This window comes from Pseudomonas sp. NPDC086112, from assembly GCF_044746425.1.
Taxonomy (GTDB): domain Bacteria; phylum Pseudomonadota; class Gammaproteobacteria; order Pseudomonadales; family Pseudomonadaceae; genus Aquipseudomonas.
Genome location: NZ_JBIVCD010000021.1, coordinates 1 through 56,409, shown reverse-complemented (window position 1 = coordinate 56,409; position 56,409 = coordinate 1). Strand labels below are relative to the sequence as shown.

The following is a 56,409-nucleotide window of genomic DNA, read 5'->3' as shown; positions in this document are numbered from 1 at the left end:
CACATCCTGCCAAAAGCTTGCCTGATTCTGCACGAGGTAAATACGCGGGGCTGCTATGGCAGGTCAGCGTCGGGAAAACTTGCTTGAAAGTCGTGTTGCAGCGATGTGACAGTGGTTTATATGCTGTTACAGACGTTTTTTGCAGCCGCGCAGGATTGTGCAATGCGTCGGCAGGAATCGACTAACGACAGCTGCGACGCGCCGCCTAATCTTGGATCCTGTCGCAGCCCGTCCCCGGCTGCCACTGGATGACCTGGGAGGGTTGAACATGTCTACGCAAATCCCCGTCAGTCATATGGCCTTCATTCGCGCCCGCGCCGGGCGTTCGGCAGAACTCGGTGCGCGCCTGAGCGCGCTGATCGAGCCGTCGCGCAACGCGCCGGGTTGCCTGAGTTTTGCCCTGCAGCACTCGCAATGCGATCCCGAGCTGTGGCTGGTGTCCGGTTTCTGGGACAACCAACAGGCCATGACCGCTTACTTCGGCAGCCCGGCGATGCAGATTTTTGCCGAGCTGGTGCAGGAGCTGGTGGTCAATAGCCTGGATTTTCATACCTTCAAGGATGTCTCGGCGGCCCAGGCCCTTGGCCAGTCCCAGGCAGCGGTACACAAACTCGCCGGTTGAGGGTTTAATGGCGCAATTCTCCATTAGCCAGGATCCGCGACATGGCACGCAAAGCCTTTGAACACTTCGAAGCCGTTTCAGCAGTAGTACCGGGCGAGGGCGGTTACCACGCCGCAATTGCCGTCAAAGCCCTCGGCGGTTCCGGTGCCCCGACTTTTCACAAAGTGCTGGAAGGCCAGACTTTCAAGACCGCTCATGAAGCGGACGAGGCCGCGGCCAAAGAGCTGACCCGCCTCAAAGACGTTAAAGAAGACGCCGACCTGCTCTGGTAATCACTTGACCGCCCCCGGGCGGAACATTTTGAACAATGCCTCTGGCCCCAGCTGAAAGTAATCCGCCGGCCCGCCGCCGCGCAGAATCGGTTCTGCCGCGGCGGTGTCGTACACCCCATCCTTCAACAGCCATTTGGCGATGTGCACGGCGACCACTTCGCCGAGAATCAGCCAGCTCGGCACCACTTCCTTGTTGGCGCGCTGCAACTGAATGATCTGCGTGACTTTGCATTCAAAGGACACCGGGCTTTCGGCAACCCGTGGCACCTGAATGATTTTCGACGCCGCAGTGGTCAGCCCGGACAGTTCGAACTCGTTGACCTCAGGCCCGACCATGGCGCAGCTCCGGTTCATCTGCTCGGCCAGCGGCCGGGTCGCCAGGTTCCAGGCGAATTCGCCGGTCTGCTCGATGTTGTTCAGGCTGTCTTTACGCCCGACGCTGGAAAACCCAATGATCGGCGGGATGTAGTTGAAGGCGTTGAAAAAGCTGTAGGGCGCCAGATTCAAGCAGCCGTTGGCGTCCTGGGAAGAAATCCAGCCGATAGGGCGCGGGCCGACGATGGCATTGAACGGGTCATGCGGCAGGCCGTGGCCGTTGGCGGGTTCGTAGAAATGGATATCGTCGGGCATGAACGGGTTCCTGAGGCGTTGATTCGGAATCGATCATAGTGCAAGGACGAGCGGGTTATTTCCAGCGATGAGATCTAATGTGGGAGCGGGCTTGCTCGCGAAAGCGGTGTATCGGTCAGCATCCTTGTTGAATGTTAAACCGCTTTCGCGAGCAAGCCCGCCCCCACAGGTTGACCGAGTTCTTTCAGAAGAAAATGCGGTCGAATGTGGGAGCGGGCTTGCCCGCGAAGAGGCCATAACAGCCTCCATCAATGTAATGGTCAGTCCGTCTCGATCCGCGAATGTTTGCGGGTGTCTTTCATGGTGATGTACACCAGCAACGACACCGCGATGCACGCCGTGACATACCAGTAGTAACCGGTTTCCATGCCGATGCTCTTGAACCACAGCGCGATGTATTCAGCGGTACCGCCGAAGATCGACACGGTCAGCGCGTAGGGCAAACCGACGCCCAGCGCACGGATCTCGGTGGGGAACAGTTCAGCTTTGACCACCGCGTTGATCGAGGTATAGCCGCTGACGATGATCAGCGCCGCCATGATCAGGAAGAATGCGCCCCACCAGCTCTGGACAGTGTGCAGGGTGGTCAGGATCGGCACGGTGAACAACGTCCCGAGGATACCGAAGGCAATCAGGATCGGCCGGCGACCGACTTTATCCGACAGCCCGCCAACGATCGGTTGCAGGCACATGAACAGAAACAGCGTGGCTGCCGAGATGCTGGTGGAGTCGGTGATGCTCATGCCGACGGTGTTCACCAGGTATTTCTGCATGTACGTGGTGTAGGTGTAGAACGCCAGCGTGCCGCCCATGGTCAGGCCGACCACGGTCATCAGTTCCTTCGGGTGGCGCATCAAGGTGCGCATCGCGCTTTCCTTGGCTTTCTCTTTCTTGGTGAACGACTCGGTTTCTTCCATGCCACGACGCAGGTACAGCGCGACCACGGCACACAGCGCACCGATGGCGAACGGGATGCGCCAGCCCCAGGCGTAGAGTTGCTCGGTGGTCAGGGTCTGTTGCAGCACAATCAGCACCGCCAGGGCGATGAGTTGGCCGGAGATCAGGGTCACGTACTGGAAGCTGGAATAGAAGCCGCGACGCTCCTTGGTCGCCATCTCGCTGAGATACGTCGCCGAGGTGCCGTACTCACCCCCAACCGACAAGCCCTGCAGCAGGCGAGCGAACACCAGCAGGATCGGCGCACCGATACCGATGGTTTCATAATTGGGGCTCAAGGCGATCAGCAGCGAGCCGAAACACATCAGATACACCGAGGCCATCAACGCACGTTTACGACCGGCGCGGTCCGCGTAGAGGCCCATCAGCCAGCCACCGATCGGACGCATCAGGAAGCCCACGGCGAAGATCGCAGCGGTGTTCATCAGCTGTGCGGTGGAGGAACCGGCGGGGAAGAAGGTTTTGGCGAAGTACAGGGAGAAGGCGGCATAGACGTACCAGTCGTACCACTCGACCATGTTGCCGACAGAACCGCTGAAGATCGATTTGATCCGGCTGGCGGTGGTTCTTTCTTTAGCCGGCGCGGCAGCCGACCCAAGAGGCAGGGCGTTGGAGTTATCCATTGAAGGATCCTTCATTTAATTGTTTTTGTGGAGCGCGTGTAAACGCAGCCTGCCAGGGCTATAGCAGGAGCTGTGCCAAGAGGAGGAGGGCCGGTTTAGAGGGGGTAGGAGGTTTTGTTGAGCGGAAATCCGCTTATTGCGCGCAAGGTAACGAGCGGATTTCCGCGCACGAACCGGCCCCCTTTAGGAGCGAGGCTTGCCCGCGAAGAGGCCATCAAGATCGCCAAAAGCTTCGCGGGCAAGCCTCGCTCCTACAGGTCCGGGTTGTTCGGGTTGTCAGGGGAGTCCGGAGGTGTCCCGGGTCAGATGAACATCTCCCGGCTCAACCCATGCCGCTGCATCTTTTCATTAAAGGTACGGCGCGGCAGTTGCAGCTCTTCCAGCACCGCTTTCACATCGCCCTTATGCCGGGTCAATGCCGCGCGCAGGCAATGGGCTTCGAAGGCTTCTTGCTGCGCCGCCAGTGACTGGCCGGGGTCGATCCCCGCCGGTTCCGGTTCGCCGAGGCCCAGCACTTGTCGCTCGGCGACGTTCGCCAGTTCCCGCACATTGCCCGGCCAGTCGTGGCTCAGCAGATGGCTCAGTTGCGGCCCGCTCAAGGGCGCAAAGGTGCGACCCAAACGCTCGGCAGCACTCTGGGCGAAGAACTCGAACAGCAGGGGAATGTCTTCACGCCGATCGCGCAATGGCGGCAGACGCAACTCGGCGACGTTCAATCGATAGGCCAAATCCTCGCGAAAACGCCCGGCCCGGGCTTCATCGAGCAAATCCGGTTTGGTCGCGGCGATGATCCGCAAGTCCACGTGGATGCTCTGGTTGGAACCCAATCGTTCAAGCTTCTGCTCCTGCAACACCCGCAATAATTTCACCTGCTGGGCCAGCGGCATGCTTTCGATTTCATCGAGAAACAACGTGCCCCCGTCGGCGTATTCGAGCTTGCCAATGCGTTTACCCTGGGCGCCCGTGAACGCGCCGCTCTCATGACCGAACAGTTCGGCCTCGAACAACTGCTCGGGAATCGCTGCGCAGTTGAGCGCCACGAAGGCTTTGTCGGCGCGCGGACCGAAGTCGTGCAGGCAACGGGCAACCAGTTCCTTGCCGCTGCCGGTTTCGCCACGGATCAGTACATTGACCGGCAGCATTGCCAAATCCAGCACTTGGCGGCGCAGGGTCTGCAACCCACGGGACACCCCCAGCAGCGTGGCATCGAGTTTGGCGCGATTGTCCGCCTGCTCATGCAGCGCTCGGTTTTCCAGCACCAGTCGACGCTTGTCCAGCGCCCGACGCAGACTGCTCATCAGGGCTTCCGGGCTGAAGGGTTTCTCAAGGAAATCGTAGGCGCCATCGCGCATGGCTTCGACGGCCATCGGCACATCACCGTGACCGGTCAGCAGGATCACCGGCAAATCAGCATCGCGGCGCTGGACTTCAGCCAGCAGCTCCAGCCCCGTCATGCCGGGCATGCGCACATCGCTGAGAATCACTCCGGGGAAATGTCTGGGCAGTTGCGCCAGGCATTCGTCGGCGCGACTGAACAGCTGCACCTCGAACCCCGACAGGCTCAGCCATTGCTCGACAGCACTGCGGATGCTGCTTTCGTCATCGACCACCATCACCGAATTGAGCATCAGGCAGAGACCTCCAGATCAATAGGCAGCGTCAAGGTGAATACCGCGCCGTTTTCGCCATTGTCAGCACTCAAACGTCCGCCTGCTTCGTGAACGATAGCGAAGGATACGGCCAGCCCCAGACCCAGGCCATCGCCCACCGGTTTAGTGGTGAAGAACGGATCGAAGACTTGTGCCAGATGTTCTTCGGCAATGCCGCCACCGTTATCGGCGACGGTCAGGCGCCACAATTGTTCATCGGCTTCGAGGCGGATTTCCAGACGTTTGCAGGGTTTGTCGTGCATCGCATCCAGGGCATTGCGCAGCAGGTTGATCAGCACCTGTTCCAGGCGAATCGCATCGCCACGCACCCAGGCCGGGCGCGTCAGGTGCAGCACGAGACTGACGTTTTCGTCCCGCAAGCGCGTATCCAGCAGCTGCAAGGATTGATCGACCACCGTCGCCAGGTCCAGCCGTTCACGCAGGCCGCTGGGGCTTTTGCGGGCGAAGGTTTTCAGGTGGCCGGTGAGCGCGGCCATGCGGGTGAGCATATCGTCCACCGGTTTCAGCGCCTTGTAAGCGTCTTCAACCCGACCATGATCGAGCAGCAGGCGCAAGGTCGCCAGTTGCATGCGCTGGGCAGTCAGCGGCTGGTTGATTTCATGGGCCAGCGCCGCCGACATTTGCCCCAGCGCCGCGAGTTTGGCCGATTGCACCAAGCCGTCCTGGGCGGTGCGCAAATCCCGGGTGCGTTCTTCCACCAGTCGTTCGAGTTCTTCGCGGCTGCGCTGGCGCAATTTCGCCAGCCGCCAACGCTGATTGAGGAACAGCAACAGAAACACCACAGCCAGCCACACCCCGGCGGCCGCGAGCCCGGCGTTGCGCAGGTCTTCGAAGGCTACCTGCGGGCGGCGCAGCAAGTGCAGCGTCCAGCCTTCGGTGGCCAGCGGCAGGGATTCCCAGAGGTAATCCGCCGTCCCCTCGGGGCCTTCGACTCGGGTCAGATCGCTGTTGTCGTCGAAGCGCCGCACCGATTGATAGGCAAGCGGGGTCAGCGGCTGCTTGTCGTATTGGCGGGTGGTCTTGAGCTCAGTGTGATCGCTGGCGCTCAGCGGTCGCAGCAGGCGATAACGCCAGCCCGGCTGGTTGGCGATGAAGATGATCCCGCGCGCATCGCTGACCAGCAACGTGTCGCTGCCCTGGCGCCATTCGCGCTCCAGTTCCGGGAATTCGAGTTTGACCACCATGGCACCGAGAAACTCACCACTGTCGCTGGTCACCGCGCTGGACAGGAAGTAGCCGGGAATGCCGCTGGTCACGCCCACCGCATAAAAACGCCCGGTGCCCTGAGTGCGGGTTTGGCTGAAGTAGGGGCGAAAGCCGTAGTTGTGGCCGACGTAACTGCTGGGCAGGCGCCAGTTGCTGGCGGCCACGGCGAGGCCGGTGTGGTCGAGCAGTTCCAGGGTCGAGGACTGTGCGGCGCCGTTGATTTTTTCCAGTTTGCGATTCAATGCAAGCTGCTCTTCGGGGCTCACTTCACCGTTTAGCGCGGCGCGCAACTCCGGGTCCAGCGCCAAGACGGCAGGCAGGGCGCGATAGCGTTCAATCAGGGTGTGCAGGGAGTTGGCGTACAACGCCAATTGCTGACTGGCGCGGGCGGCGTCTTCTTCCTGCGCCTGACGCTCGGCGTGGCGGATGGCCAGGGTCGCGGCGAGCGCTGCACCGGTGATGATCAACAGGGTGTACAACGACAGACGCAAGGTACGGGAAGTCGGCAGCATGCTGTAGGAAACAGGTTGAAGGTTGGGCTGGCACCATACCATGAGGCCGCACATCCTTCGTCCCAGCATGACATGTTCAGACGGTAGTGAATTTACTCGATCGAGAGCGCAACATGGTCTGGGTATACGCCAATTCGTTAGTCACCTCTGCTTAGATCAAAGGGTTAAATCGATATCCAAAAAAAAGGCCGGGTCGTCTGGGGAGACGGCCCGGCCTTTTCAGCAAGTGAGGGAAGCGCTTACTGCACTTCCACCGCCAGGCTTTCACTGATCTTTTTCTGCCAGATGGCAGGACCGGTGATGTGTACCGACTCGCCCTTGCTGTCGACCGCAACGGTCACAGGCATGTCTTTGACGTCGAACTCGTAGATCGCTTCCATGCCCAGTTCGGCGAACGCCACCACGCGGGATTTCTTGATGGCTTGCGCCACCAGGTAAGCCGCGCCGCCGACAGCCATCAGGTAAACGGCTTTGTGGTCCTTGATCGCTTCGATCGCGGTAGGCCCGCGCTCGGATTTGCCGATCATGCCCAACAGGCCGGTTTGCTCGAGGATCTGACGGGTGAACTTGTCCATCCGCGTCGCGGTGGTCGGACCGGCAGGGCCAACCACTTCTTCGCGTACCGGATCAACCGGGCCAACGTAGTAGATGAAGCGACCCTTGAGGTCCACCGGCAGGGTTTCACCCTTGTTCAGCATCTCGACCATGCGCTTGTGCGCCGCGTCGCGACCGGTGAGCATTTTGCCGTTGAGCAGGACGGTTTCGCCCGGCTTCCAGCTCTGCACTTCTTCCGGGGTCAGCGTGTCGAGGTTGACGCGACGGGCCGATGGGCCGGCTTCCCAGACGATTTCCGGGTAAGCGTCCAGCGGTGGCGCTTCCAGCGAGGCCGGGCCGGAACCGTCGAGCACGAAGTGCGCGTGACGGGTGGCGGCGCAGTTCGGGATCATGCACACCGGCAGGGACGCGGCGTGGGTCGGGTAATCCATGATCTTCACGTCGAGCACGGTGGTCAGGCCGCCCAGGCCCTGGGCGCCGATGCCCAGTTGGTTGACCTTCTCGAACAGCTCCAGACGCATCTCTTCGATACGGTTGGACGGGCCGCGCTTCTTCAGCTCGTGAATGTCGATGGATTCCATCAACACTTCCTTGGCCATTACCGCGGCTTTCTCGGCGGTGCCGCCGATGCCGATGCCGAGCATGCCCGGTGGGCACCAGCCGGCGCCCATTTCCGGAACGGTCTTGAGCACCCAGTCAACGATCGAGTCGGACGGGTTGAGCATGGCCATTTTCGACTTGTTCTCGGAACCGCCACCCTTGGCTGCCACGTCCACTTCCACGGTGTTACCCGGAACGATGGAGTAGTGAATAACGGCCGGGGTGTTGTCCTTGGTGTTTTTGCGAGCGCCCGCCGGGTCGGCGAGGATCGAAGCACGCAGGACGTTTTCCGGCAGGTTGTAAGCCCGGCGTACGCCTTCGTTGATCATGTCGTCCAGGCCCATGGTGGCGCCATCCCAACGAACGTCCATGCCCACGCGCACGAACACGGTAACGATACCGGTGTCCTGGCAGATCGGGCGGTGGCCGGTAGCGCACATGCGCGAGTTGATCAGGATCTGCGCCATGGAATCGCGAGCCGCCGGCGATTCTTCACGCAGGTAGGCCTCGTGCATCGCCTGGATGAAATCCACGGGGTGGTAGTAGGAAATGAATTGCAGGGCGTCGGCAACGCTCTGAATCAGGTCGTCTTGCTTGATCACGGTCATGAGTCGCGCTCCTCTAAAAGACGGGAACATTCAATAAGGTGCTTGCAGCTTGGGTGCATCGGTCGGTTGCAAGCACCTTTCAAGGCACGCCGGGCATGCTGGCGCGACGCTAAAAAGGCGCGGCAGTATACCGCGCCTCGATGGCGGGCACATCCGTTGACAGTCAAACGTTGGTCGCATACCGCCCATATTGATGAACCCGCCCCAATGCAGAACCTGTAGCAGCTGCCGAAGGCTGCGTTCGGCTGCGAAGCAGTCGTAAAATCTGAGATTGCGGTATGTCAGGCAGACTGCGTCAGCCGGATTCACGACTGCTTCGCAGCCGAACGCAGCCTCGCAAGCTCGACAGCTGCTACAGCGAACGCAGCCTTCGGCGGCTGCTATAAGGAATGCTGCAAGGCTCGGCTCACATGGAGTTCGGGTCATGGCTTTGACGCCAGTTTTTTGCCCCGAAAATTGAATGGTCATTTATCAGACTCGCCACTAAAGTGGCATCCGGCCTGTAGAGTAGGACACTCGATCAGCCTCCTTTCCCACGGTGAATCAGCGATTGACCCATAACGCCATTCAGCGGCTTTTGCTTAAACGCTTTGCCCTCGCAGCTGGCACCTACGCCCTGGCTTTGCTGCTGCTGTGGCTGGCGTTTTTCACCGGTCACTACCAGGAATCCGTCACCGGCATGGCGATCGGCAGCGCGTTGGTGGTGCTCAGCCAGGCGGTGTTGTTCGCGGTGTTCTCCAGCGGCCGCAATCTGCGTTTTTCCGATCCGAGCCTGACCGAAGTGCAAATACTGCTGGGGCTGGGTTGGCAAACCTGGCTGATCGCCCACCTGGACGAGGCGCGTGGCGCTTTTCTGGTGTTTTACCTGCTGATTCTGTTGTTCGGGTTGTTTCATCTTTCGCGCATGGCTTTTGCCCGTTGTGCGTTTCTGGTGTTTTTCAGTTTCAGCGCCATCACCTTGTGGGAGGGCTACCACTTTCAGCTGCCCGACCCGACGCTGGCCTTGTTGCAGGTGTGCGTGCTGTTGGTGGTACTCGCGTGGCTGGTGCTTTACGCCCGTTACGTCCAGATGTCGCGCCAGCGTATGCGTCAGCGGCGGTTTGCCTTGCAGGCGCATCAAGACACCCTGCGCGGGATGATGCGCCAGCTCGAAGGCCTGGTGGCGACCGACGAACTCACCGGGCTGTTCAACCGCCGGCATTTCCTGCGCCTGGCCTCCCGGGAGTTGAACGCCATGGAAGCCGATGTGGTGCATGGCCTGGCGTTGATCGACCTCGATCACTTCAAACGCATCAACGATGTTCATGGCCATGCCGCCGGCGATCAGGTGCTGCAAGCGTTTGCCGGAGTGGCCACCGCCTGCCTGCGCGATGGCGATGTTCTGGCCCGTTATGGCGGTGAAGAGTTCGTGGTGCTGTTACCCGATTGCGATGCCGAGCGCCTGACGGCGTGTTGTGAGCGGTTGCGCATTGCGTTCATGGATGTCGAATTGGTCGGCCTGGATGTGCGCAACCTCAGCCTGTCGGTGGGCATGACTTTGTTGACGCTCGGCGACGATCTGGATGACGCCTTGCACCGCGCCGATCAGGCGCTGTACCGCGCCAAGCGTGATGGCCGTAACCGTTGCGCGGCGGCCTGGGAGAATGTCGATGCCTGAGTTACGGGTCGGTGAACGCCAATGGACGGTGGCGGCGGGGAGTAACCTGCTCGATGCCTTGAATCAGAACGGCGTGTCGGTGCCCTATAGCTGCCGCGCCGGCAGTTGCCATGCGTGCCTGGTTAAATGTGTCGAGGGCTTGCCCAGCGACAGCCGTCCCGATGCCTTGAGCCATGAGCAGCGTCAGCAAGGTTGGCGGCTGGCCTGTCAGTGCCAGGTGGTCGACGATCTGCAAGTCGAAACCTTTGACCCGCTGCGTGATGGACTTGCCGCTCAAGTGGCCGCCAGCGATTGGCTGAGCCCCAGCGTTTTGCGTTTACGCCTGACGAGTGAGCGACCGTTGCGCTATCAGGCGGGGCAGCATCTGGTGTTGTGGGCGGGCCAGATTGCGCGGCCGTATTCCCTGGCCAGCCTGCCGGAAGAAGACCGCTTTCTGGAGTTTCACCTCGATTGCCGTCAGCCGGGGGAGTTCAGTGATTCGGCACGCCAGTTGAAAATCGGCGATCCGATCCGCCTCGGCGAGTTGCGCGGTGGAGCGTTGCATTACGACCCGGACTGGCACACCCGACCGCTGTGGTTATTGGCGGCCGGCACCGGTCTGGGGCCGTTATTCGGTATTTTGCGCGAAGCCTTGCGTCAGGATCACCAGGGCCCCATCCGCGTCATTCACCTGGCCCATGATGCGGGTGAGCATTATCTGGCCAAACCCCTGCAAGCCATGGCCGACGGCCGTGAAAACCTTAGCATCGAGCTGTGGACCGCGGCCGAGTTGCCCGCGGCTTTGGCACAACTGCGCCTTGTTTCGCGGCAAACCCTGGCCTTAGTCTGCGGGGCCCCCGACAGCGTCGACGCCTTTGCCCGGCGCCTGTACCTGGCGGGTTTGCCGCGCAATCAACTGCTGGCGGATGTCTTTCTACCCCGTGGTTGAGCGCTGATTTCTCTGTGGCGAGCGAGCTTGCTCGCCACAGTTGATCCTCTCAGATCAGGACTCACCATGCCCGATACCATCCAGTTTGAACGCGAGCGCGGCCTGCTGACCCTGCGCATCAATCGCCCCGAAAAGAAAAACGCCCTGACTCGCGCCATGTACAGTCAACTGGCGGAGGGTTTGCGGCTTGCCGACAGCGACCCCGAAATCAATGCGGTGCTGATCACCGGTAGTGCTGAGTGCTTCACCGCCGGCAACGACATCTTTGATTTCCTCCAGCAACCCCCGAGCAACCTCGACAGCCCCGTGTTCCACTTCATGCTCAATTTGCTCGAGTGCCGCAAACCGGTGATCGCCGCCGTAGCCGGTGCGGCAGTGGGGATCGGTACGACGATGCTGCTGCATTGCGATCTGGTTTACGTCAGCACCGACGCCCGGTTGCGCATGCCATTCGTCAACCTCGGGTTATGCCCTGAGTTCGGCTCCAGCCTGATCCTGCCGCGAATGCTCGGGCATGCCAAAGCGGCGGAGCTGTTGTTGCTGGGCGAGGGTTTCAGTGGTGAACAGGCGGCGGTTTGGGGGATCGCGACTGAAGCTTTAGGCAGTGGCGAAGCAGTGTTGGCCAAGGCACGGGAGATGGCGTTGCGATTTGAATCGTTGCCGGCGGAGGCGGTACGCATCAGCAAGCAATTGATGAAAGCGCCGGATCGGGAACAGATACGCAAGGTGATAGAAGAAGAGGGCGCATTGTTCACCCAGCGGCTGCGTTCGCCGGAAGCGATGGCGGCGTTGTCGGGGTTTATCAACAGGCATTAAACCCGCGGTGGCCGGGCGGGCCTCTTCGCGAGCAAGCCCGCTCCCACATTGGATCTGCAGTGTTCACAGGTTTTGTGTCACCCACAAATCCCCTGTGGGAGCGGGCTTGCTCGCGAAGAGGCCAGACCGAACTACATCTCTTTCGGATCAGCATGCAAAAAGCCCCGCCATTCACATGGCGGGGCTTTTGTTTTTCAGCGCTCGATCACTCAGACCATCGGGTCGCCAACGTGCAGGATTTTCATCCCGTTGGTGCCGCCGGTGGTGTGGTAGCTGTCGCCCTTGGTCAGGATGACCCAGTCGCCTTTCTCGACCACACCCAACTTGAGCAACTCGTCGATCGCAGCCTGGCTGACTTGCTCAGGCGGCAAGGACGCCGGGTCGAACGGTACGGTGTAGACGCCACGGAACATGGCCGCGCGGGCCTGGGTTTCGCGGTGCGGGGAGAACGCGTAGATCGGCACCGAGGAACGGATGCGCGACATGATCAACGGCGTGTAGCCACTTTCGGTCAACGCGATGATCGCCTTCACGCCCGGGAAGTGGTTGGCGGTGTACATGGCCGCCAGCGCGATGCTCTGGTCGCAGCTTTCGAAGACCTTGCCGATGCGGTGGCTGGAGGTCTTGCTGGTCGGGTGCTTTTCAGCGCCGATGCAGATGCGCGCCATGGCTTGCACGGCTTCCAGCGGGTACAAACCGGCAGCACTTTCGGCCGAGAGCATCACGGCGTCGGTGTAGTCGAGCACGGCGTTGGCTACGTCGGAGACTTCGGCGCGGGTCGGCATCGGGTTCTGGATCATCGACTCCATCATCTGGGTCGCAACGATCACCGCTTTGTTGTGGCGGCGTGCATGCAGAATGATTTTCTTCTGAATGCCCACCAGTTCGGCGTCGCCGATTTCCACACCCAGGTCACCACGGGCAACCATCACCGCGTCGGAGGCTTTGATCAGGCCGTCGAGGGTTTCGTCGTCGGCTACGGCTTCGGCGCGTTCGATCTTCGCCACCAGCCAGGCAGTACCGCCGGCTTCGTCGCGCAGTTGACGGGCGTATTCCATGTCGGCGGCGTCGCGCGGGAAGGACACCGCGAGGTAGTCGACTTCCATTTCGGCTGCGAGCTTGATGTCGGCCTTGTCTTTTTCGGTCAGGGCCGGTGCGGTCAGGCCGCCGCCGCGACGGTTGATGCCTTTGTGGTCCGACAGCGGGCCGCCGATGGTCACGGTGCAATGCAGCTCGGTGGCGGTGGCGGTGTCGACGCGCATCACCACGCGGCCGTCGTCGAGCAGCAACTCGTCGCCCACGCCGCAGTCTTTCACCAGGTCCGGGTAGTCGATGCCGACCACTTGTTGGTTGCCTTCGGTCAACGGATGGCTGGTAGAGAAGGTGAATTGATCACCGATCTTCAGCTCGATCTTCTTGTTGGCGAATTTGGCGATACGAATTTTCGGGCCTTGCAGGTCACCCAGCAGGGCGACGAAGCGGCCGTGCTTGGCAGCGAGGTCACGCACCAGCTTCGCGCGAGCCTTGTGCTCGTCGGGGGTGCCGTGGGAGAAGTTCAGACGGGCGACGTCCAGGCCAGCCAGAATCAGCTGTTCGAGAACTTCCGGCGAGTTACTGGCCGGGCCAAGGGTAGCGACGATTTTGGTGCGACGGACGGACATGCATAGACTCCTGAGTTCAAGCGCTAGCAGAGGCTACTATGGTCTTTGGGTGTAGTCATTGTTCGTTTGCACTACTTATTAGTTTCTTTATTGAACGCGACAATCGGCACAAACCGTCCTGAAGATTTCCGCCAACGGGTCGATACAGAGCTCAAGACAGGAGATCCCCCATGCGATTCGTGCTCATTGCCGCCCTTGCCATTAGTGCCCTCAGTGTCACGGGCTGCACCCGTTGGTCGATGAACCATCATTTGAATAATGCCTACAGCGCCTATGAGCGCGGCAACTGCGAGCAGGTGATGCTCGAACTGTCCAAGGTCGAGCGTGCCAGCCATGCGCGGCCTTATGTGTGGCCGGAAGTGTCGATGATGCGCGGCCAGTGCCTGGAACGGCAGAAGCTGTTTATCGATGCGGCGCAGACTTACCAGTTCATCATTGCCTCTTACCCGCAAAGCGAATACGCCTACCGCGCCCGTGCCCGCCTGGAAACCTTGCAGAGCCTGGGCCATTACCCGACCCGCAGCGCAGCGGCGGTGCGTCCAACCCGGTTCTGATTGTCATGCGACAGCGGTGAGCTATAGTCCAATGGATCGGTTTAGAGCCTTGCCTCTAATTCGAGGTAACACCTGTGATCGGCAGCAGTAAGCGACAGCGGTTGGAAGGGCTGTCGCACCAGGATCGGGAGAGCGCGGCTGATGCCTATAAAACAATAGAGCAGGCCCGTTCCGAAGTATTGGTGCGGCCCTGCTTAAGGGCCTTGCGTAGCGAAATCAGCATGTTCACTGACCGCCGGATCGAGCGGCATCAACTGCCGTATTTTCTCAAAGTGTTCAACAGCGTCACCGACAAGCCCATCGGCTTTCTGGGTAATCTGTCCGAGGATGGGCTGATGTTGATCAGCCAGTTGCCGATGATGGTGGGCGCCGATTTTAATCTGCGCCTGAAAATCCCCATGGATGGCCATTGTCATCAGGTGATCGACCTCGATGCCTGCTGTCTGTGGTGCCACGAAGACGCAACCCCCCACCACTATGACGCCGGCTTCAGCCTGCAACGGGCACCGCCGGAGTATGGGCAATTGGTGGAGGCGTTGAGGCAGTACTTCAGTTTTCAGCCATTGCCTGCCTCTGCTTGAAGGCTGCGGCGCTTTCACTATTGCCATCGCGGGCAAGCCCGCTCCCACAGTTTCGGCGGTGTTCACCGAAGATCCCTGTGGGAGCGGGCTTGCCCGCGATGGCGTCAGGCCTGACGGCCAATACTTAAAGGCTAGGCTGGCTTAATCGCCCGCTCGATATCCAGCGACCGCTCCGCCAGCATCAACCCCATCTCGCTCATCTGATAAATCGCCATCGCCAGATGCCGCTGTTTGTCTTCCAGGCTGTCCGCCAGGTCCAGCAGCAGAAGGCTCACCGAAGAAAAGGTTTCATAGGTCTGGATGATGAGGGCTTCGGGGTTTGCATCGGATACGACGGTGAACATCTTCATGGATCGTTCCTCGGTGGTGCGTTCTTCGGCAAAGCACGGTTTAGTGTTTTCCCGTTTGAGATAGTGATCGAGGGCCCTGTCGGCAGCTTCGTGGAGTTTTCTCGAGTCGAGGGTGCTGTAGGGCGAACTGGAGGTGGTTTTGAGTGGGTTGGGTCGGGGCGTTATCACGGTTAACTCCTTGTTGGGGCTGCCACCGATTCGGAAATAACGAAAGGGCGGCGACAGGAGAACCTTATGTCGGGACAGACACCACCCACAATCAGACGGGTCGCTGATATTTGTAGGCAGAGGCGCTTCATTCTGTAGTCATTAGCGCAGTTATTCGCGAAGCCTGATGGGAGAGGACAACAAGCAGATTACCGGCCATTAACGTCAGTTTTTACATGGCAGAGCTTATTGCCCCCTCGTTACTACACGATCAGGAATATCGGGTAATGCCTAGGAGAAACTACAAATATTGAAGGTTAGCTAGTCATTAAGATCAGGCTTTTTGGGAATCTGTGAATCTTTAAAATCGGTGGAGATAGAAATAAGTGCCAAAGAGATAAAATCTTGGTTTGCATCTAGCGTTTGTAAGGCGCATCGGATGTTATCCGCTGTTTCGGCAGCCCCTTGCTGCGCCACCCAATTCGATAGCTCCTCTACAGCGGCACACAATGCCAGTTGGTTCTCATTGATCTGCGTTAGCACTGAAGCGAATAGTTTTGCCTCGTCCATGATTGATTCCTTGTGATAGAGCTATCAGATTGTTGGGTGGGACTGCTTCTCGTAATTACTCTGGGGTGGGAGCTAGTCATACGTGCTCGCACATTATATTCATATCGTGACATGACTATTTTGTATGGGATTGGCCATTACATCGTTCCAGCTTTTTTCCATCCCATATACCGCGTCACCATCTCGGCCCCCAGTTCTGAGGGCCGAGCATCCAGCACCGGAACACCATGAGCACTCAACTGCTCATGGAGCTCTGCCCGTACATTCATATAATCCACTATCCCGCAATAGGCCAGCGCCTCGGGCAATGTTTGTACCGGCGCGTGCCGCAGACTGTCGAGCACCTCTTCGCGCAGGCTGACCACCAGCACTCGATGTTGACGGCCCAGGCGTTTGACGGCGGTGAGCAGTTCTTCGTCGTCTTCGTCTCGCAGGTTGGTGACCAGTACCACCAGTGCCCGGCGTTTTTGTCGGGCCAGCAGCTGGTTGATGGCGGCTGGGTAATCGGCAGGGCGTTGCGTGCTGGCCAGGTCGTAGACGGTGTTGAGCAACACGTTGAGCTGGTCTGTGCCCTTGACCGGAGCGAGGTAGCGTGGCGAGTCGCTGGCGAAGGTACACAGGCCCACCGCATCACCTTGACGTAGCGCGACGTAACTGAGCAGCAGGCAGGCGTTGAGTGCATGGTCGAAATGCGACAGTTCACCGTCCTGGCTGCGCATGCGCCGGCCGCAGTCAAGCAGGAACATGATCTGTTGATCGCGTTCGTCCTGGTACTCCCGGGCAATTGGCGTGCGTTGGCGCGCAGTGGCTTTCCAGTCGATCTGACGCAGGCTGTCGCCTTCTCTGAATTCCCGTAACTGGTGAAACTCCAGACCCAGACCACGGCGTTGACGCTGACGCACGCCGAGTTGACTGAGCCAGTTGTCTACCGCCAACAGTTGGCCGCCGTAGAGGTGAGCGAAGTCGGGGTAGACGCGGGTGTGGTGGGTCAGGTTCAGAATGCGTTTGTCGAGCCACAGACCCAACGGACTTGGCAGGCGGATTTCGCAGTGTTCAAAGGTGAAATGGCCGCGTTTGAGGGGGCGTAGCCGATAGCCGATGTGGCTGCGCAGGCCGGGTTGCAGCTCGACTGGCAGTGGCAGGTTTTCGAAGCTCAGGCCGTCCGGCACGTGGTCGAAGAGCTGAATGCTCAAGGGCTGGGCAAGATCATGCTCGACCTCCAGCCGTACTTCGCCCCATCGACCGAGCGCCAGGCTGCCGGGCATATGCCGTTGCACACGAGGCGAGGGCAGTCGTTTGAGGCGGATGGCATCGAGTATCGCCAGGGCCAGCAGCGCCAGGAGCAATCCCCAGTTGATCGATAACAGGCTGGATGGAATGGCGATGTCCAAGGCTCGCAACGTGCCTAGCACGATGCCGATGGCCAACAGTAGCGCGAGCCAGATCAGGAGAAGGCGAGAAGGCTTCATCAGCGCACACCTTTTGTGGCGAGGGAGCTTGCTCCCGCTCGGCTGCGAAGCAGTCGTAGAACCGGTAGACGCGTTTTACCTGACAGTACGCGTCGACTGGTTTTGGGGCTGCTGCGCAACCCAGCGGGAGCAAGCTCCCTCGCCACAAGGAGGCGTCGCATGACTGTGGTCACAGGCGCGGCGCCGGCACTTGATCGAGCAGTTGTTTGAGTACCTGATCGACTTCCAGCCCTTCGATGTCCAGTTCCGGGGCAATCCGCACCCGATGGCGCAACACCGACAGCGCGCAACCTTTGATGTCATCCGGAATCACAAACTCGCCGCCGCGCAACAAGGCCCGGGCGCGGGCGCAACGTACCAGCGCGATTGAAGCGCGTGGCCCGGCGCCGAGGGTCAACCCCGGCCAGGTTCGGGTGGTGCGGGCCAGGCGCACGGCGTAATCGAGTACCTGATCGTCCATGGGCAGATCACTGGCAATGCGTTGCAAGGCCAGCACGTCCTTGGCTTGCAACACGGTGCGCAGCGGTTGCACGTCGAGCATGTCGGCGCGGGTCGAGCGGCTGACCTGGCGCACCATGTCCAGTTCCTGATCGGCATCGGGGTAGTCCATGCGCACCTTGAGCATGAAGCGGTCGAGCTCGGCTTCCGGCAACGGGTAAGTGCCTTCCTGTTCGATGGGGTTTTGCGTGGCGAGTACCATGAACGGTTGCGCGATCGGCAGGGCGCGGCCTTCGAGGGTGACCTGGCGTTCCTGCATGGCTTCGAGCAGCGCCGCCTGGGTTTTCGCCGGGGCGCGGTTGATCTCGTCGGCCAGCAGCAGGTTGGTAAACAGCGGGCCTTTGCGCAGTTTGAATTGCTCGGTTTGCAAGTCGTACACCGCGTGCCCGGTGACATCGCTGGGCATCAGGTCCGGGGTGAACTGGATGCGTGCGTATTCACCGCCGAAGCAGCGAGCGAGGGCACGCACCAGCAACGTCTTGCCCAACCCCGGCACGCCTTCGAGCAGCACATGGCCGCCGGCGATCAGGGCGGTGAGCACGTCGTCGATCACAGTGTTCTGGCCGATCACGGCTTTTTGCAATTCTGTTCTTATCGCTTGGGCCAACTGACTGGCGCGCTGGCGCTGCTGGGCGGCGTGGGTCTGTGTGCCGGGCTCGATCTGTTCACTCATAAGGCGTTCCTCAAGGTTTGCAGCTGGGCGACCTGACGGCTGAATTCAGCGCTGGGCAGCCGCTGCTTCGGTCGCGGGCTCATGGCCTGGCTGATGGCGCGTGTGGGTTGGCCAGTCAGGCGTGCGAGCACCAGCCATTGTTCGGCAACGCCGAGTTGTTCAAAACCGGGATGACGGTGACGGACACGACGCAGGATGTCTTGTTGCAAGGCTTGCAACAGGCTGTGCTGACCGTTGTGACGGAGCATGAAATCGGCACTGGCACGCAGGTGTTCCTGAAGTTGACGACGCGCCCTTGGGGCAGGTTCGAGCAATGGGCCGTTGCGCACGCCGACGTGCCAGAACCCCAAGGCAATCAAGGCAATCAGGGCCACCAGTGCTTGTGGAAAGTTGCGCCACAGCAAGGTCAGCAGACTGTCGTGATCAGTATTGAACAGCAGGGTCACGTCGGTGTCGGCCGTCAGGTACCACAGCAGCCAGGCGTTATCGTACTGGTCGATGACCGGGGTTTTCCAGAGGTCGGCGTCGGTGACCACGGTGATCGAACCCAGCCCGTGAGCCAGTTGCATCATGTGCGTGGCCTTGCCGCTGTTGGCCCAGGCCTGGGCGAGGTTTTTCGGGTCGTCGAGATGGAACGCGGTATCGAAGCTGACGTAGGCCGGCGCCTCTTCGTTTTCCAGGTACAGCTTGGTCAGTTTGGGGTAGGGGTCGTCTTCAGGATCGGGCGGCAGTTCCTTGAGGTCTTTGCTCAGGGACTGGTGCACCTGCACCCGATCGAGCAGCAGGTCATTGCTCTGACCGGTCTTCTCATCCCACAGGGCTTCGGCGACAAATAAAAGACGTCCGCCGGCCCGGGTCCAGTTCAACACCTGATCCACCTGTCGCGGCGACATGTTCGACCGATCGCCGAGCAACAACAAACTGTGCTGGTGAGGCTCGAGCGTCGGCAAGATGTCGAGGCTGTTGGCGTGGCTGACAGTCAGGCCCTGTTTACGCAGAAAATGCTCGGCCGCCAGGTAGGGGTTGGCCTGGGCTTCGGGGGACGGGCCGTGATCGATTTCTGCCTGATAGGGTATGGCCTTGAAATACAGGTAAACACTCAGCGCACACACGAGCAGGGCGATGAACGCACCGACCGAAAGCCACAAACGCCGGTTCAACGGGCCGCTCCGGGACCGAATAACGCGCGCCAGCCGTCACAGAGTTCCTGCTGCAAATGCGCCGGAGGCAGGCGATGCCCGTAGGCCATGTTCTGCCAGTGCCCGGTGAGGTTTTTACTGAAGGCCAGCAAGGCAGGTTGTTGCAGTTGTTCGACCCGCTGAAGAACTTCACCTTCGGTGTCGGCGGGCTTGAGCGCCATGTTGAAATCGTGCAGCAAGTGGCTAAGCAGGGCGCGATAGAGCAACCCGAGGGCTTCACGGGGATGGGTCTGCCAGAGGCTTTCGGCGCTGGCGGCGATGTCGGCGGGCAGGGTTTCGCGATTGAGGTCCAGGCCGAACGCCTGCTGCGGTAACGGCCGCGCGACTTTACGATTTAACGTGGGTCGACGGCTGACAAAGGCCTGCAGCCAGTCGCGGTAACGCCAGATCAATAGCCCAATGGCGCCGATCACTGTGCCCCACAGCAACACTTCGATCAGGTTGGCCAATACGCCAAAGCGTTGGCTGTCCAGCAAGCTAAACAGCGCCTTCAGCCAGGCGGGTGTTTGACCATTGTCCGCAGTGTCGGGGGCGGGTTTGTCTTCGCCAAAACGATAGCGCGTGACCGTTTCCTTGTTCTTGAACGGCGGCTGCTCGAGGATGGCCTTGATGCTGTCCCGGGATGCCTGGCTGGTCAGAGGTTGTTCCAGCAGACGCGCAGAGTCCGGTGAGATAACCGGTTCGGTGGCCCAGACGCTTTCCGCCGTCGGCACCAGCAGCATCGCGGCCAGCAGCAGCGGGACGACCGCGCTGGTCAAGCGTTGGCGCAATCGGCGAAAGATCAGCTCGATGTCCCAGGCTTCCAGCCGCGTGCGCCGGTTCAGATAAAGGCTGAAACCGCAGGCCACATAGATCGGTTCCCAGACAATCAGCACCAGAGCGTAAAAGGTATTGGTCAGGTGTTCCAGCCAGCGCCAGTCTTGGGTGGCGGCGGTAATCAAGGTCTGCCAGCCCCAGTCGAGTTCGACCTGTTGCGGCAAGAGCATGTAGAACAGCACCATCAAGCCGATCCACAGCGCGGTTTCCAAATGCACGCCGATGATCGTCAGCCATTGGGCGGCACCCGCGTTGCGCTGCAGCAGTACGCGCAAACGTTGTTGGCGTGCTTCGCCCGCCAGACCTTCGAGTTGCACCACCGGCATCAGAAAACTGCGGCTCAGGCTCAGGCGACGCCAGGTCAGGCTGGCCAGCAATTGCGGTTTGAGCAGGCGCGGCCATTGGCGCAGGGCCTGCTTCAGTGTGGGCGTTTCGCCGAACATGGCTTTGGACAGGATGTACAGCGGCAGCCGATCGAACGCCGGTTTGAGCCACCAGAACAGGAATACGGCGAGGGAGGGTGAATCCCACAACAGCAAGGTGAGCAGAGCGAAGATCGGCAAGGTCACGATGGCCCAACTGGTCATCAACAGGCGTCGATGGCGCTGACTCAGCAGCACTCCCAGGTCCATGGCTTCCCAGGTCGTGCGCGGGCGGATCACCACACTGGCATCACTCAGGCGCATGGCGAGTCCGTCCGGCAAACAGCAGATAAGTCGCCACCAACAACCAGAGCGCCGCGCCGACCAGGTATTTGGTCAGCGGCGCGAGCCCGGTCCTCGACGACCAGTAGGCTTCGATAAACGCCGCAATCAGCAGAAACAGCATGACCCCGCAAATCAGCAACACGCTCTTGCGCGCCGCCAACTGCAGGGCTTCGGCGCGAGGCAAACGCCCCGGCGCGATCAAGGCCCAGCCCAGTTGCAGGCCTGCGGCGCCGGCCAGGGCAATGGCGCTCAGTTCGAAGGCGCCATGGCCGATCACGAACGACCAGAACGTTTGGCCATAGCCGATGTACGTCAGGTGCCCGGCCACCGCACCGATCATCAACCCGTTGAAGAACAGGAAAAACGCGCTGCCCAGGCCAAACAGCAAACCGCTGGCAAAGGTCTGAAAGGCGATGCCGATGTTGTGCATGATGTAGTAACCGAACATCACCCAGTTTTCACTGGCCGCCCGTTCGGCCGAACGTCCCAGGTGGCCGGCGACGGGGTCGTACATGCTTTGCATCTCACTGACTTGCTCGGCCGGGATCAGGTTGTAGATCAGGTCGGGGAACAGGTACACCAGCAACGCGAAGCCGATCAGGCTGCCAAAAAACATCAGGCTGGCGGCAAGCACGAAACGCCACTGCTCACGCACCAGTCGCGGGAAATCGGCGAGGATGAAACTCAACACGTTGGCACCCAGTCGACTGCGATGCCGATAAAGCTGTTGATGCCCGCGCAGGACCTGTTGCTGCAATGAATCGATCAGGAAACTGCTATAGCCGCGTTCCTGAGCCAGGGCCAGGTGTTGGCAGAGCCGTCGATAATCGCTGGGGAAACTGGCGACTCCTGAGGCGTTCTTGCCGCGTTCCAGCCGTTCAAGCATGAGTGCAAACTGCTCCCATTCGGCACTGTGGCGACTTTCGAAAAGGCTTTGCTTCATGTGGGGCCCAACAGTCCGCGGGCGATGCCGTTGAGTTCGGCCACCGCCTGCGGCTTCGATACCTGCAACGGTTGCGCGAGTATCGAGGCGAGCTCGTTGACCCGCGCCTCGGAGAGTTCACCCTGGCGCTCGGCAAACCCGAGGATGGCGCGCTGCTCGGTCAGCGTCAGCGTGAAGGCTGCGCGCCGTGGCGGGACGTCGGGCAATTGCGGTCGGGTGAGCGGTTGTTCGCGGTAGATCACCAGCGTACCGGCGGCCAGGTCGCCGAGGCGTTTGAAGGTGGGATGTTGCAGGCAGCTGATTGCTCCGAGAAAGTAGCCGAATGGCAACATGTCGACAAATCGCAGCAGGTTGCGCAGCAAGGACGCGGACCAGCCGATCGGCGTGCCATCGTCATGCACCACGCGCAATCCCATCCACTGCTTGCCCGGCGAGCGGCCCTGATTGAGCACCTCGAACAGCACCATGTACCACCAGCTCACCACGAACAGCAGAATCGAACCCAGCCCGGCGCCGAGTTTTCCGAGAAACGCCAACACAATGAACAGCAGGCCCAGCATCATCCCGCGCAGGCCCAGGTCGATGGCGAACGCCAGCGCACGTACCATCAACCCGGCCGGGCGCAGCGGCAAGTCGATGCCTTCGGGCGTTTCGACGTGATACCGCGTGTCCAGTGGCCGGGACAGCGTCGCTTTCCCTGGCAGTGCTGTGGTGTCGAGCATGGGCAACCTTGATGTGGCCTGGTCCGTCGGATGCTAGCAGCCTCTCGGGGGAAAACGACATAACTATGTATTGCACGGTGCGTGGTCAGAGGTGATTGAATGACAAGATTTCTGGTCGGGGCGGCCTATGTGCGCCTAGACTTCGCCGGTCTTCAGTTCAGGAACAGCCCGTGACCTCGATCTTCTGGTACGACTATGAAACCACTGGCATCAACCCCCGTTGCGACCGCCCGCTGCAAGTGGCGGGGATTCGCACCGACTTCGATCTCAATGAAATAGACGAACCGGTCAACCTTTATTGCCAGCCCAGTGACGACATCCTGCCTCATCCGGCGGCGTGTGCTATCACCGGTATTACGCCCACGCGTCTGGCCGAACAAGGTTTGAGCGAAGCCGATTTCATGACTCGGGTTCATGCCCAGCTCGCGGCGCCCGGCACCTGTGGGGCCGGATACAACACGCTGCGTTTCGATGACGAGATGACCCGTTACAGCCTGTATCGAAACTTTTTCGACCCCTATGCACGGGAGTGGCAGGGCGGCAACAGCCGCTGGGACTTGATCGATGTGGTGCGCGCCGCTTATGCCTTGCGTCCCGATGGCCTCGTCTGGCCCAGGGACGACGAGGGGCGGGTCACGCTCAAACTCGAACGTCTGACTGCCGCCAATGGTATCGATCATGGGCATGCGCACGAGGCGCTGTCGGATGTGCGCGCCACTATCGCTTTGGCGCGCCTGATTCGGGAAAAACAGCCGAAGTTATATGACTGGCTGTTTCAACTGCGCAGTAAACAAAAGGTCATGGATCAAATTCGGCTGTTGCAGCCGATGGTGCATATTTCCGGGCGCTTCTCGGCGGCCCGCAACTATGTGGGTGTGGTACTGCCATTGGCCTGGCATCCACGTAATCGCAACGCGCTGATTGTCTGTGACTTACACCTGGACCCTCAGGGGCTGCTTGATCTGGATGCCGAAACCTTGCGTCAGCGGCTTTATACCCGCCGCGATGACTTGGCCGAAGGCGAACTGCCGGTGCCGCTCAAGCTCATACACATAAACAAGTGCCCGGTAGTGGCGCCGTTATCGGTACTCCGTCCTGTAGATCAGCAACGTCTGGGGCTGGATATGGCGCTTTATCAGGAGCGGGCGCTGCGGCTAAGTGACGCACAACAAGTTTGGCGAGATAAAGTGGCAGACATTTACGCCAGCGACGATTTCTCTCCGAGCCAAGACCCCGAGCAACAGTTATACGACGGTTTTATCGGTGATCGGGACCGGCGCCTATGTGAGCAAGTCAGGTCTGCCGACCCTGCGCAATTAGCACAAGAACAGTGGCCTTTCGATGATGAACGTTTGCCTGAATTATTGTTTCGTTATCGCGCACGCAACTTTCCCGATACGTTGAGCCTGGAAGAGCAAGAACGCTGGCGAATATTCTGTCAGAAACGTTTGTGTGCACCTGAGTGGGGCGCGCCAAATACGCTGGATAGTTTTCTGGAGGCGGCGGCTCAATTGACGACTAGTGCTACATCGTTTCAGCGAGAGGTTCTGGATGAATGGCAAAATCATGTCCAGTCATTACGCAAACGTTTGAATCTTTGAAAACGAAAATAATTTGCGCTTGAATTTCAGGCATAAAAAAACGCCAGCATTTGCTGGCGTTCTTTTGGTCGCGGATCAGTCTGCGACACGCTTGCGGCTTAGCCCAGCAGGGTAGCCCAACCTTCAACCACATCACCGCCCCACTTGGCTTTCCACTCTTTCAGAGTCTTGTGGTTGCCACCTTTGGTTTCGATGACTTCGCCATTGTGCGGGTTTTTGTATTGTTTAACTTTGCGAGCACGCTTGGTGCCAGTAGTTTTTACTGCGCCGCCACGTGGAGCCTTGGTTTTGGACTCTGGATCCAACAGCGCGATGATGTCGCGCAGGGATTTGGAGTATTCGCCCATCAGGGTGCGCAGTTTGCCTTCGAATTCCAGCTCGGTTTGCAGTTTGTCGTCTTGGGACAGATTCTTCAAACGGGCTTGCAGCTCTTTGATAGCTTCTTCGGTGGCGCGATATTCGTTGATCAAGGACATGAGGACTACCTTATGTTGGGGCGCTGGGATGGCAGGTGACAGTGCGACAATAATAGTCAGGGTGTTTCATCAAGTAAACATTTAACCGGAGTTTTATTTAAATTAGTTGCGGAACAGGACACACATGGGAGTGACAGTTAAATAGCGTCACAAATATTCACAGTTGACCTCTTGAAGATTGCCCGCAAGAACACCATCGCGTGGGGCCGCGTGTGCTTGCAGAACCTGTACCGGACCTGCGGGCAAGGCCATACGTCATCAATACTGCAGTTTTGCTGCGCAATCGCTAGAATGGCGGCCTTTGCGAAGTTCTGGAGTTTCCCCCTCATGCGCACTTTTCGGCTGGTGATTGCTTGCCCGGACCGCGTCGGCATCGTTGCTAAAGTCAGTAACTTTCTGGCGTCACATAATGGCTGGATCACTGAAGCGAGCCATCACTCGGATAATCTCAGTGGCTGGTTCTTCATGCGTCACGAAATTCGTGCCGATTCGCTGCCTTTCGGTATCGAAGCCTTTCGTGAAGCGTTTGCACCGATCGCCGAAGAGTTCTCGATGGATTGGCGTATCACCGACACCGAGCAGAAGAAACGCGTGGTGTTGATGGCCAGCCGTGAATCTCACTGTCTGGCCGACTTGCTGCACCGCTGGCACAGCGACGAACTGGACTGTGAAATCACTTGCGTGATTTCCAACCATGATGATTTGCGCAGCATGGTCGAGTGGCACGGTATTCCTTACTACCATGTCCCGGTCAACCCACAGAACAAGGAACCGGCCTTCGCCGAAGTCTCGCGCCTGGTCAAACAGCACGAAGCGGAAGTGGTGGTACTTGCCCGTTACATGCAGATTCTGCCGCCCGAGTTGTGCAGCGAATATGCTCATAAAGTCATCAATATTCACCACAGCTTCTTGCCGTCGTTCGTCGGTGCCAAGCCGTATCACCAGGCTTCGATGCGCGGTGTGAAGTTGATCGGCGCCACTTGCCACTATGTCACCGAAGAGCTGGACGCCGGTCCGATCATCGAGCAAGACGTCGTACGCGTGAGTCACAGCGACAGTATTGAAGACATGGTGCGCTTCGGTCGTGACGTCGAGAAAATGGTGCTGGCCCGTGGTCTGCGTTATCACCTGGAAGACCGGGTGCTGGTGCATGGCAACAAAACCGTGGTGTTCTGATAGCCATACGGTTGAAATTCGAAGGGCCTGGGCGTTCAATCGCTGCAGGCCCTTCGCCGTTTTTTGCACTGAGAACATGACCATGGCCGATCCATTGGACAAAGCCACTTCCAAGGCACCCGCCACATTGGGTGAGGGCTGTTTGAGTCGCTATGACCCGGATGACCTGAGCGCCGAAGACGGCACGGAGTTTCCCGGCGCAGCCGAGTTGTGGGAGCAGTTGCAGGGCGATTGCGACGATGCAGTCGGGGGCGCCTGAAAAAGATCGCAGCCTTCGGCAGCTCCTACAAGGGCGCGGTGTATACCCTAATGTAGGAGCTGCCGAAGGCTGCGATCTTTTAAGCCCGTTTGAACTTCATCAGCTTCCTGAGCAATGGCCGCCCGAGCATCAGCAAAAACACCGGACCACCGACCACCAGGTAGAAGTAATAAGTCACTGTCCGCCAGATCAGAATCGCCGCCGCCGCGGTGGACTTCCCGACCATAGGCGCCAGCAGCGCCGCCGATGTCAATTCCGCCGCTCCGGCCCCGCCCGGCAACAGGCTGAACTGCCCTGCACTCAGCGACAGCATCTGGATCAGAAAACACCAGGCCCACTGCAAGTCCATGCCCAGCCCACGTAACGCCAGATACAACACGCTATAGCGCAAAAGCCAATGCAGGCAGGTCAGTGCAAACACCGTGATCAATGTCTGAAAGGGCAACTTCAGTGTGTCAGTGAACGCCGCCAGGAAGTGCAGGAGTTTTCGTGCCCAGCGCATCCGGGTGGTGCCTTTGACATTGATATGAGCGAGCAACCGACCGCTCAGACGAATCAGCGAGCGGTGGTAGCGAGCCGCCAATACGCAGCTAAACAGTCCGCCAAACATCGAGATGGCGCTGACGGTCAGCAGCCATTCCATGCGCTGACTGAGGTGCTGGAACAGTGCATAAATCAGAATCCCGCTCAGTGCGCAGAGAAAAAACAGCAGATCGCTCAACTGATCCATGGCGAACACGGCGCTGCCCCTGGCCGGTCGTACGCCGTGGCGTGCCAGCAGGGCCATGATGGTCAGCGGTCCGCCACTGCCACCGGGAGTGGCGCAGTAAGCGAATTCGGCGGACATCACCACCCCAAGGCTTTTGACGTGACTGATCTTGCCGCGCTGATCTCCCAGCAACAGGCGCAAGCGCAGGGTGTTGAGCATCCAGCACAGCAGGATCATGCCGAACATGACCAGCAACCATTTCAGCGGAAAGCTTTGCAACCGCGACCATGTCTCGCCGCCGCCCAGCAACGACGGGATGAGCACCGCAGCGAGCAGGGCGACGACCAGCAGAATCCCGCGGCTCATGCGGCGCGACCGACGACGTCGCGTTGCTGTGTCAGCCAGTTGGCCTTGGTCATCGGCACACGTCCCTCGTCGAGCAAGCGTTTGAGGGTGTGCAGCCAGTAGTGACGCGAAAACTCATGGCGCATGTCCACGGGGTGCAGGCCGAGACGAATCACCGGCGCCTGGCGCCAACGTTGCTCGCGCTGATCGCTGACGATTTTCGACAGACCGCGGCGCCAGGCGCTGCGTGCGCTCCAGACCAGACCGGGGGCATCGATTGCGGTGAAATCCGGCAAACGATACAGATGCTGCGAGTCGCTGGTGTAGCGCAGCGGTACCTGGCGCAAGGCCTGGCGGGTGCCTTCGCTCATCAGCCAGGCCGGGGCGACGAAACCTTCCAGTGGCCAGTTATAACGGTGAAACACCTCGATTCCGGCACGCAGGCGGGAGAGGGCGGCTTCCAGAGGCAGGTCGTAGAACTCGCCTTCATGGGTGTAGATTCGGCGCATGAACCAGTCTCGGGGCGTGATGGGGATTGGCCCTTCATCGCAATGGAAATAACCGTGCAGTGCCAGTTCGTCGCCGCGAGCGACGCGGCGGGTCAGCAAACGTCGAAACGCCGGATACGCAGCCAGGTCGTTATGTTTGTGGAAATTTGGCACCACCAGCCAGGTGATCGGCACCTTACCCAATGCGTCGACGGCTTCGACAAAGGCTTGGTAATCGGGCCAGGTTTGCGGCGCAACGTCGTGCAATACCAGTATCAGGCTGGGCGCGTTCATGGGCTCAACCATTGGCGATCAGTGGCCATTGAGTGCCGAGTACCGCGTGATAGTGCCCCAGCAGGCTGTCGACCACGATATCCCAAGAGTAATGCTGCTCGACATGGCTACGGGCTTGTTTGCCCAGCGCGGCGCTGCCCTGACTGAACAGTTCGCGCACCGCGTTGGCCATCGCTGCTGGATTGTTCGGCGCGCAAAGCAGGCCGCATTGATCGGTGACAATTTCCTGAAAAGCCCCAGCCGCCACGGCCACCACCGGAATGCCACTGGCCATGGCTTCAAGGACCACCAGGCCAAAAGTTTCCTGATCACCGGCATGCACCAGCGCATCGGCACTGGCCATCAAGCGCGCGACTTGCGCCGCCGGGTAGAACTCATCGAGGACGGTGACATTGCGCGGTACCAGGGTCGGCATTGATGAGCCCACCAGTAATAGATGGTAACGACGACCCAGGCGTTTCATGCATTTGAGCAGCACCGGCAGGTTTTTTTCCTTGGACCCACGGCCGGCGAAGATCAGCAGGTGTGTATTTTCATCGATGCCCAATTCGGCCCGCAAATCTGGATCCCGTGCATTGGGGGTGAACGTTTGCAGGTCGACGCCCAGCGGTTGTACGAAAACGTTTTTTACGCCCAACCCGATCAGTTTATCGGCCATGATTTGACTCGGTGCCAGAACCCGGTCGAAGTTGCTATAAAGCTTGCTGACATAAGCTTCGACATTGGGTGTAACCCAATTGCCCATGCGATTGCTGACCAGCAGTGGCAGGTCCGAGTGATAAAAACCGATCACCGGCACATCGAGCTGCCGCTTGGCGTCCAAAGCGGCCCAGGCAGTCAGGTAAGGGTCGCCGGCTTCTATCAGGTCAGGCTGCAAATCCTGCAGGACATTGCGCCACGGCGCGAGACGGAGGGGGAAGCGATAACCCTTGCCAAAGGGCAGGGCAGGGGCCGGAACCGTGTAAATACCATCCTGTTCACTCAAATGAGCCCCAGGAATCAGCAGACTGTGACGAATGCCTGGCTTGCTGCCCAGGCGACGGTGTTTGGCATCCAGATAAGTGCGCACGCCACCGCTGGCAGGGGCGTAGAACATGGTTATGTCAGCGATATGCACGATGAACATCCCTCCGGTCCGTTTGTTCTCCCTTGGGTTGACCTATATGAAGGATAGATGTTCGTTTGGGGTTTTGCGGCGGAGGGTGTCAGCGAGGTTTTGCGGGGATTAGCAGACCGTCTTCGCGGGCAAGCCTCGCTCCTACAGGGCCAGTGATGATCCCGTAGGAGCGAGGCTTGCCCGCGAAGGGGCCCTCAAGAGCGACTTAAATCCGGAAACTACCCACCAACTGCTTCAATCGCGAAGCCTGCTGTTCAAGGTCCGAGCATGCCCGCAACGTCGATTGCAGGTTTTCCACGCCCTCCTGGTTCAGCGTATTGATCTCGGTGATGTCCACGTTGATCGATTCAACCACCGCCGTCTGTTCCTCGGTCGCCGTGGCCACGGACTGGTTCATGCCGTCGATTTCGCCGATGCGCAGCGTCACGCTGTTCAAGCGTTCGCCGGCCAGGTTGGCGATTTCCACGCTGTCCTGGCTGTGGCGCTGGCTGTCGCTCATGGTGCTGACCGATTCCCGGGCGCCGACTTGCAGCTCCTCGATCATGGTTTGCACCTGTTGCGCCGACTCTTGTGTGCGGTGCGCCAGGTTGCGCACTTCGTCGGCCACCACGGCAAAACCGCGCCCGGCTTCACCGGCCCGTGCCGCTTCAATGGCGGCGTTCAGCGCCAGCAGGTTGGTTTGCTGGGAGATGCTGGTGATCACTTCGAGAATTTGCCCGATGTTCACGGTTTTGCTGTTCAGCGATTCGATGTTGGTGCTCGAGGCACTGAGCATGGTCGACAGCTGATTCATCGCGGCAATGCTGCGATCCACCACCTGCTGGCCATCTTCGGCCAGGCTGCGCGCGTCGCTGGCCTGACTTGACGCTTGTGCGGCGTTGCGGGCGATTTCCTGGGCCGCGGCGCCGAGTTGGTTGATTGCCGCGGCAACGCTGCTGGTGCGCGAGGCTTGCTGGTCGGAATTGAACATCGACGAGTTCGAGGCTGCCACCACACGCAGGGCTACTTCGTTGACTTGGCCGGTGGCCGAGGACACTTCGCGGATCGAGGTATGAACCCGTTCCACGAAACGGTTGAACGCCGTGCCGAGGATGCCGAATTCGTCCTGATTCTGGATGGTCAGGCGCTTGGTCAGGTCGCCTTCACCGTCGGCGATGTCTTCCATGGCGCGGGTCATGACGTGCAGCGGCTGGATCAGCAGGCGGATCAGCATGCCGAGCAAGGCGATGATGATCGCCACGGCAATTATGGTCGCGATGACTGCCGAGGTCCGGAACTCGCTGAGCATCGAGAAGGCTTTGTCTTTATCCACCGACAGGCCGATGTACCAATTGACCGAGGACAGGCCTTTGATCGGAGTGAACGTGACGATGCGGGTCTTGCCGTCGACGTCGATTTCACTGAGTTCGCTGCCGATGCGCGGGGTGTTTTTCGGGTACGCCTCGCTCAGGGACTTCATCGCCAGGGATTTGTCCGGGTGAACCAGGATCTTGCCATCGGCGCTGATCAGAAAGGCGTAACCCATGCCGTCGAAGTCCAGCGCGTTGAGGCTGTCGGCGATCACCTGCAAGCTCAAGTCGCCACCGACCACGCCGATGCTTTGACCGTCCTTGAGCACACTGTTGACGATGGAAATGACCAGTTGACCGGACGCCAGGTCGATGTACGGTTCGGTCAGTGCCGAGCCGCCGGTGCTTTGGGCGCTCTTGTACCAAGGCCGGGCGCGAGGGTCATAGCCGTCGGGCATCTTGCTGTCAGGGCGGATGATGAAGGTGCCATCCTTGTTGCCCAGATAAGCGCCCATGAAGGTCGAGGTTACCGCCTTCTGTTCGAGTAGTTTGGAGACGTTGTCGGTGTCGGCGTTCAGTGCGACGTTTTGTGACAGGTTCTCGATCAGCAGGCTGCGTCCGGCCAGCCAGGTCTGGATATTGTTGGCCGTTACACTGCCCATTTCTTGCAGGTAGTTGTCCAGGTCGTTGCGTATCGCATTACGCTGCAGATAGTCGTTGTACAACGTGAACGAGGCGAAGGCAGCAATAACGATGAGGGCGGCGGCAAGCAGTATTTTATGGCTGAAGCGCAGATTTTTATTCATGGCTTGGGGGTCCGCTAAAGTCTTAATGTCCAGGGCGTGCTTTTATAAAGGCGCGCAAAATGGGCAGTGTTGAAAGTAAGCTGATATTTCCACCTCTCCTTAGGGAATTACCGACGCTATTTTCAGTCTGGTCTCTCGCTTGTTATCGGCCATGAAGGATCAAAGATTAACCATGGGTGACAAAATGCCTGACTCATCGCAACTCGTTATCGGCGCCGATCTCGCGGGCCAGTCCATCGCCCAGGCCATGCGCCTGGCCAACCGTCACGGCCTGATAGCGGGCGCTACCGGGACTGGCAAAACCGTCACCTTGCAGCGCCTGGCCGAAGCCTTCAGCGATGCCGGCGTGGCGGTGTTCGCGGCGGACATCAAAGGCGACCTGTGCGGCCTGGGCGCTGCCGGCAACCCTCAAGGCAAAGTCGCCGAGCGGATCGCCGGCATGCCTTGGTTGAACCATAAGCCTCAGGCGTATCCGGTGACCCTGTGGGACATTAATGGTCAGTCCGGTCATCCACTGCGTACAACCTTGAGCGAAATGGGCCCGTTGCTGCTCGGCAGTCTGCTGGAGCTGACCGACAGTCAGCAGTCGGCACTCTATGCCGCATTCAAGGTGGCCGACCGCGAAGGGCTGTTGCTGCTGGATTTGAAGGATTTGAAGGCGCTGCTCAATCACCTGCGCGACAGCCCCGAACTGCTGGGGGATGACGCCGCGTTGATGACCACCGGTTCCAGCCAGGCGCTGTTGCGCCGTTTGGCAACGCTGGAACAGCAAGGCGCTGAAGCGTTGTTCGGCGAACCGGCGCTGCAACTGGAAGACATGTTGCAACCGGCCGTGGATGGTCGCGGGCGCATTCACTTGCTCGATGCCAGTCGTCTGGTGCACGAAGCGCCGAAGGTCTATGCGACGTTCCTGCTTTGGCTGCTGGCCGAACTGTTCGAGCAACTGCCGGAGCGTGGCGATGCCGAGAAACCGCTGCTGGCGCTGTTTTTCGACGAAGCGCACTTGTTGTTCGCCGGTACGCCCAAAGCGTTGCAGGAGCGTCTGGAACAAGTGGTGCGACTGATTCGCTCGAAAGGCGTGGGGGTGTATTTCGTCACCCAATCGCCAGGTGATTTGCCGGATGATGTACTGGCTCAACTGGGCCTGCGCATTCAGCACGGTTTGCGCGCGTTTACCGCCAAAGAGCAGAAATCCCTGCGTGCGGTGGCTGACGGTTTTCGGCCGAACCCGGCATTTGACGCCTTGTCGGTCTTGACCGAGTTGGGGATCGGCGAGGCGCTGGTCGGCACCTTGCAGGACAAGGGCACACCCGGGATGGTCCAGCGTGTATTGGTTGCACCGCCACAATCGCGGATCGGCCCGCTGACCGAGACCGAGCGCACCGTGCTGATTGCCGGTTCGCCGTTCAAGGGGCGTTACGACAAACCGGTCGATCGCGAATCGGCTTATGAAGTGCTGATGGGGCGCAAAGGCCTGGCGCCGGAGCCCGAAGCAGTGCCGGGCAAACCTGCACCTGAAGAGCCGAGTTTCACCGAGCAGGCCGGGGAATTCCTCGGCACAGCGGCAGGCCAGGCATTGAAATCAGCGATGCGACAGGCGGCGAATCAATTGGGCCGACAATTGGTACGCGGGTTGATGGGCTCATTGCTCGGTGGCAGCAAACGCCGCTAAAAACCTTTGATTGAACACAACCCCCGTAGGAGCGAGGCTTGCCCGCGAAGCTTTTGGCGGCCTCAAGGGCCTCTTCGCGGGCAAGCCTCGCTCCTACGGGGTATGTGTCAATTTCAGGTTTTGGGTTTGGCGTGAGCCGCCAGCCGTTCGAGGGCCGCCCGCAGGTTCGGGTCGGTAATCCCGTCAGCCGTCGCCTGAATGGTCGCCGCCGCATCGGTCGACAAATTTATCGTATGCCCCGCAGCCCCTTGCTGAACGGTAGGCGGTTGAACCTTGAACAGAATCCGCGTCAGGCTGGCGAACTCGTCGAACAGCTGTAACTGCCGTTGCAGACGCTTTTGTTGATAACGCAGGCGGGTGGCCCAATGGCCGTCGGTGACAATCAGCAATAAACTGCCTTCGCGCCACGACGCCACATGGCAATGCTCGCGGGCAGCTGGCTGCAACTGACTTTCCACCAGACGTTGTAAATGACCCAGGCGTTGAGCGTGGCCAAAAATGGCTTTCAGCGGTTTGGCTTCCCGAAGCAGAACGGCGGGTGCTCTGGCCGTGAGAGGGCGAAATGCCATGATCAGACACCTGAAGTAACAGAGCGGCCATGGTAACAGAAAGCACCAGCCGCCCCCGACCCATTGCTTTGCGAGCGCTTTACCCATTAAATCAACAAGTAACTTGTGCCCTTGATGGGTTGAAGTTCAGCAAAATGCCCTTATTTTAAGTGAGCCCCGTCATAGCGCAGTGCATGCATCGTGGAATAACGCCACTTTCCTCACCATCGTTTCCGGGTAGAATACTCGTTCGCATGCGGCCATGAGGGCTGCACGGGCGACTCACGGGGCCGCCCTCCATCCCTTTAGTGTGGAAGATCCGCCGATATGTTTGCGCCTTTGTTAAAGAAACTTTTTGGAAGCAAGAACGAGCGTGAAGTCAAACGCATGCTCAAGACGGTGCAGCTCGTCAATGCCTTCGAAGAGCAAATGGTGGCCCTTTCGGACGATCAATTGCGTGCCAAGACAGACGAGTTCAAGGCCCGCCTCGCCAAAGGGGAAACCCTCGACAAGCTGCTGCCAGAAGCCTTTGCGGTCGCCCGCGAAGCCGGTAAGCGCGTCATGGGTATGCGCCACTTCGATGTCCAGCTGATCGGCGGCATGACCTTGCACGAAGGCATGATCGCGGAAATGCGTACCGGAGAAGGCAAGACCCTGGTGGCGACACTGGGCGTTTACCTCAACGCGCTGTCCGGCAAGGGCGTGCACGTTGTGACGGTGAACGACTACCTGGCCCGCCGTGACGCCAACTGGATGCGTCCGCTCTACGAATTCCTCGGCATGACGGTCGGCGTGGTCACGCCATTCCAGCCGCCGGAAGAGAAGCGTGCCGCCTACGCCGCCGACATCACCTACGGCACCAACAACGAATTCGGTTTCGACTACCTGCGCGACAACATGGCGTTCAGCATGGAAGAAAAATTCCAGCGCGAACTCAATTTTGCCGTGATCGACGAAGTCGACTCCATCCTCATCGACGAAGCCCGTACCCCGCTGATCATCTCCGGTCAGGCCGAGGACAGCTCCAAGCTGTACATCGAGATCAACAAACTGATCCCGCAGCTGGAATTGCACGTCGAAGAAGTCGAAGGCGAAGTCACCAAGGCTGGCCACTACACCGTGGACGAGAAGACCCGTCAGGTCGAACTCAACGAAGCCGGTCACCAGTTCATCGAAGACATGCTCACCCGTGTCGGCCTGCTGGCTGAAGGCGAGAGCCTGTATTCGGCGCATAACCTCGGTCTGCTGACCCACGTTTATGCCGGTCTGCGTGCGCACAAACTGTTCAACCGCAACGTCGAATACATCGTGCAGGACGGTCAGGTCGTACTGGTCGACGAACACACCGGCCGTACCATGCCGGGTCGCCGTTTGTCCGAAGGCCTGCACCAGGCCATCGAAGCCAAGGAACACCTGAACATCCAGGCCGAGAGCCAGACCCTGGCGTCGACCACGTTCCAGAACTACTTCCGTCTGTACAACAAGCTGTCCGGCATGACCGGTACCGCGGACACCGAAGCGTTCGAATTCCACCAGATCTATGGCCTGCAGGTCATGGTGATTCCGCCAAACAAACCGTTGGCGCGTAAAGACTACAACGACCTGGTGTTCCTGACCGCCGAAGAGAAATACGCGGCGATCATCAACGACATCAAGGAATGCATGACTCAGGGCCGTCCGGTGTTGGTGGGTACTGCCACCATCGAAACGTCCGAGCACATGTCCAGCCTGCTCGTGAAGGAAGGCATCGAACACAAGGTTCTGAACGCCAAGTTCCACGAAAAAGAAGCCGAAATCATTGCTCAGGCCGGTCGTCCGGGCGCACTGACCATCGCCACCAACATGGCCGGTCGTGGTACCGACATCCTGTTGGGCGGTAACTGGGAAGTGGAAGTTGCTTCGCTGGAAGACCCGACCCCTGAGCAGATTGCCCAGATCAAGGCCGACTGGCAGAAACGCCACCAGCAAGTGCTGGAGTCGGGCGGTTTGCAGGTGATCGCTTCCGAGCGTCACGAATCGCGCCGTATCGACAACCAGTTGCGCGGTCGTGCCGGTCGTCAGGGCGACGCCGGTTCCAGCCGTTTCTACCTGTCGCTGGAAGACAGCCTGATGCGCATCTTCGCCTCTGACCGGGTGAAGAACTTCATGAAGGCGCTGGGCATGCAGTCCGGTGAGGCGATCGAGCACCGCATGGTGACCAACGCCATCGAGAAGGCTCAGCGCAAGGTTGAAGGCCGCAACTTCGACATCCGTAAACAACTGCTCGAGTTCGACGACGTCAACAACGAACAACGTAAAGTGATCTATCACATGCGTAACAGTTTGTTGGCCGCCGACAACATCGGCGAAACCATCGCCGATTTCCGTCAGGACGTGCTCAACGCAACCGTCAGCGCGCACATTCCACCGCAATCGCTGCCAGAGCAGTGGGACGTGGCCGGTCTGGAAGCGGCGTTGCAGAGCGACTTCGGTGTAGCGCTGCCGATCCAGCAATGGCTGGACGAAGACGATCACCTCTACGAAGAGACCCTGCGCGAGAAGCTGATGAACGAGCTGATCGCCGCGTACAACGAGAAAGAAGACCAGGCCGGTGCCGAAGCACTGCGCACCTTCGAGAAGCAAATCGTTCTGCGCGTACTGGACGACCTGTGGAAAGACCACCTGTCGACCATGGATCACCTGCGTCACGGCATCCACCTGCGTGGTTATGCGCAGAAGAACCCGAAGCAGGAATACAAGCGCGAGTCCTTCACCTTGTTCTCCGAGTTGCTGGATTCGATCAAGCGCGACTCGATCCGTGTGCTGTCGCACGTTCAGGTTCGCCGCGAAGATCCGATCGAAGAAGAAGCTCGCCTGCGTCAGGAGGCCGAAGCACTGGCTGCGCGCATGCAGTTCCAGCACGACGAAGCACCTGGCCTGGAGCAACCGGAAGTGTTGGGTGAAGAGGTCGACGTAGCCCTCGCCACCGCACCGGTGCGCAACGAGCAGAAGCTGGGCCGTAACGAGCTGTGCTACTGCGGTTCGGGCAAGAAGTTCAAGCATTGCCACGGGCAGATCCAGTAAACCCGTTTCATACGCTGAAATACCCGCGCCGCGACCGGCTTATGCCGTCGCGGCGTTTTGCCATTTAAACCACCGACGCCCCGACGGCGGTGCAGACATCATTTATTAAGGAGCGCATTCATGGCTGTTGGTCTTGGTCCTTTGCCAACGTTGCACCCGGTTGCCGGTTTTGAACTCGGTATCGCCTCGGCCGGCATCAAGCGCCCGGGGCGCAAAGATGTCGTGGTCATGCGCTGTGCCGAAGGTTCCACGGTCGCGGGCGTGTTCACCCTGAACGCCTTTTGCGCCGCCCCCGTGATCCTGGCCAAACAACGCGTGCAAGGCCCGGTACGTTACCTGCTGACCAACACCGGCAATGCCAACGCCGGCACCGGCGAACCTGGCCTGGCAGCCGCCGAGCGCACGTGCGCCAAACTGGCTGAGCTGACTGGCGTCGATGCAAGCCTGGTGCTGCCGTACTCCACCGGTGTGATCGGCGAGCCGCTGCCGGTCGAAAAAATCGAAGGCGCGCTGCAAGCCGCCCTCGACGACCTGTCGGTGAATAACTGGGAAGCCGCCGCTACCGGCATCATGACCACCGACACCCTGCCAAAGGGTGCCAGCCGCCAGTTCCAGCATGACGGCGTGACCATCACCGTCACCGGCATCAGCAAGGGCGCGGGCATGATCCGCCCGAACATGGCGACCATGCTCGGCTACATCGCCACCGACGCCAAAGTCTCCCGCGATGTGCTGCAAAACCTGCTGCTGGACGGCGCCAACAAGTCGTTCAACCGCATCACCATCGATGGCGACACCTCGACCAACGACTGCTGCATGCTGATCGCCACCGGTCAGGCAGCACTGCCAGAAATCACCGAAGCGAGCGGTCCGCTGTTCGCTTTGCTGAAACAAGCGGTGTTCGAAGTCTGCATGGACGTGGCCCAGGCCATCGTGCGCGACGGCGAAGGCGCGACCAAGTTCGTCACCGTGGAAGTCAACGGCGGCGGCAATCACCAGGAGTGCCTGGACGTCGGTTACACCGTGGCCCACTCGCCGCTGATCAAGACCGCGTTGTTCGCCTCCGACCCGAACTGGGGCCGCATTCTGGCCGCCGTGGGCCGTGCCGGCGTACCGAATCTGGACGTGAGCAAGATCGACGTGTTCCTCGGCGACGTGTGCATCGCCAGCCGTGGTGCTCGCTCTGCCACCTACACCGAAGCCCAGGGCGCGGCGGTGATGCAGCAGGAAGAGATCACCATCCGCATCGAACTGGGGCGCGGTGATTGCAGCGAAACCATCTGGACCACTGACCTGTCCCACGAATACGTGAAGATCAACGCCGAGTACCGTACGTAAATTAGGTCCGGACCGAGTCGCGCCCTTCGCGAGCAAGCCCGCTCCCACATTCGATTGCATTTCTTGCGGAAGAACTCGATCAACTGTGGGAGCGGGCTTGCTCGCGAAGGCGGCCGACCAGACACCAAAGATTCTGGTCCATCCCCCTATCAAAAGGTCCCGAACATGAGCCTCCACCTGATCATCGGCGACAAACTGCATTCCTCCTGGTCCCTGCGCGCCGCACTGGCCCTTGACCTGACCGGCGCGTCCTACACCGAAGAACTGATCAAGCTGAACCAGCCGGACACTCGCGAGCGCGTGCTCAAGCATTCGCCAACCGGGAAAGTCCCGCTGCTGAAAACCGAGCACGGCACCATTGCCGATTCCCTGGCGATTGCCGAATACCTGGCTGAACAATTCCCCGATGCCGGGCTCTGGCCCCAAGACACTGCCGCCCGTGCCCAGGCGCGTTCGGCGTGTGCGCAGATGCACAGCGGTTTTTTCGCCATGCGCGGCAACATGCCGTTCGACCTGAGCCACGATGCGCCACTGTCGCCGACCCCATCTGAGGTTCAGGCTGAAATCGAGCGCATGCTGGCGTTGTGGGCTGAATGTCGCGCCGTCGCGACTGAAACCGGCCCGTTCCTGTTTGGCGGCGCGACCCTGGCCGATGCGTTTTTTGCACCGATCGCCGTACGCCTGCGCACCTATCAGGTAAAACTGCCCGAGGCCGACGCGGCCTATGTCGAAACCATCTACCAATGGCCAGCCTTCAAGGCCTGGCGGAAGGCGGGTCTGGAGGAAATAGAGCGGTGAAACGAGTCCATGTAGCAGCCGCGGTTATCCGCGATAGCAGCGGCAAGATCCTCATTGCCCGCCGTGCCGACACCCAGCATCAGGGCGGGTTGTGGGAGTTCCCCGGTGGCAAGGTCGAGGATGACGAATCCGTCGAGATGGCCCTGGCTCGCGAGCTTCACGAAGAGTTGGGCATTGTGGTCAATACCGCGCGACCGATGATCAAGGTCCGCCACGATTACCCGGACAAGCAGGTGTTGCTGGATGTCTGGGAAGTCTCGGCGTTTACCGGCGAACCCCATGGCGCCGAAGGCCAGCCTTTGGCCTGGGTGACCGCGCGGGAACTGGTGGATTACGAATTTCCGGCCGCCAACCAGCCGATCGTCGCCGCTGCACGCTTGCCCGGCGACTACCTGATTACCCCGGAGGGCCTGGAAACCCCGGCCTTGCTGCGCGGTATCCAGAAAGCCATCGCCGGCGGCATCAAGCTGATTCAGTTGCGTGCGCCCAACGGCTACGACCCGCAATACCGCGATTTGGCGGTGGATGCGGCGGGGCTGTGTGCCGGCAAGGCGCAGTTGATGATCAAGGGGCCGTTTGAATGGCTGGGGGACTTCCCGTCCGCCGGTTGGCACATCACGTCGGCGCAGTTGCGCAAGTATGCGGCGGCCGGGCGTCCGCTACCGGCGTCACGCTGGTTGGCAGCGTCTTGCCACAACGCTGAAGAACTGGCGTTGGCCGAGCAAATGGGCGTGGACTTCGTGACCCTGTCGCCGGTGCAACCGACGCAGACTCATCCGGATGCTCTGCCATTGGGTTGGGAGCAGGCTTCGACTTTGATCGAGGGCTTCAGCAAACCGGTGTTTTTGCTGGGAGGGGTTGGCCCGGCAGAGCGGCAGAAAGCCTGGGAGGCGGGCGCGCAGGGTGTGGCGGGGATTCGGGCGTTTTGGCCTGAGGCCTGATTCTGCGTTGAGGCTACTGGCCTCTTCGCGGGCAAGCCTCGCTCCTACAGGATTTGGCAACAACGCCGTCCTTGTAGGAGCGAGGCTTGCCCGCGAAGGCGTCCTTGAGGACGCCGACTAAACCCCGGGTTTCGTTGCCGCTTGCCACAAAATCTCGGCAATCCCCTGACGCTTGGCAATCAACCGTGCCGCCACAAACAACAAATCCGACAACCGATTGATATACGCCAGCCCAACCCCGGCCAATGGCTCGATCGCATTCAACTGCTGACAGCGCCGCTCGGCACTGCGCGCCAGGCAGCGGCATACGTGAGCCTGGGCGATCAGCGCGGAACCGCCGGGCAGAATGAAATTCTCCAGCGGCCCCAACTCTTCATTCCACACATCGATCGCCGCTTCCAGGCGCTCGATTTCCGCCGTATTCAGTGCCTGATAAACCGGCATCGCCAGTTCGCCACCCAAGTCGAACAACCGATGCTGGCAGGGCGCCAACACCTCGATCACTTCGTTCAACCCCGGATACGTATCACTTTGCGCCGCCAACCCGGCCAACAGCACACCCACTTGGCTGTTCAGCGTATCGACTTCGCCAATGGCTTCGATGCGCGGATGGTCCTTGGGCACCCGGCGGCCATCGCCGAGCCCGGTTTCGCCTTTGTCGCCAGTACGGGTGTAAATCTTCGACAAGCGAAAGCCCATGGTTACCTCGACAGCTGATTGAGTTCTTGAGAGACCACCGGAGTGCCCGACAACGGCAGGCGCAAGGTGAAACAGGTACCTTGGCCCGGCGTCGATTGCACTTCCATCTGGCCCTTGTGGTTGTTGGTGATGATGAAGTACGAGACCGAGAGCCCAAGGCCGGTGCCCTGACCGATTTCCTTGGTGGTGAAGAACGGCTCGAACGTACGTTTGCGCACGTTCTCACTCATGCCGATGCCGTTGTCTTCGACCTGAATTTCCGCCCATGGCGGGTTCAGTTTTGTACGCAGAATGATCCGCCCCGGTTCGCGGTCGTCGGTACGTTGGTGAATGGCTTGTGCGGCGTTTTTCAGCAAGTTGAGCAGCACCTGCTCCAGTTCGTTGGCAGTGCCGGGCACCGGGCCCAGTGCCGGATCGAACTGCCGAATGATCGCCTGCCCCTTGAAGTCGAAACCGATCGCCAGGTCGAAGTCGTTGCCGGCGATCTCCACCGCTTGATCGATCAGCGCCGGCAAATCGCAGGGAGCCATCTGCCGGGTACTGCGGCGGCTGAAACTGAGCATGTGCGTCACGATTTTTGCTGCCCGGGCACCTGCCTGTTGAATGCCATCGAGTAATTGCGGCACTTCTCGAGCTTTCAAGTACTGGTTGACCGTTTCCAGCTCGATGCCCAGTTGCTCGGCCTGTTCGAGGTTCTTCGGCAGATCGGGTGACAGGCGCCGACGAATGTTCTGCACGTTGTGCAGGATTGCACCCAGTGGATTATTGATTTCGTGGGCCATGCCGGCGGCGAGGCCACCGACCGAGAGCATTTTTTCCGACTGCACCATCATTTCTTCCAGGGACAGCCGCTGGGTGATGTCGTCGATCCGGATCACCACGCCGCGCCCGGCACCGCCCATCAATGGGTAGAACGTCAGGGCGTAATGCTTGGGTTCATCGTCCTTGAGCCAGGTAACTCGTTCGATCTTCGCCACCGTGTGCTGCTCGACGGTTTGCCTGAGTTGCGGCAGGAACGGTTTGAGCGGTTCGAAGGCGAGGAAGATCGGTTGGTTCAAGGCTTCGTCCAGGCGCGTGCCGGACAGGGCGCTGGCTTCCTGATTCCACTGGGTTACGTAGAGCTGCTCGTCGAGGGCGATCAAGGCCGACGGCATGGAGTCGATGATGCTGTTGAGGTAGTTCTGGAAACCGGTGAGTTTCTTTTCGATCTTGCTGCGCACCTGAACTTCCAGTTCCAGCTTGCGGTTGGTGTGACGGGTTTCTTCGGCCAGCCCCTGAGCCTGGTCGTAAGCGGCCTGGGAATCATCGCGGGCGCGCTTGAGCTGCTGCTCCCGGGCCTCGATGCGCGAGAGCATGGTGTTGAACGCTTCGGCGAGGCTGCCGATTTCGTCGTGGTTGCCGCGAGAGGCGCGTAGGGCGTAGTTCTCTTCCCGGGTCACTTGCCGGGACAACTCTTCGAGCTGATGGATCGGCCGGGTAATCAGGCGTTTGATCTGCCGGGCAATCACCAGCCATAACAGCACGCTGAAGATCAGAATCCCCAAACTGGCGGTCAGGGTCCCGGTGTAGAACGCCATCGGCAATTCGCTGCTGGCTACCAGCAGCAAGTGCCCCGGCGCGGTACCGGGGCGGGGCAGGGTGATCACTTGGTTGCTGCGAAACTCGGTGGCTTGCCAGGCTTCCAGATGCCGGAAATGCTCCGGTAGATGGAGCTCGTCGCCCTGCTGCAGCTGCGCCAGAAGCACACCTTTGCCGTCATAGAGCGCTGCTGCACGCAACGGTGTATAGCTGTTGAGCTCGTTGAGCAGACGCTGGGCGGTTTGCGGTGACTTCAAGGCGTCGGAGATCAGGCTTGGGTTGGACACCAGTCGGCCGATGGTCTGCAAGGCTTGGGGGGCCATGCTTTCCTGGGAGATGTAATAGGCGGCGCTGATAAAGGTCAGGTTGGCGACCAGCAAAACGGTGGTCAACAGCACCAGCAGGGCGGCCAGCAATTTCTGGCCGACTGGAAGGTTTTCAAGGCGCTGGCGCAATGGCATCAGGTTCATCGCTGAAAAGGAACAAGTGGCCAGCGTAGCCGCTGCTCAGTCGCTGGGCAATCCAAGGCTGCGCAGATGAGCAATCAGGCGCTCCTGCAATTGACTGAGGTGGGGCAGGTTCAACTGATGCCGCGACGCGACCTTGCAGGCATGGCCCAACAGGTAGCTGATTTCTGTGCGGCGCTGACTCGCGACGTCCTGGTACATCGAGGAGAAATTGGCCGCTGTGGCCTTGATCACTCGTTCGACTTCCTCCCGGAGGTTCTCCGCCGCTGCCGGCTGGCCGCAGCGCTCCAGCAGTTCGGTGAGCTCGGCGCACAGGGTGGCGACTTCGCAATGATGCTGTTGCAAACCACCGTTGCGGCATTCGTGCAGTACGGTCAGTGGGTTGATCGCACAATTGAGCGCCAGTTTTCGCCACAGCCTTGTGAGGATGTCGGTGCTCCACTCATGGGGAATACCGGCGGCGCTCAAGTCCTCCAGCCAGATCGGCGCTACTGGATGGCCCGCATCGCCCAGCCAGGTGTAGCCGTGACCGGCGAACACCACACGCCAGTCGCCATCGCGAAACGCGCCTTCGGTACTGGAGGCGAAGATGCAGCGCGCCTGAGGCACCTGCGCGGCAACCGCGTCCTGACTACCGAGGCCGTTCTGCAGCAGGATCAGTTCGGCGTCGGGTGTCAGGCGGTGGGCGAGGCGGGCCACGGCTTTCTCGGCGTCGTAGGCTTTGCAGGCCACCAGCAGGCGGCTGATGGGCTCGTCGCTGTCGGCTGTTTCGCCGGGCACCGGATACAGCTGAGCTTCGCCGTGTTCGACCAGCGTCAAACCGCCCGCCGTCTGATAGGCCTGTAAGCGTGTCGCGTCCCGCACGATCAACCTGACCGGTACGTCAGCCCGCGCCAGACGTGTGGCCCAAAGGGTGCCGAGGCTGCCGGCGCCGAGAATGTGCCAAGGGGTAGACATCAACTTTCTGCTCGGTTTGACGCTGGCATGTGAGGCTCGCAGTATCGGTTGGAAAAGACCCGTTATAATGAGCCCGATTTTAACCGCAAGCCAAGCGCGCTCCATCCTTATCGAGCGTGCCTTTTTATTGGAGAGATTACATGCCGTCGTTCGACGTGGTATCCGAACTGGACAAACACGAAGTCACCAACGCGGTCGAGAACGCCGTCAAGGAACTCGATCGTCGTTATGACCTGAAAGGCAAAGGCACCTTCGAGTTCAAGGAAAAGGACCTGACCGTCAACCTGACCGCGGAAGCCGATTTCCAGCTCGAAGCGATGATCGAGATCCTCAAGCTGGCTCTGGTCAAGCGCAAGATCGACGTGCAGTGCCTTGAAGTCAAGGATGCCTACGCGTCGGGCAAGTTGATGAAGCAGGAAGCGGTCCTCAAGGAAGGCATCGACAAAGAGCTGGCGAAGAAAATCGTCGCTCACGTCAAAGACGCCAAGCTCAAGGTCCAGGCCGCCATTCAGGGCGAGCAAGTGCGCATTACCGGCAAGAAGCGTGACGATTTGCAGGAAGCGATTGCCGCCCTGCGCGCCAAGACGTTCGACATGCCACTGCAGTTCAACAACTTCCGCGACTGACTTTCAAGCGGGAACCTGTGGGAGCGGGCTTGCTCGCGAAAGCGGCGTATCAGTCGACATCACTGTTGAATGACACGCCGCTTTCGCGAGCAAGCCCGCTCCCACCTCGATTGTGTTTAACCCGGCGGGTCTTTCTGCCGCTTATTTTTCGCGTGCCGGATGGCCGGAAATCAGGAGAAAGTAGATGGATTTGAATACTGAAGTGGACAATCTGGTCAAGGCATCCCAAGCCTGGATTCCGATGATCATGGAATACGGTAGTCGCGTGCTGTTGGCGGTGATTACCCTGGCCATCGGCTGGTGGCTGATCAACAAAGTCACGCAAAAACTCGGCGGCCTGCTGGCGTTGCGTAATGCCGACCTGGCGCTGCAAGGTTTCATCAGCAACCTGGCGAACATCATCCTCAAGATTCTGCTGATCGTCAGCGTGGCGTCGATGATCGGCGTGGAAACCACCTCGTTCGTCGCAGCGATCGGTGCTGCTGGCCTGGCGATCGGTCTGGCGTTGCAGGGCAGCCTGGCGAACTTCGCTGGCGGCGTGCTGATTCTGTTGTTCCGCCCGTTCCGCATCGGTGACTGGATCGAAGCTCAAGGTGTTGCGGGTACTGTTGATAGCATCCAGATCTTCCACACCGTACTGCGTACCGGCGATAACAAAACCATCATCGTGCCTAACGGCAATCTGTCGAACGGCATTATCACCAACACCAACCGTCAGCCGACCCGCAAAGTGGTATTTGATGTAGGTGTGGCTTACGAGGCGGACTTGCAGAAGGCCCGTGAAGTGTTGCTGGATCTGGCCAAGGACCCGCGCGTATTGGCTGATCCGGCGCCGGAAGCGGTGATTTCCATGCTGGGTGACAGTTCGATCACTGTTTCCCTGCGAGTGTGGGTGAAGACCGCTGACTACTGGAATGTGATGTTCATGTTTAACGAACAATCGCGCGATCGTTTGAAGACTGCCGGTATTGATATTCCATTTCCGCAGCGGGTTATTCGAGTGATGCAGGAATCGGCAACGGTGTAATGATTGGTCTTCGATACATGTTTGACCTTTCGGTCAGACTTGTTCTGCAAGAGCCCGATCCGTTAAACACAATGCTGTAACCAATAAAAAAGGCCCATCCGAAGATGGGCCTTTTTTTGATTACCGCGAATTAGCTTTCGGCAATTACAGAACCGAAATCGGGTAGTCGACGATCAGGCGGAACTCGTTGATATCGCCTTCAGCCTGGTCGGTATTGGCGCGGTGCCATGCCTGACGAATGCGGAAGGACAGATCTTTCGCAGGGCCTGCCTGAACTACGTATTTGGCTTCGAGGTTGGTTTCGTGGTGCTTGCCATCTTCGCCGTAGCCGTACAGGCGGTATGGGCTATCGGCATCCATTTTGGTGCCGTCGATATCCCAACCTTTAGCGTAACGGGTCATGAAGCTCAAACCAGGTACGCCGTACTCAGCCATCTTCAGGTCATAACGAACTTGTACAGATTTTTCGTTTGGAGCGTTGAAGTCAGAGTACTGGATGGAGTTGGCGAGGAAGATCGAGTCGCCGCCACGGTTGTTATCGCCCACACCGACGTAGTCGAACGGGGTGTCGCCGTTAACTTTCTGGAAGGCGAGAGTAACGGTGTGAGCCTTCAGGAACGAGTAAGCGCCTGCCAGCGAGTACGTGGTGTTGCTGATGTCGCCCGCTTTGGCGCTACCGGAATCGGTGGTGCGGTAGATGTTGCCGTCCAGGTTGAGCGACTGATCGCCACCCATTGGGATGGTGTAGTTCACATTGGCGTAGTACTGGTTCCAGATGTCTTTGAACTTGGAACCGTAGAGCGAAACGCTCAGGTTGTCGTTGATGCCGTATTTGCCGCCGGCATAGTCCATGGTCCTGCCGGTTACAGGTTGACCGTCATCAGGAAAGCTCGCGTACTGGGAGTGCAACTCACCGTCGCTGTTCATCTCGTCCTGGCTGGAGGACGAGTAGAAGTGACCGGCTTCCAGGTCCAAGTTGGTGATTTCGCTGCTCTGCAGTTGGAAACCGGTAGCGGTTTGAGGCAGCAGGCGGGAGCCGCCGACGGCGAACACTGGAGAGGTGCTTGGCTGCATCTCACCGAACTTCAGTTCAGTCTTGGAGACACGAAGTTTGACGGCTCCACCGGCTTTACCGAAGTCGTCGTGGTTACGGCCTTGGGAATCGCGGCTCAGGTTGCCCGAACCGGAGTACTTGTCTTCGCCGTCCAGTTTGATACCCAGGTAACCGAACGCGTCAACACCTACGCCGACAGTACCTTGGGTGTAACCAGAGCTGAATACACCGTGGAAACCCTGGGTCCAGTCTTTGTCATCGACTGCGCCGTCTTTCTTGTCACGGTTGAAGTAATAGTTGCGAAGCAGCAAGTCGAACTTGGCGTCTTCAACAAAACCTTTGGCTTCAGCCTGGTCACTTACGAAAGGTGCGGCCGTAGCCATTTGAGTACTGGCTGCTGCTGCAACTGCCAGTGCGATCATGCTCCACTTCATCACGCGCATCGTGATTTGCTCCTTTGGTTTTTAGAAGAGTACTGCCGTCCCGCCTGTTTTATTATCCGGGCGGCTCTTTCTTTTTGTGTCGGCGCAAACTTATATCACGCCGACCATGTTGGCGATACTTGCGCATCTAACCTTTCAGCTTCTTTACGACCCTGTCGCAAATGGCTGGGTAGATGTCGCAAATTCACAATTCCGACGCAATCGGACTGACAACTTCAACGTTGTTTTCCATGGCTTGAGCGTCGGTAAAAAAGAGTCCCTTGTCCTGCACTTGAATCTCCATCGGGCAACCCTGCCGCTGTTTTTATTGGCCTTAAGGCTTCCACTTCCAGCGGAGCGCTTATAGACGATACGGGTGTGAATGCAACAAGCGTGCACAAATCGGAATTCTGTTGCTGTTTTTTTCCAAAGGCCTGCCTGTTGCTGTAAAAACCTCATAAAACCGGGGGGTTCAAGCTCTTTTTACCTGAGCTTGACGCCATGCTTCGCATCGTGTTTACCACATCGATCCAGTGGGGGCGACAACCAAAAACGTTACCGGTTCACCCCGCCAGTGAGTAGTTAGCGGATGCTGACGCACTGAGCGTAGACGCGTTGTGCGGTTTTGGTGCAAAAAATTTCAATTGTTGTACCGAATTCACACAGTGTCGCTTTGTCGTGGATTCGAACGGCCCGTCGTTTATCGGTCATTTCGGCATTTTTTGTGCGGCGGCTGGTTCTGTCATGGTGCATACCGGATCAAAATGGCTCATGTCGGGGCGCCCGTAGGGCGCAGCCGGTGGCAGTTCGTCGTGAAGCGTGTGGCGTTCGCAGGTATGCTGCCGTCCTGTCGCTTGGTGCGCCGTCATTCGCAATGGGGCGCTAAGCTGAAAAAAGATCACCAGAGGGGAGTGTGCGCTGTGTTCGCTTTAGATCCACGACTTCAACAAGACACGTTGCCTATCGGCGATTTCCCGCTCTGTCGGTTGCTGTTGTCCAATGATTCGAACTACCCGTGGTTCATCCTCGTGCCCCGCCGCGAGGATATCAGTGAGATATTTCAATTAGATGTCGCAGATCAACAGCAGCTGTGGCAGGAAACCACCGCACTGGCGGAAATGCTCAAGGACTCGTTCGATGCGGACAAGTTGAACGTTGCGGCCCTGGGTAATGTCGTCAGCCAGTTGCACATGCATGTGATTGTGCGCAAGCGTGAGGACGCCGCCTGGCCAGCTCCGGTCTGGGGCAAGCAGCCGGCCAAACCCTACAGTCCAGAGCAGATCGCGACAATTCGCGAACGGCTGCGTCTGGTGTTGACCGATGACTTCACGTTTCTGGAGGGCTAAAACATGAGCCTGGAAGAACGCGTTACCGATCTGGAAAGCCAGTTGGCGTTCCAGGATGACACCATCCAGGCATTGAGTGATGTGCTGGCGACGCAGCAACGCGCAGTGGAGCGTCTGCAACTGCAAATGGCCGCATTGCTCAAGCGGCAAGAGGAAATGGCCGGTCAGTTCGAGTCCTTCGAAGAAGAGGCGCCACCGCCGCATTACTGAGCCACATTAGTGAAGAGCAGGCCATAAAAAAACCGCGAACAGCCTGGGCTGTTCGCGGTTTTTTTTAGCCTTGGAATCAGCGACGCGGCAGGGCGGCGATCACATCTTCGGCTTGCAGGCCTTTGTCACGGTTCATGACAGAGAACTCCACGCGCTGGCCTTCGACCAGAACACGGTGGCCTTCACCGCGAATTGCCCGGAAGTGCACGAAAATATCATCGCCGGAATCACGGGAAATAAAGCCGAAGCCTTTGGAGGTATTGAACCACTTGACGGTGCCGGTATCGCGGTTGCTCATGTCATAGCTTGGCGAGGCGGCGGCCGGTGAAGATTTGTAGAAGCTGACGGCCAGGTGCAAAAGAATGGCGATCAGGGCAACGACCAGACTGAACAGAACGGCAGGTTGACCGGCGATAACAGGCATCGGGGCGAACAATGTCAGTGTTTGCAATACCACAGCCAGAACCAGCAAGGCGCTGACCAGGTTTTGCAGTTGATGACGTGGGCCTTTGTTCCAGTAAGGGATAACAGGTGCAAGGGTGAGGTTGAGCAGGCCGAAAAAGGCCAGGTACAGCGCATCGGGTTGTTGCAGGTAAGGTAGCGCTTCGGATCGCAGGCTAGGGATGAAGGACAGCAGCAAGGCTGCTGCGCCCATTAGCAGGTGGACGATTTTCAACATTTTGATTAACTCACGTTAAGACGGATCACAAGGAAGAGCTGATGGAGCACGGTTCGCTTCGGAACAATAAGAGGCGTTGGACACGTTCCCGCTATCAGCCTATGCGCAGCCCCCGGAAAATAGGCGGTAGCGACACACTGCCTATTTAACAGCAAAGCCCGCAGCTACTCAAATCAGGCAGTCCAGCGGTACTCCCGCTGGCCGCTGTGTGCATGACGCTTGCTGAGTATTATTTGCCGGCTGTGTTTCGCGCGGCTTTTTGCCGTTTCGCTGAAAGACGTTGCGTCAGTTTTCGTAGGAAATCGTCCGGCCTAGGACGAGCTCCATGATCTCCCCTCAGTTGTTGGCTTATCCTACGTCGATGGTCATAAAGTCATCTAGATATCCCTGTGCGCCTGCGCTTTTATAAGGAAACGGAATATGACTCTTATAAGCAGCAAGGATGGCAAAGGAGTGTCAACGCTATGGTTTATCAAGACAGGCGAAGCGAGGGGAGGGTCAGTCCACTCAAGGACGTGAGGATTGATTCATTTGTCAGCGAATTCGATATGGGCCTGGCCCAGCCATTATCCCGGTCGGTGCGTTTGAATGGCTTTGCGACCTGTTTGCGGCTTGAACAGGTCTATTGGGATATTTTGGGTGATATGGCCAAGGTCAATTGCTGCTCGGTCAGTGCGCTGCTGTCCCATGTGGATCGCGAAGTGCATCTGCGTCACGGCGGGGTAAAGAACTTCACCGGGCTGGTGCGGGTTGTCTGCCTCGTGCACAGCCTGAAGGAAGGAAATTGCCCCATCATGGCTTGACGATGGCGGTTGATCGGGTCGAGTGTCGGTCTGTGCAGTCTTACGGCTGCACAGGCTGCATTTAATGGATATAATCCCGCCCTTTGCCGCAAAGCCCAGCATGCGCGGTAGCAATCTGATCGCCGAGACAACCCCCATGCCGATGTACGACTATCAATGTGCTTCCTGTGGTCATCAGTTGGAAGCCATTCAAAAGATCAGCGCAGCACCGCTGGTCGACTGCCCTGCCTGCCAGGCGCCAGAGCTTAAAAAGATGCTGTCCATGCCGGGCTTCCGCCTCAGCGGCACCGGCTGGTACGAAACCGACTTCAAGACCGGTTCCAAGAAGAATCTGGCCGGTGGCGACAAAGCTGACTAGGGTCTAGCGCCCGGGCTGAATGACACGCGCGAGCTCTTGCATCATCCGGCACCTTATTCAAGTGTGGGGGTGCGGCAAGACCTCCAACCGAATTTCGAATTACGAGAAGTGAAACCACTACCATGATGCGCAGCCATTATTGCGGCCAACTGAACGAAAGCCTGGAAGGCCAGGAAATTACCCTTTGCGGATGGGTTCACCGTCGCCGTGACCACGGTGGGGTGATTTTCCTCGATATCCGTGATCGTGACGGTCTGGCCCAGGTGGTGTTCGACCCGGACCGCGCTGAATCCTTCGCCGCCGCCGATCGCGTGCGCAGCGAATACGTGGTCAAGATCACCGGCAAGGTGCGCCTGCGTCCGGCCGGTGCCACCAACGCCAACATGGCGTCGGGCATGATCGAAGTGCTGGGCTACGAGCTGGAAGTATTGAACGAAGCGGAAACCCCGCCGTTCCCGCTCAACGAGTTCTCCGACGTCGGCGAAGAAACCCGCCTGCGTTATCGCTTCCTCGACCTGCGTCGCCCGGAAATGCTCGAGAAGCTGCGTCTGCGTTCGCGCATGACCACCAGCATCCGTCGCTTCCTGGACGAGAACGGCTTCCTCGATGTCGAGACGCCGATTCTGACCCGCGCCACGCCAGAAGGCGCTCGCGACTACCTGGTGCCGAGCCGTACTCACGCCGGTAGCTTCTTCGCCCTGCCGCAATCGCCACAGCTGTTCAAGCAGCTGCTGATGGTCGCCGGCTTCGACCGTTACTACCAGATCGCCAAGTGCTTCCGCGACGAAGATCTGCGCGCCGACCGTCAGCCGGAATTCACCCAGATCGACATCGAGACCAGCTTCCTCGATGAAAAAGAGATCATGGGTATCACCGAACAAATGATCCGCAACCTGTTCAAGGAAGTGCTGGACCTGGAATTCGGCGACTTCCCGCACATGACCTTCGAAGAGGCCATGCGTCGTTACGGTTCCGACAAGCCGGACCTGCGTAACCCGCTGGAACTGGTTGACGTTGCCGATCAACTGAAAGAAGTCGACTTCAAGGTGTTCAGCGGCCCTGCCAACGACCCGAAATGCCGCGTTGCCGCTCTGCGCGTTCCAGGCGCGGCAAGCATGCCGCGCAGCAAGATCGACGACTACACCAAGTTCGTCGGCATCTACGGTGCCAAGGGCCTGGCGTACATCAAGGTCAACGAGCGCGCCAAAGGCGTTGAAGGTCTGCAATCGCCAATCGTCAAGAACATCCCTGAGGCTAACCTCAACGTGATCCTCGATCGCGTCGGTGCAGTTGATGGCGATATCGTGTTCTTCGGCGCTGATAAATCGAAGATCGTCAGCGAAGCCTTGGGCGCGCTGCGGATCAAGGTTGGTCACGATCTGAACCTGCTGACCTGCGAGTGGGCACCGATGTGGGTCGTCGACTTCCCGATGTTCGAAGAGAACGACGACGGCAGCTTCACCGCGTTGCACCACCCGTTCACCGCGCCGAAGTGCACGCCGCAAGAACTGGAAGCCAACCCGGCAACCGCGCTGTCCCGTGCCTACGACATGGTCCTGAACGGCACCGAACTGGGTGGCGGTTCGATCCGTATCCACCGCAAGGAAATGCAACAGTCGGTGTTCCGCCTGCTGGGTATCAGCGAAGCGGAACAGGAAGAGAAGTTCGGCTTCCTGCTCGACGCCCTGAAATATGGCGCGCCGCCGCACGGTGGTCTGGCCTTCGGTCTGGACCGTCTGGTGATGCTGATGACCGGCGCCCAGTCGATCCGTGAAGTGATCGCCTTCCCGAAAACCCAGAGCGCTGCCTGCGTCATGACTCAGGCACCGGGGCTGGTGGATGCCAAGGCATTGCGCGAACTGCACATTCGTCTGCGCGAAACGCCTAAAGCTGAGTAAGGCTGGCCAGAAGGGCGCATCTTCGGATGCGCCCTTTCTTTATACAATGGTCGAGATTTTTATTTGCTGGCCGGCGCATCATGGCGTGGCGGGCAATGTTTCAAAGATAATTCGGAGCGAGTTATGGCGGGTCATTCCAAGTGGGCGAACATCAAGCACCGCAAAGAACGTCAGGATGCCAAGAAGGGCAAGATTTTCACCAAGTGGATTCGTGAACTGACGGTTGCTGCTCGTCAGGGCGGCGGTGATCCAGGCTCCAACCCGCGCTTGCGTCTGGCGCTGGATAAAGCGCTGGGTGCGAACATGAGTCGCGACATCATCGATCGCGCAGTGGCCCGCGGTGCCGGTGCTGCCGATACCGACGACATGGTCGAACTGACCTATGAAGGTTACGGTCCGGGCGGTGTGGCGGTGATGGTCGAATGCATGACCGACAACCGCAACCGTACTGCAGCGGCTGTTCGCCATGCGTTCAGCAAGTGTGGCGGCAACCTCGGCACCGATGGTTCGGTGGCCTACCTGTTCGAGCGCAAGGGGCAGATTTCCTTCGCGCCAGGCGTGGATGAGGATGCGCTGATGGAAGCGGCCATGGAGGCCGACGCCGATGACGTGGTGACCCACGAAGACGGTTCTATCGACGTGTTCACCTCGTTCGCCGGCTTCTATTCCGTGCGCAACGCTTTGGAGGCTGCAGGCTTCAAGGGCGATGACGCAGAAATCGTCATGCTGCCGACCACCAGTGCCGAACTGGACCTGGAAGGCGCCGAGAAGGTTCTGAAGCTGATCGATATGCTCGAAGACCTGGATGACGTGCAAAATGTGTATTCCAACGCGGACATCCCGGAGTCGGTGGCCGCACAGCTCGGTTGATGCATTTATAAAAGATCGCAGCCCTTGCCAGGCCCTACGCTAAACCCGTAGGAGCTGCCGAAGGCTGCGATCTTTTGACTTTAAGATCGAAAATCAAAAGATCGCAGCCTTCGGCAGCTCCTACACAGTTATCCTCAAGCCACCGCGATCTCTTTCTGCAGGCGTTATGACTTTAATTCTTGGTATCGACCCCGGTTCGCGTATCACCGGTTATGGCGTGGTACGTGATACCGGGCGTGGCTGCGTGTACGTGGCGTCGGGCTGCATTCGCACGGGCTCCGGCGAGCTGCACGAGCGCCTGCAAATCGTCTACCGGGGCGTGCGCGAAGTGATCCAGACCTACGGCCCGGTGACCATGGGCATCGAAAAAGTCTTCATGGCCCGCAATGCCGACTCCGCCCTCAAGCTCGGTCAGGCCCGCGGCGCTGCCATCGTGGCCGGTGCCGAGGAAAGCCTGGAAATCGCCGAATACACCGCGACCCAAGTCAAACAGGCGGTGACCGGCACCGGCGCGGCGAATAAGGAGCAGGTGCAGATGATGGTCATGCACATGCTGAAATTGACCAGCAAGCCGCAAATCGATGCCTCGGATGCCCTGGCCATCGCGATTTGCCACGCTCACACCCGGTCCAGTCTGTTGCCGCATGGTCTGGGCACAGCACGCAGTCGTGGCGGGCGCCTGCGTCTCTGATAGCATCAGCAATCATTTTTTATGGAATGAGGGTTTTGCGCCTGTGCTGTCGGCGCAAAACCTTTGTTCTGTCAGTCGCCAGCACTGATCTGGCCAAGGCTCAAGGATCTGAAACGTGATTGGACGCTTGCGCGGCACTTTGGCTGAGAAACAGCCGCCGCACCTGATTCTGGATGTAAACGGTCTGGGGTATGAGCTGGAAGTGCCCATGACCACGCTTTATCGCTTGCCGTCGGTCGGTGAACCGCTGACCTTGCACACCCATTTGGTCGTACGCGAAGACGCGCAGTTACTCTATGGCTTCTTTGGCAAGCGCGAGCGAGACTTTTTTCGCGAGCTGATCCGTCTCAATGGTGTGGGGCCGAAACTGGCGCTGGCCTTGATGTCGAGCCTGGAGGTCGACGAGCTGGTTCGTTGCGTGCAATCCCAGGACACTTCGGCCCTGACCAAGGTGCCGGGCGTGGGCAAGAAAACGGCCGAGCGTTTGCTGGTGGAACTCAAGGATCGCTTCAAGGCGTGGGAAACCGTGCCGGCGATGTTCGCGTTGGTGCCAAACCAGCCGGGTGGGCCAGATGCGCCAGCTCCAGTCGCCACTGCCGAGAATGACGCGGTCAGCGCGCTGATTTCCCTGGGCTACAAGCCGCAGGAAGCCAGCAAGGCGATTTCTGCGATCAAGGAGAAAGGTTTGAGCAGTGAAGACATGATTCGTCGCGCCCTGAAGGGAATGATCTAAGTGATTGAAGCTGATCGTCTGATCGCTGCCACGGGTGGGCCCCGTGACCGCGAGGAAGTCCAGGACCGGGCGATTCGTCCCGTCAGCCTGGCCGAGTACATTGGCCAGCCAACCGTTCGCGAGCAAATGGAGTTGTTCATCCAGGCCGCGCGTGGGCGCAATGAATCCCTGGACCACACGCTGATTTTCGGCCCGCCGGGACTGGGTAAAACCACCCTGGCCAACATCATTGCCCAGGAAATGGGCGTGTCGATCAAAAGCACCTCGGGGCCGGTTCTTGAGCGTCCGGGTGATTTGGCAGCGTTGCTGACCAACCTTGAACCCCATGACGTGCTGTTCATCGACGAGATCCATCGGTTGTCGCCGATCGTCGAAGAAGTGCTGTACCCGGCCATGGAAGATTTCCAGCTCGACATCATGATCGGCGAAGGGCCGGCCGCGCGCTCGATCAAACTCGATCTGCCGCCGTTCACCCTGGTCGGCGCAACCACCCGGGCCGGCATGCTGACCAATCCGTTGCGCGACCGTTTCGGGATCGTTCAGCGTCTGGAGTTCTACAACACCGCCGACCTGGCAACGATTGTCAGCCGTTCGGCGAACATTCTCGGTTTGCCGCTGGACCCGGAAGGCGCCTTCGAAATCGCCCGCCGTGCCCGTGGCACGCCGCGGATCGCCAACCGCTTGCTACGCCGAGTGAGGGATTTCGCCGAGGTTCGCGCCAAAGGCCACATCACCAAACCGATCGCCGACCTGGCGCTGAATCTGCTGGATGTCGACGAGCGTGGTTTCGACCATCAGGACCGACGCCTGCTGCTGACCATGATCGAGAAGTTCGACGGTGGGCCGGTGGGGGTGGACAGTCTGGCGGCGGCGATAAGCGAAGAGCGTCACACCATTGAAGACGTGCTGGAGCCGTATTTGATCCAGCAGGGCTATATCATGCGCACTCCGCGGGGGCGGGTGGTCACTCGACATGCGTACCTGCACTTCGGTTTAAACATCCCGTCACGATTAGGCGAGATGCCCGTGGTAGACGAGTTCCTCGATGCCGTGGACGATTAGTAACCTTTGCGCGCTGATTTATTCGGGGTTTGTGCTGTCCCAGGACCGTACTTTCGCCGCAAAGCCGCGAATCAATGAAAAACAGTTGCCTGGCCGGATTGGCAACCTGAGGAGTAAGCACTAGAGTATGCGCGCGCAAAACGGGCTTGAGCCGTTCGCACATCGTTGTCGCGTTTATTACGAGGACACCGATGCGGGCGGCATCGTGTATTACGTCAATTACCTCAAGTTTATGGAACGGGCTCGAACCGAGCGGCTCCGGGAGCTGGGCTTTGCCCAGTCGGCGCTGGCAGGGGAGGACCTGTTGTTTGTCGTGCATTCCAGCGAAGCGCGTTACCACGCGCCGGCGCGACTGGACGATGAACTGCTGGTAAGCGCTGAAGTAATTGAATTGAACCGGGTCAGCCTGCGCTTCAAACAGCAGGTCAGGCGGGCTACGGATAATGTGCTGCTCTGCGAAGGGCAGTTTCTGGTGGCCTGTGTGCGCACCAACAGTTTGAAACCCCGGGCCATTCCCGAAGCTCTACGTGCGGCCTTTGCCGACGTGAGCGGCGCGGGTACACACTCAAAGCAGGAGATAAAGCGTGGAAGCTACCGTCGTCGACCATTCCTCCATGTGGAGCCTGGTCAGCAATGCCAGTATCGTGGTGCAACTGGTAATGCTGATCCTGGTAGCCGCATCGGTGACCTCATGGATCATGATCTTTCAGCGCAGCAACTTGCTGCGCGCCGGTCGACGTGCCCTGGAGAGCTTTGAAGAGCGCTTCTGGTCCGGTATCGACCTGTCCAAACTCTACCGTCAGGCCGGCAGCAACCCTGATCCGGATTCGGGCGTCGAGCAAATCTTCCGTGCCGGTTTCAAGGAATTCTCCCGTCTGCGTCAGCAGTCGGGCGTTGACCCGGAAGCAGTCATGGAAGGCGTGGCCCGTGCCATGCGCGTGGCCATCTCCCGCGAGGAAGAAAAACTCGAGCAGAGCCTGCCGTTTCTCGCCACCGTCGGTTCCGTCAGCCCGTACATCGGTCTGTTCGGTACGGTCTGGGGCATCATGAACTCCTTCCGTGGTCTGGCAACTGCCCAGCAGGCGACCCTGGCCACTGTGGCCCCTGGTATTGCCGAAGCACTGATTGCTACCGCGATCGGTCTGTTCGCCGCCATCCCGGCCGTTATCGCGTACAACCGTTTTGCTGCTCGCAGCGAAACCCTGCTGGGCCGTTACTACACCTTCGCCGATGAATTCCAGGCGATCCTGCACCGCAAAGTGCACACCAGCGAAGAATAAGCAGGTAATTTCCAATGGCTTTAATCGCTCGAGCTCGCAAAAAGCGCAAGCCGGTCGCCGAGATGAACGTGGTGCCTTACATCGACGTGATGCTGGTACTGCTGGTCATCTTCAGGCCGGTGAAGTGCTGGGCAACTTCGACCACAAGGTCCGGTTGGACATCATCCTGCGGGTGTCTTCGTT

The 56,409-nt window shown here is 59.3% G+C and carries 52 protein-coding genes and 2 pseudogenes; 29 read left to right on the top strand and 25 right to left on the bottom strand.

The window, feature by feature from the left end:
* Nucleotides 1-268 precede the first annotated feature (268 nt).
* Nucleotides 269-622, top strand: coding sequence for an antibiotic biosynthesis monooxygenase family protein (locus ACIPLA_RS16265; RefSeq protein WP_123500696.1), 354 nt, complete (start codon nt 269-271; stop codon nt 620-622).
* Between the two features lie 41 nt (nt 623-663).
* The gene (locus ACIPLA_RS16260) at nt 664-894 is read left to right on the top strand and encodes a hypothetical protein (protein WP_008010028.1); all 231 of its coding nucleotides are present in this window, start codon (nt 664-666) and stop codon (nt 892-894) included.
* Here ACIPLA_RS16260 and ACIPLA_RS16255 read toward each other — a convergent pair whose 3' ends face one another.
* The 5 genes from ACIPLA_RS16255 to ACIPLA_RS16235 all read right to left on the bottom strand — a co-directional run bounded on the left by ACIPLA_RS16255 (nt 895) and on the right by ACIPLA_RS16235 (nt 8,255).
* On the bottom strand, nt 895-1,524 hold the full coding sequence (locus ACIPLA_RS16255; RefSeq protein ID WP_218397980.1) for a flavin reductase family protein: 630 nt from the start codon (nt 1,522-1,524) through the stop codon (nt 895-897).
* 260 nt (nt 1,525-1,784) lie between these two features.
* Entirely contained in the window at nt 1,785-3,104 is a 1,320-nt protein-coding gene (locus ACIPLA_RS16250) for an MFS transporter (RefSeq protein ID WP_218397978.1), read from the bottom strand.
* A 302-nt stretch (nt 3,105-3,406) separates the two neighbouring features.
* Nucleotides 3,407-4,732 carry a sigma-54 dependent transcriptional regulator gene (locus ACIPLA_RS16245; protein WP_218397975.1) on the bottom strand — a complete coding sequence of 442 codons (1,326 nt, stop codon included), beginning with the start codon at nt 4,730-4,732 and terminating at the stop codon, nt 3,407-3,409.
* Nucleotides 4,732-6,492, bottom strand: a complete 1,761-nt coding sequence (locus ACIPLA_RS16240) for an ATP-binding protein (RefSeq protein ID WP_401174195.1) — start codon at nt 6,490-6,492, stop codon at nt 4,732-4,734. Before ACIPLA_RS16240 ends, ACIPLA_RS16245 begins: the two co-directional genes overlap by 1 nt.
* Before the next feature lie 239 nt (nt 6,493-6,731).
* On the bottom strand, nt 6,732-8,255 hold the full coding sequence (locus tag ACIPLA_RS16235; RefSeq protein ID WP_019693298.1) for a fumarate hydratase: 1,524 nt from the start codon (nt 8,253-8,255) through the stop codon (nt 6,732-6,734).
* A 550-nt stretch (nt 8,256-8,805) separates the two neighbouring features.
* Between ACIPLA_RS16235 and ACIPLA_RS16230 the strand changes: the two genes are divergently transcribed.
* The 3 genes from ACIPLA_RS16230 (at nt 8,806) to ACIPLA_RS16220 (ending at nt 11,656) form a co-directional block, all read left to right on the top strand.
* A complete protein-coding gene (locus ACIPLA_RS16230) occupies nt 8,806-9,912 on the top strand; it encodes a diguanylate cyclase domain-containing protein (protein ID WP_401174131.1) in 1,107 nt (368 codons plus the stop codon).
* Complete coding sequence (locus tag ACIPLA_RS16225) at nt 9,905-10,840, top strand: iron-sulfur-binding ferredoxin reductase (RefSeq protein WP_401174128.1); 936 nt, start codon at nt 9,905-9,907, stop codon at nt 10,838-10,840. Before ACIPLA_RS16230 ends, ACIPLA_RS16225 begins: the two co-directional genes overlap by 8 nt.
* Before the next feature lie 66 nt (nt 10,841-10,906).
* Complete coding sequence (locus ACIPLA_RS16220; protein ID WP_218397967.1) at nt 10,907-11,656, top strand: enoyl-CoA hydratase-related protein; 750 nt, start codon at nt 10,907-10,909, stop codon at nt 11,654-11,656.
* Between the two features lie 209 nt (nt 11,657-11,865).
* Here ACIPLA_RS16220 and pyk read toward each other — a convergent pair whose 3' ends face one another.
* Nucleotides 11,866-13,317 (bottom strand): pyruvate kinase, encoded by a 1,452-nt coding sequence (gene pyk / locus ACIPLA_RS16215; protein WP_218397966.1) that lies wholly within the window; start codon nt 13,315-13,317, stop codon nt 11,866-11,868.
* Between the two features lie 170 nt (nt 13,318-13,487).
* Here pyk and ACIPLA_RS16210 point away from each other — a divergent pair, with 170 nt between their 5' ends.
* Together ACIPLA_RS16210 and ACIPLA_RS16205 are read left to right on the top strand one after the other, a co-directional pair.
* Nucleotides 13,488-13,871: a tol-pal system YbgF family protein gene (locus ACIPLA_RS16210; RefSeq protein WP_008069622.1), complete on the top strand. Its 384-nt coding sequence runs from the start codon at nt 13,488-13,490 to the stop codon at nt 13,869-13,871.
* Between the two features lie 221 nt (nt 13,872-14,092).
* Nucleotides 14,093-14,452 (top strand): PilZ domain-containing protein, encoded by a 360-nt coding sequence (locus ACIPLA_RS16205; protein WP_218397964.1) that lies wholly within the window; start codon nt 14,093-14,095, stop codon nt 14,450-14,452.
* 131 nt (nt 14,453-14,583) lie between these two features.
* Here the strand turns inward: ACIPLA_RS16205 and ACIPLA_RS16200 are convergent, their stop codons facing one another.
* The 8 genes from ACIPLA_RS16200 to ACIPLA_RS16165 form a co-directional block, all read right to left on the bottom strand.
* Nucleotides 14,584-14,970, bottom strand: coding sequence for a DUF6124 family protein (locus tag ACIPLA_RS16200; protein WP_218397962.1), 387 nt, complete (start codon nt 14,968-14,970; stop codon nt 14,584-14,586).
* A gap of 300 nt (nt 14,971-15,270) precedes the next feature.
* Entirely contained in the window at nt 15,271-15,519 is a 249-nt protein-coding gene (locus ACIPLA_RS16195; RefSeq protein WP_218397960.1) for a hypothetical protein, read from the bottom strand.
* Between the two features lie 137 nt (nt 15,520-15,656).
* The gene (locus tag ACIPLA_RS16190) at nt 15,657-16,988 is read right to left on the bottom strand and encodes a DUF58 domain-containing protein (RefSeq protein ID WP_218397958.1); all 1,332 of its coding nucleotides are present in this window, start codon (nt 16,986-16,988) and stop codon (nt 15,657-15,659) included.
* Nucleotides 16,989-17,157: 169 nt separating this feature from the next.
* Nucleotides 17,158-18,159, bottom strand: coding sequence for a MoxR family ATPase (locus tag ACIPLA_RS16185; RefSeq protein ID WP_218397956.1), 1,002 nt, complete (start codon nt 18,157-18,159; stop codon nt 17,158-17,160).
* Nucleotides 18,156-19,319, bottom strand: a complete 1,164-nt coding sequence (locus tag ACIPLA_RS16180; RefSeq protein WP_401174121.1) for a DUF4350 domain-containing protein — start codon at nt 19,317-19,319, stop codon at nt 18,156-18,158. Before ACIPLA_RS16180 ends, ACIPLA_RS16185 begins: the two co-directional genes overlap by 4 nt.
* Nucleotides 19,316-20,860, bottom strand: coding sequence for a DUF4129 domain-containing protein (locus tag ACIPLA_RS16175; RefSeq protein ID WP_218397952.1), 1,545 nt, complete (start codon nt 20,858-20,860; stop codon nt 19,316-19,318). The genes ACIPLA_RS16180 and ACIPLA_RS16175 overlap by 4 nt, the downstream gene beginning before the upstream one ends.
* Nucleotides 20,847-21,824, bottom strand: a complete 978-nt coding sequence (locus ACIPLA_RS16170) for a stage II sporulation protein M (protein WP_218397949.1) — start codon at nt 21,822-21,824, stop codon at nt 20,847-20,849. The genes ACIPLA_RS16175 and ACIPLA_RS16170 overlap by 14 nt, the downstream gene beginning before the upstream one ends.
* On the bottom strand, nt 21,821-22,546 hold the full coding sequence (locus ACIPLA_RS16165; RefSeq protein WP_218397947.1) for an RDD family protein: 726 nt from the start codon (nt 22,544-22,546) through the stop codon (nt 21,821-21,823). The genes ACIPLA_RS16170 and ACIPLA_RS16165 overlap by 4 nt, the downstream gene beginning before the upstream one ends.
* 170 nt (nt 22,547-22,716) lie before the next feature.
* On the opposite strand from ACIPLA_RS16165, the gene sbcB reads away from it, so the two are divergent.
* Nucleotides 22,717-24,147: an exodeoxyribonuclease I gene (gene sbcB / locus ACIPLA_RS16160; RefSeq protein WP_401174116.1), complete on the top strand. Its 1,431-nt coding sequence runs from the start codon at nt 22,717-22,719 to the stop codon at nt 24,145-24,147.
* Between the two features lie 98 nt (nt 24,148-24,245).
* Here the strand turns inward: sbcB and mvaT are convergent, their stop codons facing one another.
* Nucleotides 24,246-24,623, bottom strand: coding sequence for a histone-like nucleoid-structuring protein MvaT (mvaT, locus tag ACIPLA_RS16155; RefSeq protein WP_007933316.1), 378 nt, complete (start codon nt 24,621-24,623; stop codon nt 24,246-24,248).
* Nucleotides 24,624-24,950: 327 nt separating this feature from the next.
* Between mvaT and purU the strand changes: the two genes are divergently transcribed.
* Both purU and ACIPLA_RS16145 read left to right on the top strand, forming a co-directional pair.
* Complete coding sequence (gene purU, locus ACIPLA_RS16150) at nt 24,951-25,799, top strand: formyltetrahydrofolate deformylase (RefSeq protein WP_008072448.1); 849 nt, start codon at nt 24,951-24,953, stop codon at nt 25,797-25,799.
* Nucleotides 25,800-25,881: 82 nt separating this feature from the next.
* Nucleotides 25,882-26,058, top strand: coding sequence for a hypothetical protein (locus ACIPLA_RS16145; protein WP_185022263.1), 177 nt, complete (start codon nt 25,882-25,884; stop codon nt 26,056-26,058).
* Nucleotides 26,059-26,137: 79 nt separating this feature from the next.
* Here ACIPLA_RS16145 and ACIPLA_RS16140 read toward each other — a convergent pair whose 3' ends face one another.
* The 4 genes from ACIPLA_RS16140 to ACIPLA_RS16125 all read right to left on the bottom strand — a co-directional run bounded on the left by ACIPLA_RS16140 (nt 26,138) and on the right by ACIPLA_RS16125 (nt 31,106).
* Nucleotides 26,138-27,133, bottom strand: a complete 996-nt coding sequence (locus ACIPLA_RS16140; RefSeq protein ID WP_218397944.1) for a lysylphosphatidylglycerol synthase transmembrane domain-containing protein — start codon at nt 27,131-27,133, stop codon at nt 26,138-26,140.
* Nucleotides 27,130-27,906 carry a DUF2334 domain-containing protein gene (locus tag ACIPLA_RS16135; protein WP_218397942.1) on the bottom strand — a complete coding sequence of 259 codons (777 nt, stop codon included), beginning with the start codon at nt 27,904-27,906 and terminating at the stop codon, nt 27,130-27,132. Before ACIPLA_RS16135 ends, ACIPLA_RS16140 begins: the two co-directional genes overlap by 4 nt.
* Nucleotides 27,899-29,020: a glycosyltransferase family 1 protein gene (locus ACIPLA_RS16130; protein WP_192343856.1), complete on the bottom strand. Its 1,122-nt coding sequence runs from the start codon at nt 29,018-29,020 to the stop codon at nt 27,899-27,901. The genes ACIPLA_RS16135 and ACIPLA_RS16130 overlap by 8 nt, the downstream gene beginning before the upstream one ends.
* Nucleotides 29,021-29,216: 196 nt before the next feature.
* A complete protein-coding gene (locus ACIPLA_RS16125) occupies nt 29,217-31,106 on the bottom strand; it encodes a methyl-accepting chemotaxis protein (RefSeq protein WP_218397940.1) in 1,890 nt (629 codons plus the stop codon).
* A gap of 184 nt (nt 31,107-31,290) precedes the next feature.
* Here ACIPLA_RS16125 and ACIPLA_RS16120 point away from each other — a divergent pair, with 184 nt between their 5' ends.
* Nucleotides 31,291-32,778 carry a helicase HerA-like domain-containing protein gene (locus ACIPLA_RS16120; RefSeq protein ID WP_401174110.1) on the top strand — a complete coding sequence of 496 codons (1,488 nt, stop codon included), beginning with the start codon at nt 31,291-31,293 and terminating at the stop codon, nt 32,776-32,778.
* A gap of 113 nt (nt 32,779-32,891) precedes the next feature.
* Here the strand turns inward: ACIPLA_RS16120 and ACIPLA_RS16115 are convergent, their stop codons facing one another.
* Nucleotides 32,892-33,347 carry a DUF721 domain-containing protein gene (locus ACIPLA_RS16115; RefSeq protein WP_007906612.1) on the bottom strand — a complete coding sequence of 152 codons (456 nt, stop codon included), beginning with the start codon at nt 33,345-33,347 and terminating at the stop codon, nt 32,892-32,894.
* A gap of 306 nt (nt 33,348-33,653) precedes the next feature.
* Between ACIPLA_RS16115 and secA the strand changes: the two genes are divergently transcribed.
* The 4 genes from secA (at nt 33,654) to ACIPLA_RS16095 (ending at nt 39,466) form a co-directional block, all read left to right on the top strand.
* Nucleotides 33,654-36,389, top strand: a complete 2,736-nt coding sequence (gene secA / locus ACIPLA_RS16110) for a preprotein translocase subunit SecA (protein ID WP_192343859.1) — start codon at nt 33,654-33,656, stop codon at nt 36,387-36,389.
* 120 nt (nt 36,390-36,509) lie between these two features.
* Nucleotides 36,510-37,727 (top strand): bifunctional glutamate N-acetyltransferase/amino-acid acetyltransferase ArgJ, encoded by a 1,218-nt coding sequence (gene argJ / locus ACIPLA_RS16105; protein ID WP_008015216.1) that lies wholly within the window; start codon nt 36,510-36,512, stop codon nt 37,725-37,727.
* A 165-nt stretch (nt 37,728-37,892) separates the two neighbouring features.
* Nucleotides 37,893-38,525 (top strand): glutathione S-transferase family protein, encoded by a 633-nt coding sequence (locus ACIPLA_RS16100; RefSeq protein WP_218397935.1) that lies wholly within the window; start codon nt 37,893-37,895, stop codon nt 38,523-38,525.
* Entirely contained in the window at nt 38,522-39,466 is a 945-nt protein-coding gene (locus tag ACIPLA_RS16095) for a Nudix family hydrolase (RefSeq protein WP_123495517.1), read from the top strand. The genes ACIPLA_RS16100 and ACIPLA_RS16095 overlap by 4 nt, the downstream gene beginning before the upstream one ends.
* Before the next feature lie 117 nt (nt 39,467-39,583).
* On the opposite strand, the gene ACIPLA_RS16090 is transcribed toward ACIPLA_RS16095, so the two are convergent.
* From ACIPLA_RS16090 to ACIPLA_RS16080, 3 genes are read right to left on the bottom strand one after another with little or no spacing between them, the layout of a single operon-like run.
* Entirely contained in the window at nt 39,584-40,165 is a 582-nt protein-coding gene (locus ACIPLA_RS16090; protein ID WP_218397932.1) for a cob(I)yrinic acid a,c-diamide adenosyltransferase, read from the bottom strand.
* A gap of 2 nt (nt 40,166-40,167) precedes the next feature.
* Nucleotides 40,168-42,204 (bottom strand): HAMP domain-containing sensor histidine kinase, encoded by a 2,037-nt coding sequence (locus tag ACIPLA_RS16085; protein WP_123495527.1) that lies wholly within the window; start codon nt 42,202-42,204, stop codon nt 40,168-40,170.
* 45 nt (nt 42,205-42,249) lie between these two features.
* Nucleotides 42,250-43,167, bottom strand: a complete 918-nt coding sequence (locus ACIPLA_RS16080; protein ID WP_218397929.1) for a putative 2-dehydropantoate 2-reductase — start codon at nt 43,165-43,167, stop codon at nt 42,250-42,252.
* 140 nt (nt 43,168-43,307) lie between these two features.
* Here ACIPLA_RS16080 and ACIPLA_RS16075 point away from each other — a divergent pair, with 140 nt between their 5' ends.
* Together ACIPLA_RS16075 and ACIPLA_RS16070 are read left to right on the top strand one after the other, a co-directional pair.
* Nucleotides 43,308-43,793 (top strand): YajQ family cyclic di-GMP-binding protein, encoded by a 486-nt coding sequence (locus ACIPLA_RS16075; protein ID WP_007906601.1) that lies wholly within the window; start codon nt 43,308-43,310, stop codon nt 43,791-43,793.
* Between the two features lie 184 nt (nt 43,794-43,977).
* Entirely contained in the window at nt 43,978-44,820 is an 843-nt protein-coding gene (locus ACIPLA_RS16070) for a mechanosensitive ion channel family protein (RefSeq protein ID WP_401174102.1), read from the top strand.
* Between the two features lie 144 nt (nt 44,821-44,964).
* On the opposite strand, the gene ACIPLA_RS16065 is transcribed toward ACIPLA_RS16070, so the two are convergent.
* Nucleotides 44,965-46,317 (bottom strand): OprD family porin, encoded by a 1,353-nt coding sequence (locus ACIPLA_RS16065; RefSeq protein WP_192343867.1) that lies wholly within the window; start codon nt 46,315-46,317, stop codon nt 44,965-44,967.
* Nucleotides 46,318-47,216: 899 nt separating this feature from the next.
* Between ACIPLA_RS16065 and ACIPLA_RS16060 the strand changes: the two genes are divergently transcribed.
* Both ACIPLA_RS16060 and ACIPLA_RS16055 read left to right on the top strand, forming a co-directional pair.
* Nucleotides 47,217-47,642: an HIT domain-containing protein gene (locus ACIPLA_RS16060; RefSeq protein ID WP_032830486.1), complete on the top strand. Its 426-nt coding sequence runs from the start codon at nt 47,217-47,219 to the stop codon at nt 47,640-47,642.
* A 3-nt stretch (nt 47,643-47,645) separates the two neighbouring features.
* The gene (locus tag ACIPLA_RS16055; protein WP_050683199.1) at nt 47,646-47,852 is read left to right on the top strand and encodes a SlyX family protein; all 207 of its coding nucleotides are present in this window, start codon (nt 47,646-47,648) and stop codon (nt 47,850-47,852) included.
* Nucleotides 47,853-47,928: 76 nt separating this feature from the next.
* Here the strand turns inward: ACIPLA_RS16055 and ACIPLA_RS16050 are convergent, their stop codons facing one another.
* Complete coding sequence (locus tag ACIPLA_RS16050) at nt 47,929-48,531, bottom strand: cold-shock protein (RefSeq protein WP_007897045.1); 603 nt, start codon at nt 48,529-48,531, stop codon at nt 47,929-47,931.
* Nucleotides 48,532-48,995: 464 nt separating this feature from the next.
* On the opposite strand from ACIPLA_RS16050, the gene ACIPLA_RS16045 reads away from it, so the two are divergent.
* From ACIPLA_RS16045 to ACIPLA_RS16000, 10 genes and pseudogenes are all read left to right on the top strand, one after another.
* Complete coding sequence (locus tag ACIPLA_RS16045) at nt 48,996-49,334, top strand: ribbon-helix-helix domain-containing protein (RefSeq protein ID WP_401174097.1); 339 nt, start codon at nt 48,996-48,998, stop codon at nt 49,332-49,334.
* 136 nt (nt 49,335-49,470) lie between these two features.
* A complete protein-coding gene (locus ACIPLA_RS16040) occupies nt 49,471-49,692 on the top strand; it encodes an FmdB family zinc ribbon protein (protein ID WP_010457489.1) in 222 nt (73 codons plus the stop codon).
* Between the two features lie 122 nt (nt 49,693-49,814).
* Nucleotides 49,815-51,590, top strand: a complete 1,776-nt coding sequence (gene aspS / locus ACIPLA_RS16035; protein ID WP_008072428.1) for an aspartate--tRNA ligase — start codon at nt 49,815-49,817, stop codon at nt 51,588-51,590.
* Between the two features lie 123 nt (nt 51,591-51,713).
* Nucleotides 51,714-52,460, top strand: coding sequence for a YebC/PmpR family DNA-binding transcriptional regulator (locus tag ACIPLA_RS16030; RefSeq protein ID WP_008072427.1), 747 nt, complete (start codon nt 51,714-51,716; stop codon nt 52,458-52,460).
* A 166-nt stretch (nt 52,461-52,626) separates the two neighbouring features.
* Complete coding sequence (gene ruvC / locus ACIPLA_RS16025) at nt 52,627-53,151, top strand: crossover junction endodeoxyribonuclease RuvC (protein WP_008147379.1); 525 nt, start codon at nt 52,627-52,629, stop codon at nt 53,149-53,151.
* 115 nt (nt 53,152-53,266) lie between these two features.
* A complete protein-coding gene (ruvA, locus tag ACIPLA_RS16020) occupies nt 53,267-53,884 on the top strand; it encodes a Holliday junction branch migration protein RuvA (protein ID WP_007897033.1) in 618 nt (205 codons plus the stop codon).
* Complete coding sequence (gene ruvB, locus ACIPLA_RS16015) at nt 53,885-54,946, top strand: Holliday junction branch migration DNA helicase RuvB (RefSeq protein ID WP_008006678.1); 1,062 nt, start codon at nt 53,885-53,887, stop codon at nt 54,944-54,946.
* A gap of 127 nt (nt 54,947-55,073) precedes the next feature.
* A pseudogene (gene ybgC, locus ACIPLA_RS16010) lies at nt 55,074-55,487 on the top strand (tol-pal system-associated acyl-CoA thioesterase); the annotation flags it as partial.
* Nucleotides 55,488-55,530: 43 nt separating this feature from the next.
* Complete coding sequence (tolQ, locus tag ACIPLA_RS16005) at nt 55,531-56,226, top strand: protein TolQ (protein WP_401174091.1); 696 nt, start codon at nt 55,531-55,533, stop codon at nt 56,224-56,226.
* Between the two features lie 23 nt (nt 56,227-56,249).
* Nucleotides 56,250-56,339 (top strand): annotated as a pseudogene (locus tag ACIPLA_RS16000) (biopolymer transporter ExbD); the annotation flags it as partial.
* Between the last annotated feature and the right edge of the window lie 70 nt (nt 56,340-56,409).

What these genes read in the sequence shown, in the direction of transcription:
- ACIPLA_RS16265 (WP_123500696.1), top strand. Translation starts at nt 269, where the DNA reads ATGTCTACGCAAATCCCCGTCAGTCATATGGCCTTCATTCGCGCCCGC.
- ACIPLA_RS16260 (WP_008010028.1), top strand. Translation starts at nt 664, where the DNA reads ATGGCACGCAAAGCCTTTGAACACTTCGAAGCCGTTTCAGCAGTAGTA.
- ACIPLA_RS16255 (WP_218397980.1), bottom strand. Translation starts at nt 1,524, where the DNA reads ATGCCCGACGATATCCATTTCTACGAACCCGCCAACGGCCACGGCCTG.
- ACIPLA_RS16250 (WP_218397978.1), bottom strand. Translation starts at nt 3,104, where the DNA reads ATGGATAACTCCAACGCCCTGCCTCTTGGGTCGGCTGCCGCGCCGGCT.
- ACIPLA_RS16245 (WP_218397975.1), bottom strand. Translation starts at nt 4,732, where the DNA reads ATGCTCAATTCGGTGATGGTGGTCGATGACGAAAGCAGCATCCGCAGT.
- ACIPLA_RS16240 (WP_401174195.1), bottom strand. Translation starts at nt 6,492, where the DNA reads ATGCTGCCGACTTCCCGTACCTTGCGTCTGTCGTTGTACACCCTGTTG.
- ACIPLA_RS16235 (WP_019693298.1), bottom strand. Translation starts at nt 8,255, where the DNA reads ATGACCGTGATCAAGCAAGACGACCTGATTCAGAGCGTTGCCGACGCC.
- ACIPLA_RS16225 (WP_401174128.1), top strand. Translation starts at nt 9,905, where the DNA reads ATGCCTGAGTTACGGGTCGGTGAACGCCAATGGACGGTGGCGGCGGGG.
- ACIPLA_RS16220 (WP_218397967.1), top strand. Translation starts at nt 10,907, where the DNA reads ATGCCCGATACCATCCAGTTTGAACGCGAGCGCGGCCTGCTGACCCTG.
- pyk (WP_218397966.1), bottom strand. Translation starts at nt 13,317, where the DNA reads ATGTCCGTCCGTCGCACCAAAATCGTCGCTACCCTTGGCCCGGCCAGT.
- ACIPLA_RS16210 (WP_008069622.1), top strand. Translation starts at nt 13,488, where the DNA reads ATGCGATTCGTGCTCATTGCCGCCCTTGCCATTAGTGCCCTCAGTGTC.
- ACIPLA_RS16205 (WP_218397964.1), top strand. Translation starts at nt 14,093, where the DNA reads ATGTTCACTGACCGCCGGATCGAGCGGCATCAACTGCCGTATTTTCTC.
- ACIPLA_RS16195 (WP_218397960.1), bottom strand. Translation starts at nt 15,519, where the DNA reads ATGGACGAGGCAAAACTATTCGCTTCAGTGCTAACGCAGATCAATGAG.
- ACIPLA_RS16190 (WP_218397958.1), bottom strand. Translation starts at nt 16,988, where the DNA reads ATGAAGCCTTCTCGCCTTCTCCTGATCTGGCTCGCGCTACTGTTGGCC.
- ACIPLA_RS16185 (WP_218397956.1), bottom strand. Translation starts at nt 18,159, where the DNA reads ATGAGTGAACAGATCGAGCCCGGCACACAGACCCACGCCGCCCAGCAG.
- ACIPLA_RS16175 (WP_218397952.1), bottom strand. Translation starts at nt 20,860, where the DNA reads ATGCGCCTGAGTGATGCCAGTGTGGTGATCCGCCCGCGCACGACCTGG.
- ACIPLA_RS16170 (WP_218397949.1), bottom strand. Translation starts at nt 21,824, where the DNA reads ATGAAGCAAAGCCTTTTCGAAAGTCGCCACAGTGCCGAATGGGAGCAG.
- ACIPLA_RS16165 (WP_218397947.1), bottom strand. Translation starts at nt 22,546, where the DNA reads ATGCTCGACACCACAGCACTGCCAGGGAAAGCGACGCTGTCCCGGCCA.
- mvaT (WP_007933316.1), bottom strand. Translation starts at nt 24,623, where the DNA reads ATGTCCTTGATCAACGAATATCGCGCCACCGAAGAAGCTATCAAAGAG.
- purU (WP_008072448.1), top strand. Translation starts at nt 24,951, where the DNA reads ATGCGCACTTTTCGGCTGGTGATTGCTTGCCCGGACCGCGTCGGCATC.
- ACIPLA_RS16145 (WP_185022263.1), top strand. Translation starts at nt 25,882, where the DNA reads ATGGCCGATCCATTGGACAAAGCCACTTCCAAGGCACCCGCCACATTG.
- ACIPLA_RS16140 (WP_218397944.1), bottom strand. Translation starts at nt 27,133, where the DNA reads ATGAGCCGCGGGATTCTGCTGGTCGTCGCCCTGCTCGCTGCGGTGCTC.
- ACIPLA_RS16135 (WP_218397942.1), bottom strand. Translation starts at nt 27,906, where the DNA reads ATGGTTGAGCCCATGAACGCGCCCAGCCTGATACTGGTATTGCACGAC.
- ACIPLA_RS16130 (WP_192343856.1), bottom strand. Translation starts at nt 29,020, where the DNA reads ATGTTCATCGTGCATATCGCTGACATAACCATGTTCTACGCCCCTGCC.
- ACIPLA_RS16125 (WP_218397940.1), bottom strand. Translation starts at nt 31,106, where the DNA reads ATGAATAAAAATCTGCGCTTCAGCCATAAAATACTGCTTGCCGCCGCC.
- ACIPLA_RS16120 (WP_401174110.1), top strand. Translation starts at nt 31,291, where the DNA reads ATGCCTGACTCATCGCAACTCGTTATCGGCGCCGATCTCGCGGGCCAG.
- ACIPLA_RS16115 (WP_007906612.1), bottom strand. Translation starts at nt 33,347, where the DNA reads ATGGCATTTCGCCCTCTCACGGCCAGAGCACCCGCCGTTCTGCTTCGG.
- secA (WP_192343859.1), top strand. Translation starts at nt 33,654, where the DNA reads ATGTTTGCGCCTTTGTTAAAGAAACTTTTTGGAAGCAAGAACGAGCGT.
- argJ (WP_008015216.1), top strand. Translation starts at nt 36,510, where the DNA reads ATGGCTGTTGGTCTTGGTCCTTTGCCAACGTTGCACCCGGTTGCCGGT.
- ACIPLA_RS16100 (WP_218397935.1), top strand. Translation starts at nt 37,893, where the DNA reads ATGAGCCTCCACCTGATCATCGGCGACAAACTGCATTCCTCCTGGTCC.
- ACIPLA_RS16090 (WP_218397932.1), bottom strand. Translation starts at nt 40,165, where the DNA reads ATGGGCTTTCGCTTGTCGAAGATTTACACCCGTACTGGCGACAAAGGC.
- ACIPLA_RS16085 (WP_123495527.1), bottom strand. Translation starts at nt 42,204, where the DNA reads ATGCCATTGCGCCAGCGCCTTGAAAACCTTCCAGTCGGCCAGAAATTG.
- ACIPLA_RS16080 (WP_218397929.1), bottom strand. Translation starts at nt 43,167, where the DNA reads ATGTCTACCCCTTGGCACATTCTCGGCGCCGGCAGCCTCGGCACCCTT.
- ACIPLA_RS16075 (WP_007906601.1), top strand. Translation starts at nt 43,308, where the DNA reads ATGCCGTCGTTCGACGTGGTATCCGAACTGGACAAACACGAAGTCACC.
- ACIPLA_RS16070 (WP_401174102.1), top strand. Translation starts at nt 43,978, where the DNA reads ATGGATTTGAATACTGAAGTGGACAATCTGGTCAAGGCATCCCAAGCC.
- ACIPLA_RS16065 (WP_192343867.1), bottom strand. Translation starts at nt 46,317, where the DNA reads ATGCGCGTGATGAAGTGGAGCATGATCGCACTGGCAGTTGCAGCAGCA.
- ACIPLA_RS16055 (WP_050683199.1), top strand. Translation starts at nt 47,646, where the DNA reads ATGAGCCTGGAAGAACGCGTTACCGATCTGGAAAGCCAGTTGGCGTTC.
- ACIPLA_RS16050 (WP_007897045.1), bottom strand. Translation starts at nt 48,531, where the DNA reads ATGTTGAAAATCGTCCACCTGCTAATGGGCGCAGCAGCCTTGCTGCTG.
- ACIPLA_RS16045 (WP_401174097.1), top strand. Translation starts at nt 48,996, where the DNA reads ATGGTTTATCAAGACAGGCGAAGCGAGGGGAGGGTCAGTCCACTCAAG.
- ACIPLA_RS16040 (WP_010457489.1), top strand. Translation starts at nt 49,471, where the DNA reads ATGCCGATGTACGACTATCAATGTGCTTCCTGTGGTCATCAGTTGGAA.
- aspS (WP_008072428.1), top strand. Translation starts at nt 49,815, where the DNA reads ATGATGCGCAGCCATTATTGCGGCCAACTGAACGAAAGCCTGGAAGGC.
- ACIPLA_RS16030 (WP_008072427.1), top strand. Translation starts at nt 51,714, where the DNA reads ATGGCGGGTCATTCCAAGTGGGCGAACATCAAGCACCGCAAAGAACGT.
- ruvC (WP_008147379.1), top strand. Translation starts at nt 52,627, where the DNA reads ATGACTTTAATTCTTGGTATCGACCCCGGTTCGCGTATCACCGGTTAT.